This window comes from Paraburkholderia sediminicola (genome assembly GCF_046030555.1).
Taxonomy (GTDB): domain Bacteria; phylum Pseudomonadota; class Gammaproteobacteria; order Burkholderiales; family Burkholderiaceae; genus Paraburkholderia; species Paraburkholderia sediminicola_E.
The window spans coordinates 1-57,140 of sequence record NZ_JAQQCH010000010.1; the positions used below are offsets into that span (position 1 = coordinate 1).

Here is a 57,140-nt window from a genome sequence, read left to right on the forward strand (position 1 = left end):
GGTCGACATGTCGTCAATCCCTCTTGCGCAATTATTTTCAAAAAGTTGAGAAGCACTGAAACAGTCCTTGCCCGGCCACCGCAAAAATACTTAGTTATCCGAGTTAATCTTCGCCAAATACCAGTGATTGCATTTTTTTGCAAGCGAGAGACGCTAACTCGATCGACCGATCACGCGCCACTGGAGACACTGGAGACACTGGAGACACTGGAGACACTGGAGACACCGGAGACACCGGAGACACCGGAGACACCGGAGACACCGGAGACACCGGAGACACCGGAGACACCGGAGACACGGGGGACACTCGAGCACTTGGGACACTCGGGACACAAAGACGAGGAGGAGGAGGAAGCGGGAGCGAGCGAATCGAGGATGCGCAATAGAAACTACGCGCAGGCTACGAAGACAAAACAAGGATAAACAAGAACAATCAAGAAGTGCGAACACGGGGAGTGGTTTGTGAAGTACTGGTCGGCGCGCGCAGCGCCGCCGGAGGTATGACGCCTTTGTCACTGACGCTGAATGTGCGGGGGCACGGATTCCAGATGCACCACTCCCTTCTGCAAGCAGGGGGATCCGCTTATAGGCTAGCGGTGTGAAGCCGCTTTCTTTGCTTACTTTCTTTGCGGCGGCAAAGAAAGTAAGTGCCTGCCCCGCACAGGGGCGAACACTAATAGACCGCTAAGAAAGCAAGGAAAGGCCAAGAATCCAGCTCAAGGAAACCCCAACACGCGAGCGCAACCAAACAAACCAAACCAAACAAAACAAAACAAAAAACCGAAACCCCTAAAGCCTCCACCCGGCGCAGCCGTAAACAAGTAATCCAGCCACATATTTATCCGCCGACCATGGAAAACCAAGCAGAGGCTCAAGCAGAGACCCACGCGGACACTCAGGCAAATGCCCAAACAGAGACCCCGCACCTCCTTCCAGAAGCAATCCCAATAGGCACGCCCCTGGACTGGCCAATCACCGACTCTGACGGCACACTCCTCTTCGCCATCGGCGCCATCCTGGCCACGACGGACGAGCGCAAATTCCTCTTCGACAACTTCCACCCGCACCGCGGCGACTTACTGAACGCAGCCACGCAACCGGAACCAGAACCCCAAACCGACCACCCCACCGCCACCCTCACCATAAAGGACATGCACCTAACGATAGGTGCATTAATAGGCGTGCGCTCCCAGCTCGGCAGCGGCGCCCCAATGCATCCATGCCGCATCATCGGTTTCGCGCCCAACCACGCGCTCTTCGTGACGCCACCACTGCAAAATGGCCGCATCCACCTACTACGCCTCGGCGAAAACATCGAGATCGTCGCCATAGCAACTCACGCCGTGTTTCGTTTCGTCTGCACGGTCGAGTCAGTTTGCCGCGCCCCATTCGATTACGTGGTGCTATCGAAACCCGGTGTGATCCGCCGCCTGCGCGAACGCAAGTCGATCCGCGTCCACGCGCACTTCGCGGTGCGCTTCGGCATCGGCGAAACTGGCGATTCATATGAAGGTCTGGGCGTTGCCAACAGCATCAGCACACTCGGCATGTCGCTGAGCGCCTCATGGACGCTGGGTGCAGTCGGCGAACGATTGCGCGTCGCCTTCTGCCTCAAATCGGCCGGGCAGCAAACCGTGATCGAAACCACCGCGGTCATCCGCAACGTGCAGAAAGGCAGTGCGCCGGCCGAGCCATCGATCCACGGCCTCGAACTCGATCAACTCGATGCTGCGCAGCAGATGGCGATGAAAGTCTTCGTATTCGACCGCCAGGACGACGTGCAGTATTGGTCTAACGGTTTGAAGTAAGCGCACGAAAACGCGCGGCATGGCGCACGTGCAACTCAGGCGATCAGTTCTTCCGGCGTAAAAAGCGCCGCGCCCCAGGCATCGGCAAGCGTCCGGCAACGGCCTAGCCGAATCGCCTCCCGCTCAAAATCGACGAATATCACTTCGTCCGCGTGAAGCGGCCGCGCCGGCTGATCGCCGCTGCGGCCGTCGGTCAGAATCCACAGCCAGCGCTGCTGTGCGGGCTTGCGTCGGGCGCTGCGCTCCAGCACCTGCGCCGCCTGCCGCACGCCAGACGCGAACGGCGTCCCCCCACCTCCACCCACCGGCCTCAACCATCGCTCGTTCCACCAGCGCGGCACGGCAGGACCGAACCGCAAATCAGCGCCAGCACCGCCAAAACACACCAGCGCCGCCTCGGCGCGCGACGTACTTGCGCGATCGAACAACGCACTCAGCAAACCTTTCGCGAGTGCGAGACGCTGCCCACCAAGCATGGAACCGGAACAATCGAGCACGAAGCAATGCAGCACACCGCCCCGTGGCACCTCGCGCACGAAGCGCAGATGCTCGGCGCGCAGCGTGTCCTGACGCATCGCGGTGAGCGTCGGCAGCCACGCGATGCGCTTGCCCGGCGCCCCTTGCAAACGGCCACGCGAACCTGCTCCGGCACCTTGCCGCCATCGAAAACCGCTGTTCGAGTCAGCGGCGGCACCCTTCCGATGGCTCAGCGTTTTTTTGCGTTGAGCGGAATGACGCCTTTGACCTGTGCGACGCCCGCGGGCTGCGGCGGCAAGTAACCCCAATCGCTGTCGCCGGCAGCGGCACCTGGCGCTGTATCTTGCGAAGGCGGCGAAGACGCCGCATTAGCATCGTCAGCGGCTTGTCGCAGTGCTTCGTTCTCGCGTGCGCCACCCTCCGCACGTGTCTCGCGGTCATGACGCCGATGCCTCAGCACCGCGTCGGCGACCCGCTCGACATGCTCAGCCGTGACCACAGCCGCCTGCTCCAATGCAGCCAATGCCCGCGCTGCGCGCAACATCACGAGATCGGCACGCAAGCCGTCGACTGCCGCGTCGATGCACAGCGCACTGACACGCGCATGCACGGCGTCGTCGAACTCGAGTTGCGGCAGCGCTTCACGCGCCGCGCGAATCCGTTGAACCTGCGCTTCCTGTTGCTGTGCATATCCAGCACGAAAACCGTGTGGGTCGAGATCGAACGCGAGACGCGCCTTGACGATCTGCTGACGCACCTGCGGCTCAAAACAGTTCTGCAATTCGACCATCAAACCGAAGCGATCGATCAGTTGCGGCCGCAACTCGCCTTCTTCTGGATTCATCGTGCCGATCAGCACAAAGCTCGCATCGTGACTATGCGAGACACCATCGCGTTCGACGGTATTCACGCCGCTGGCAGCCGCATCGAGTAACGCATCGACGAGCGCGTCGGGCAGCAGATTCACCTCATCGACATACAGCACGCCGCGATGTGCTTTCGCGAGCAAACCAGGCGAGAAACGCACCGAGCCATCGCGCAGCACGGTTTCGATGTCGAGCGTGCCGATCAGGCGGTCTTCACTCGCGCCGAGCGGCAAATTCACCCATTGCCCTTCCGGCAACAACTCGGCGAGCGCCCGCGCCGCAGTCGATTTCGCCGTGCCGCGCGGCCCACACACCAGCACGCCGCCCAGACCGGGATCGATCGCGGCCAGCAGGAGCGCCTGCTGCAGCGGCGTCTGGCCGACCAGCGCGGCAAATGGAAAAGCGGGCCGTTGAGTCGCTGCGTTCATGTTTGCTTTCCTTCGATCTGCTGCTCGCTCGCGAGCAGATGCTGTTCGACTTGCGCGCGATAGTCGCCGGGCGCTTGCCACAAACCGCGCTGCATCGCTTCGAGCAGACGCTCGCAGATCGAATGCATGGCGTGCGGATTGTGCCGCTGCAAGAACTCGCGCGTATCGGCATCGTTCAGATAGGCATCGGTGACGAGCGCATATTGATGATCGGCGACCACCCGTGCGGTTGCGTCGTAGCCGTAGAGATAATCGACCGTCGCCGCGATTTCCGCGGCACCCTTGTAGCCGTGGCGCTTCACGCCATCGAGCCATTTGGGATTGACCACCCGCGAGCGGACCACACGCGCAATCTCTTCATGCAGCGTGCGAACGCGCGGCGTCGTGGGATTGCTGTGATCCGCGTGATAGATCTGCGGTTGACTGCCCGCCAGATGTCGCACCGCCGCGACCATACCGCCCTGGAACTGGTAGTAATCGTTCGAATCGAGCAGGTCGTGCTCGCGGTTGTCCTGGTTCTGCAACACCACATCCATCGCGGCGAGACGTGTGCCGAATGCGTGGCGCGCTTCTTCGCCAGCGCTTTTCTGCGTATAGGCGTAACCGCCCCACGCCTGATAGGCGGTCGCAAGATCAGCGTCGGTTTGCCATTGTTGCGAATCGATCATGTCCTGCAGACCCGCGCCATAAGCGCCAGGCCGCGCGCTGAAGACACGCCAGCCGGCGCGCTTGCGCGCCTCGGCGGCGTCCATGCCGCGCGCAATCAGCGCGTCGCGTTCGCGCAGCACGCGCGCGCGAATCGGGTTCAGGTCCTCGGGTTCGTCGAGTTCGGCCACGGCCTGCACAGCGGCATCGAACAGATGCATCACGTTCGCGAAGGCATCGCGAAAAAAACCGGACACGCGCAAGGTGACGTCGATACGCGGCCGGTCGAATACCTCGATCGGCATGATCTCAAAGTCGGTCACGCGATGACTGCCCGGCGCCCACTTAGGCCGCACGCCGAGTAAAGCAAGCGCCTGAGCGATGTCGTCGCCGCCGGTGCGCATGGTCGCGGTGCCCCACACCGAGAGGCCAATTGCGCGCGGGTAATCGCCTTTTTCCTGCAGATGCCGCTCGATCAACTGCTGCGCGGATTTCAAACCAAGCGACCATGCCGCTTGAGTCGGCACTGCGCGCGTATCGACCGAATAGAAGTTGCGACCGGTGGGCAGCACATCGGGCCGTCCACGCGACGGCGAACCGCTCGGCCCCGGCGGCACGAAGCGCCCTTCCAGCCCGCGCTTCAGATGCCGCATTTCCTGCGGACCGCAGGCGTCGAGTCGCGGCAATACGTCGTTGCGCAGTCGCTCGATCACGCGTTCCGCTTGAGGCAAGGTCCCGTTCACGGGCGCCGTATTGGACGCTCGATCACCACACACTTCACGCAACATCTCAGCCGCCAGCAGTTCCAGACGCTCGCGTGTATCGCCGCAGTGCCGCCACGCCGCGTCGCTCACCTGCTGCAACACGTCAGGACGAGGGCCGTCCCACGCCGCCGACCAATCCACCGACAGCGGGTCGAACAGATGATCCATCTGCAGATCGCGCGCCAATGCATCGATCAAACCAGCCTTGCCACCGTGGCCATCGCCGACCGGAAAGCGCCCCAAAGCCAGCAATGTGTCGCGCCGCTGCACCCCTGCGGGCGATTGCCCGAACGTATGCAAACCATCGCGAATCTGCGCCTCTTTCAACTCGCATAGCCATGCATCGACGCGCGTCAGCAAAGCGTCCTCGGCGTCCTGTCCATTCGGCTCCGCGAGACTCAATTCGTCATGCAGCTTATGCTCGACGATGGTCGCGAGAATCGTACGCCTCAACAGCTTCGAACGGCGCGGATCGACCATCAGCGCCTCATAGTATTCGTCGACCTGGCGTTCGAGGTCTTGCAACGGTCCGTAACTTTCGGCGCGCGTAAGCGGCGGCATCAGGTGATCGATGATCACGGCCTGCGCGCGACGCTTCGCCTGGCTGCCCTCGCCCGGATCGTTGACGATGAACGGATACAGATGCGGCATCGGGCCGAGAATCAGATCGGGCCAGCAGGCATCGCTCAACGCGACGCTCTTGCCGGGCAACCATTCGAGATTGCCGTGCTTGCCGACATGCACGACCGCGTCGACGCCAAACTGATGACGCAGCCAGAAATAGAACGCCAGATACGCATGCGGCGGTACGAGTTCAGCGTCGTGATAGCTCGCGTAATCGCCCTGCTCGCGCGAACGCGACGGCTGAATCCCGACGAACACCTGCCCACAGCGCCAGCCCGCGATCATGAAACGGCCGCGCCGCAAGGTCGGATCCTGTTCGGGCGAGCCCCAGCGCGTGTTCAGTGCATTGCGCGCTTCGGCGGGTAACGCATTGAAATGCACCAGATAGTCGTCGAGCGCGAGGCTTTGCAGCGCGGGCCGCAAATCACGCACGACCGGATCGTTGGTCACGCCTTCGGTCAACGCCTTCAGCAGCGCGTCGCCGTCGGCGGGCAATGCCGCGAGGCGGTATCCCTCGTCGCGCAACATGGACAGAATGCCGACCACCGAGGCCGGCGTATCGAGCCCCACGCCATTGCCGATGCGCCCTTCGCTCAGCGGATAGTTGGCGAGGATCAGCGCGAGTTTCTTGTCCGCGTTATCGAGCGTGCGCAACCGGCACCAGCGGCGGCTCAGTTCGGCCAGAAAACCGACGCGTTCGAGGTCCGGCTGATAGCGGACCACATCGACCTCGGTGTGCGGACAACGATAGGCGAGCCCCTTGAAGCTGATCGCCCGCGTGATGATGCGTCCGTCCACTTCCGGCAACGCGATATGCATGGCGATATCGCGCGAGTTGAGGCCTTGATTGTCTTTGACCCAATCCTCGCGATTGCCGCCGCTCAGAATTACCTGCATTACCGGAGCGTCGCCAGCGAGCGCAAGCGGCTCGGGGTCGTCGAGGGCAGACGCGGCGAATGCGGTTGTATTCAGCACCAGCGCGACATCATGTTGCGCGCACAACTGCTGTACGACGTCGCGGCTCATCGCATCTTTCAGCGACGTAATCGCAAGCGGCAGCGGATTCAGGCCTTGTGCTTCGAGCGCATCGATAAGCGCATCGAACACGGCCGTGTTGGCCGCTTGCAGATGCGCCTTGTAGAACAGAATCGCGGCAACCGGCGCGCCCTTAACCCAGCGTGCCTGCCAGTCGGCCATCGTCGGTGTATCGCGTTCGGGATGGTAGAGCGTCGCGGCAGGCAACGCGCGCGGCGGCGCAGGCTCATGCCCCCAGCCAAGCGAGCGGTACGCGATAGCGCGCAGGAACGCCTCCGCATTCTGCGGGCCGCCTTCACGCAGGTAGCGCCATAGCTGATGACACAAATCGGCGTCGGCGGTGCTGCGCGCGAGTAGATTCGGATCTTCCTGCAGATCGCCGGAGAACATCGCGAGCGTCTGCTGCTTACGCTCGGCGAGCGCGACCACCTGCTCGATTCCGTACGGCCAGTATGCCTCGCCGCCGAGGTGATCGACCACCACGACACGCGCATGCTGCAACACGTCTTCGACATAGAAATCGACTGAAGCTGGTTGCCGCAAATACGTGACGTTCGCGAGCCGCACGCTCGGAAAGCCCTCGCCCAGACGAGGCACCACGCTCGCGAGCAGCGACAGCGTGGTGTCGGCAGAACTGAGTACCACGATATCGGCCGGCTGCTGATCGATACGGATCACGCCTTGCGTATCGTCGACAAAGCCGCCCGGCGTAGTGCGCAGCAGATGCATGGCCGGTTACGCCTGTTGCGGCTGGGCGCTCGCCCCGGCGCCCAATGCGGCGTCGAATGCCTGTTGCAGCGTGGCCTGGTCGAGGTCTTCGCCGATCAGCACGAAGCGGCTTTGCAGGCCTTCGCCAGTTTCACCCGCTTGCCAGCGCCGGTCGAAATAACTATCGAAACGACGGCCCACGCCCTGAATCACCAGACGCATCGCCGCGCCGGGCAACGCCGCGAAACCCTTGACGCGGTAAATCGTGTTCGTTTCGACGAGCCCTTGCAACGCGGCGATCACAGCCTCGCGCGACGAAACATTCGCGTGCACCACCACCGAATCGAATTCGTCGTGATGGTGATCGGCATCTTCGGCCGAACCGTGGTGGTCGTGACGCAGGTGAATCGTTTCTTCGGAAGCCGCTTCGAGGCCGAGCAAGGTATGCAGATCGAGCCGGCCCATCTGCGCGCGCACAATCTTCACTTGCGGCGGGATTTCTTCACGAATCGAACTTTCGACAGAAGCTTGCTGTGCGTCGTCGAGCAAATCCGTTTTGTTCAGAATCACCAGATCGGCGGCCGACAATTGGTCTTCGAACAGTTCGTGCAGCGGCGATTCGTGATCGAGATTCGGATCGGCCTTGCGTTGCGCATCCACGGCGACCGGATTGTCGGCAAACTGACCGCTCGCCGCGGCCGGGCCGTCGACCACGGTGACGACTGCGTCGACGGTAAAGCTGTTCTTGATCTGCGGCCAGTTGAACGCCTGTACCAACGGCTTCGGCAACGCAAGACCGGACGTCTCGATCAGCACGTGGTCGATCTGTTCGCGACGCTCCACCAGCTTTTCCATCACCGGGAAGAACTCTTCCTGGACGGTGCAGCACAGGCAACCGTTCGCGAGTTCATACAGCTGCCCTTCGGTCTCGACGCCGTTTTCATCGCAACCGATGCCACAACCCTTGAGGATTTCCCCGTCGATGCCGAGTTCACCGAATTCGTTGACGATCACCGCGATGCGCTTGCCGCCCGCATGCTGAAGAATGTGCCGCAACAGCGTAGTCTTGCCGCTGCCGAGAAAGCCCGTGACGATGGTGACGGGGATCTTGCGCATTTGAATTTGCATCGTGAGGTCCATCCGTAGGAGTTGCATGGGCACGCCGATGCGCCTGCGCACTGGCTGTATAGACCGGGCAAACGGGGCGCATGCCCCAAGCCACGACAATAACCAGACGCGGGGACGAACAACGGCGTTGCCGGGGCAACAGAAAACAGAAAACGGGAATGAGGTCATGAACGCGCCGCCGCATCCCCGCGGTGGTCATTCTTCGTAGTCTGGCCGGTATCCGGGCTGGCGAAAGCGCCGCTTCCCCTTCCCGGGCGAGTGGTTTCTCGCCCAGTGGTTATATGCCGACGCGGCCTTGCGCGTGGACATCGAAGCCGGCTCCGCGGCGCCAGGCAATCAACCTGGAACCGCTTTTCGCTTACCGTTGCGGGGGCAGCACAGGTTGACCCGATCCATTGCAGGTGGGCACCCTGTTTCCCGTTTAACTGCATGCGCACGAGCGCGCATGCGAGCACCAAAGTGCGTGCGAGTTTAGGCCGAGCGCCCCGTGCCGTCAAGGAAGCGCGGGCGTCGGCAAGGCCTTTCCGCAGTGCCGGCGCGGCCTGCCGTGTGCTATCGTATGCGCGCGTTTGGTGCCCGCACATGCGTTCGCATGTGCAGTTAAACGGGAAACAGGCCGCGCTTGCCGCGCTCAACCTGTGCTGTCCCCGCAACGGTAAGCGACCTGCGGTGCTTTCGCATCGCGCATGCGTTTTTGATGCCACTGTCTGACGAATCCGGACGGGAAGGCAAAACGCATGAGGCCGTCAGCCCGGATACCGGCCAGACGCGGAGGCAGTGAACGTCACGCTGCCGTCCGCCGGAATCCGCGAGGGACGGATGTGAAGGCGCTGAAGCACGACGTGGCGCGGCAGTCGGCGTTTTCCCGTGGGAAACGCGGCGAGCAGCGTTTTTCGTCGCGCGTACTCTGTAGCACCGCATGACCTCAATTTCCGCCGCCTCGGACCCCTTCGCGTTTCACCCGCTCCCACTTGACACGACATGGCGCACGCCATGCACGCCGCGATGAGCCGCGCCTGGCTGATCGGCGCCGGTCCCGGCGACATCGAACTGATGACGCTCAAAGCAACGCGCGCCCTGGCGCAAGCCGATGTCGTGCTGGTCGACGATCTGGTGAACCCCGACGTGCTGCAGTTCGCGCGCGCCGACGCGCAGATCGTGTACGTCGGCAAACGCGGCGGGCATCCATCGACGCCGCAAGCCGGCATCGTCGCGCAGATGCTCGAACATGTGCAGGCCGGACGCAGCGTCGCGCGTTTGAAAGGCGGCGATCCGTTCGTGTTCGGGCGCGGTGGCGAAGAACAGCAGGCGCTGCAGGCCGCGGGTATCAGCGTGGACGTGATCAACGGCATCACTGCGGGGATTGCGGCGCCCGCGGCAATCGGTATTCCTGTGACGCATCGCGATTACGCGCAAGGCGTGGTGTTCGTCACCGGACACGGCGCCGGCAGTGGCGAGCCGGACTGGGCCGCGCTCGTCGCCACACGGATGACGCTGGTGATTTACATGGGCATGCGTCGCCTGAACGATATCGTCGGCGCATTGCTCGCGGCCGGCATGAGCGCCGATACGCCGTCCGCGGCGATCGAATCGGCGACACGTCCTGAGCAACGGCACGTGCTCGCGCGACTCGGCGAGTTCGCGGATACGGTCTCGCGCGCCGGACTCGGATCGCCGGCAATCGTGGTGATCGGTGGAGTGGCTTCGCTAGCTTTGGCACGGGATGCTGTGAATGCTGGTGTGGTGGGCGCGGTGGGCGCGCAATGAAAACGCTCGCTGTCGGCATCGGTTGCCGCCTGCACAATTCGGCTGAGCAGATCGAAGTTGCCGTACGCGCCACACTCGGCTCGCGCACATTCGATGAAATCAGCACGATTGCCTCGATCGACACCAAAGCCCACGAAGCGGGCTTGCTCGAATTCTGCGCACGTCATGCGCTGCCGCTGAAGCTGTTCAGCGGCGCGCAGATTGCGGCGATAGCGGTGGACGATCCATCTGAAGCCGCACGCGAGCACCTCGGCATCGACGGCGTCTGCGAACCGTGCGCGTTGCTCGCCGCGGCGTCCGAATCTGATGTGGCCCGCGCACCAGGCGCCGCCCATGCGCCGACATTTGCCTCAGTTGCATTGGCCGCATCGACTGCCCCAATCGCCTCACCTGCGTCGCCCGCACCCAATGCTTCTAACGCGCGGCTACTCGTGCGCAAAACCATCCACAACGGCGTCACAGTGGCGATCGCCGCGACCACCGCCCACGCCGCCCGCGAACAGACAACCAACGAAACTCAAAAACAGGACCTGCCATGAAGACCGATCCCGAATCGCATCAACGCATGACCGAGCGCCGGCGCGAAGGCCACGAGAAAAAGCAGGCCAGCGCCACCGTCGAAAAAGGTCTGCTGATCGTCAACACCGGCACCGGTAAAGGCAAAACCACGGCGGCGTTCGGCATGGCCGTGCGTGTGCTGGGGCATGGCATGCGCCTCGGCGTCGTGCAATTCATCAAAGGCGCGCTGCATACCTCGGAGCGCGACTTCCTCGGTGCGATCGCCAATTGCGATTTCGTCACGATGGGTGACGGCTACACCTGGAACACACAGAATCGCGACGCCGACATCGCCACCGCGCGCAAAGGCTGGGACGAAGCGCGCCGCATGATCGAGAGCGGCGACTATCAGATGGTGATCCTCGACGAACTGAACACGGTGCTGAAGTATGAATACCTGCCGCTCGACGAAGTGCTGTCGGTCCTGAACGCGCGTGCTGACATGCTGCACGTGGTGGTGACCGGCCGCCACGCGCCAGACGCGCTGATCGAAGCCGCCGACCTCGTCACCGAAATGCGCATCGTCAAGCACCCGTATCGCGAGCAAGGCGTGAAAGCGCAGCGCGGCGTGGAGTTCTGAGCGATGTCCGCGTCCCCCAAAGGGACTTCGCTTGAAGCGTCCCCCCATCCCCCAAGGGGACTTCCTTCGGAACGGAAGACTTCCTTCGGTGCGTGCCCCGCGCTGTTCATCAGCGCGCCGGCGTCGGGTCAAGGCAAGACTACGATTACCGCGGGTCTGGCGCGCTACCATCGGCGGCTCGGGCGACGCGTGCGCGTGTTCAAGACGGGCCCTGACTTTCTCGATCCGATGATTCTGGCGCGTGCCAGCGGCACGCCGGTACTGTCGCTCGATCTGTGGATGGTGGGCGAGCCGGCCTGCCGGAACCTGCTCGCACAAGCGGCGGCTGAAGCGGATCTGATCCTGATCGAAGGCGTGATGGGTCTGTTCGACGGTACGCCGAGCAGTGCCGATCTGGCCACCACGTTCGGCGTGCCGGTGCTCGCGGTGATTTCAGCGAAAGCGATGGCGCAGACCTTCGGCGCGGTCGCCTTCGGCCTCGCTCAATTCAGGCCGCACGTCCCGTTTTATGGCGTGCTCGCCAATCGCGTCGGCTCGCCAAGGCACGCGCAAATGCTCGAAGAGGCGTTACCGCCGAGCCTGCGCTGGTGTGGACACATCACCGGCAACGACGAAATCGAGTTGCCCGATCGCCATCTCGGACTGCATCAAGCCGCGGAGATCGACGACCTGGAAATGCGCCTGGATCGCGCCGCCGATGCGCTCGCGCAAACCGCGCTGGCCGAGTTGCCGCCGCCGGTCGAATTCGGGGCGCCCGTGCCGGAAGCCCTGCCCCGCCTTCTGGAAGGTAAGCGGATCGCGATCGCGCGCGATGCCGCATTCTCGTTCATCTATCCGGCCAACGTCACGCTGCTGGAGACACTCGGCGCGCACATCGACTATTTCTCTCCCCTCGCCGATGAAGCGCTGCCGGAACACGCCGACGCCCTGTACCTCCCAGGCGGCTATCCCGAACTGCATGCGGCAGCGCTCACCGGCAACACCCGCAGTGCCGCAACGATTCGCGCGCACGCGGCGGCGGACAAACCAGTCGTTGCCGAATGCGGCGGCATGCTCTACCTGCTTGAACAGTTGACCGACACAAGCGGCACGACAACGCCGATGCTCGGCCTGCTGCCCGGCCACGCCACGATGCAAACGCGCTTCACCGCGCTCGGCATGCAACAGATCGACAGTCTGCACGGTCCCATGACCGGCCACACCTTCCACTACTCTAAACTGACGACGCCGCTCGCACCGCTGCGTTCAACCACCCGGCCGCACGGCGATGCACCTGGCGAAAACGTGTTCCGCGTGGGCTCGATTGTGGCAACCTATATGCACGCTTACTGGCCCTCCAACCCGGCCTTCACGGCCGCCCTGTTCCATGGCGAAGCCTTTTAACGATTCCGAGCGGGAAGCCGTCTACCGCGCCATTTACGAACGGCGCGACATGCGCCATTTCGTGCGTGAGCCGGTCGACCCTGCCGTGCTGCAACGCCTGCTCGACGCGGCGCATCACGCGCCGAGCGTCGGCTTCATGCAGCCCTGGCGCATCGCGCGCATCACCGACCCGGCTTTGCGCACGGCATTGCACGCAACAGTCGAAAGCGAACGCCTCGCCACCGCCGACGCCCTCGGCAAGCGGCGCGAAGAGTTCATGAAGCTGAAAGTGGAAGGCATGCTGGACTGCGGCGAACTGCTGGTGATGGCGCTGATGGACGGCCGCGAGCGGCACATCTTCGGACGCCGTACGCTGCCGGAGATGGACCTCGCGTCCGTGGCGTGCGCGATCCAGAACATGTGGCTCGCCGCGCGCGCGGAAGGTCTGGGAATGGGCTGGGTGTCGTTATTCGACGTCGACACGGTCCGTACGCTACTGCATATGCCCGAGGGCGCGCGGCCGGTGGCGATCCTGTGTCTCGGCCACGTCGATCAGTTCTACAGCGAGCCGATGCTGGAAACCGAGCGCTGGGCAAGCCGCATGCCGCTCGCCGATTGCGTGTTCGAAAACCACTGGCCGGAAGACGGCAAAACGCCGGAATAGCGCAGGGGCCTTAAGGCTGCACCGGCTTCACCGAAACCACATTCGGCACGCCGCTCGCCTGATCGGTGCGCAGCTTCACGCGCCAGTCGGGCGGCGCATCGAAAGGGAATTTTGCCAGGGCGCTTTTCACGAGCGCCGGCATCGCGTGCAGGGGATCAGCATCGCGGTCGCTGCTGGCCGCGTTCACTCTGTAGACTTCCTGTCCGCTCGACTGCTCGAAAAACCGCAGGGTCAACGAATGCTGATAAGCGCGTCCGCCGAACAGCGCAAACGGGGGTTCGGGTGAGCGTTCGCATGTGCCTGGTGCGCAATCCTTCACGCTCACGCCCACCGCGCCCGGCCGCGTGTCATAGGCAATCGACAGTAAATAGTGCGCGGACTTGCCCGCCGTATCGATGAAGCCGTTCTTCGCCAGTTCATCGCGCAGCATGGTTTCAAATTGCGGATGATCCGCACTGGCGTCCTGCGACGGCATGCGCGCAATCGTGTAGGTGCGCTCGCCCTGTAGTACGGCCGAAGGATTCGCCGTGTGCACGTCGGCGCTCAACCCCGCGCATCCGGTCAGACTCGCCGCGGCCAGCGCGGCACAGATCAATATCGCTTTCACCAGCTTCTCGCTTCAATAAGGTGAGTGTTCATCAGTCATCAGCGCGCGGCTGCGGCGGCGTCGGACGACGCGTCGTCGAGTGCCGGCAGGAAAATCGTGAAAGCCGTTCCCTGACCTGGCGCGCTGACCACGTCGACGTCGCCCCCATGGCGCGTCACGACAGTCTTGACGAACGCCATACCCAACCCCGCGCCACCCACTTCCGGCCTCTCCGTTTCGTGAAAACGCCGGAAGCGCTCGAACAGACCCGCCTGCTGCTCCATGGGAATGCCGTAGCCTTCGTCGCGAATCGTGCACGACACGCGCTTTGCCGCCCCGGGCACGCCCGTCTGCGCAAGGCTGCCGATGCTCTTCAAGCTGCATGTGATCCGCGTGTCCGGCGGACTGTACTTGACCGCATTATTCAGAATGTTGACGAGCGCGCGCGTCATCAGCGAGCGATCGGCACAGATCCAGTGACCCTCCTCCCCGGCGCCGGCTTCGCCTTCCGTATCGGTTTGCAGCGTGATGCGTTTGGCGTGGGCCTGTGGCCAAACCTCGTCGCTGGCGTCGATCATCAGTTCGGTCATGCTCACCGGTTCGAGCACATAGGTTTGCGATTCGGCACGCGCGAGTTGCACGAAATCGTCCGCGAGCGTCAGCGCACGCTGCGCATAGCGCTCGATGCGCTCCAGCAGGCCGCGCGCGAGCACCGGCTCACTGCGCGCCCGCTCGATCTCCACCAGCGCCAGAATCGAAGCCTGCGGCGAGCGCATGTCGTGCGACAGCAGCCGCAACGCGTCTTCCCGCTGGCGCTCGGCGGCATGCAGGGCCGACACGTCGACCAGCCCCGCGATCCAGCCCGTGGTCTCACCTTGCTCGTTCGTGCAATTCGCATAGCGCAGCAGATGGTCGCGCTCGTGGGCGTCGCGCACCTCCACGCCCTGCTCCATCAACGCGGCGAACTCGCGGCGCGCGGGATCGAGCAGCGCCGGCCACTGGGCGTGCGCGAGCAGATTGTTTTCGGCGTCCGACGGCGCGCCGCTGTCGATGGTCTTGACCAGCGTCAAGCCGCCCAGCACCGCGCGCATCGGCCGGCCTTCCGGCAGCGGCGCGCCCAGGCGGGCGAAATGCGCTTTGGCGGCATGGTTCGCGATCAGCACGATGCCTTCTACGTCGCTCACCAGGATCGGCTCGGGCATGCTGTCGAGGCTATCCCACACGAATCGCTTCATGTCCTGCACGCGCTGCGCGGCCTGCGCCATCAGCGCCATGTGCTGCTCCAGCACATCGCCGCCGAACTCGCGGCGGCGCTGCGGTGTTTCCGGCAGGAGGTGGGGCTCGTCGGCCAGGCGTTGCAGCTCTTCGCGCAGATAAGCCATCGTCATTTCAAGGCGCCGCCAGTTCCAGATCGGATACACCACGATCAAACCGAAGATCGCCGGCACGGGCGACATCCATAGCCGCGCGCCATACAGCAAGCTCGCGCTGCCAGCCGTGGCGAGCGCGCCCAAGCCCACGGTCAGCAGCAACGAGCGGCGCGGCGACAACACCAGAAAACCGGCGAGCAGCGCAGCAAGCGGCGCCAGCGACGCGACGAACAGCACCCATGGTTCGGCGGGCTCGAGCTCGCGACCGGTCAGCAGCGTATCGAGCACGTTCGCATGGATGTAGACACCGGGCAGCGGCCCCAACTCGCCGGACACCGGCGTAGCAAAGCGGTCGTACAAGCCGGATGCGGTCACGCCGATCAGCACGATGCGCCCACGCAGCTTGTCCGCCGGAACATCGCCCGCGAGCACGCTGGCGAAACTCAGCTTCTCGTAGTTCTGCGCATTCAGGCCGAAGGGGATCAGGAAGCGGTCCTCGCCCTCATCACCGGAATTGGATTGCGTCACCGCCTTGCCGGAAGGCTGCCGGTGCGGCCCCTCGTTCAGTCGCAGCGCGCCACGCTCGACGGCCTGTGCGACCGGCACCATCAGTTGCGGCCAGCGCGAATCCGCGTCGCCCTCGAACCGCGCGACGCTGCGCACGATGCCGTCGCTGTCGACTTCGAGATTGATATGCCCAAGCCCGGCTGCGGCACGCGCGAGCGGCGCCACCGGTTCGACCGCAACGCGCTGACCGGCGCTGTCCGGCGGAGTCAGCAGCATCGGCAGATAGGTGGGACTCAGGGCAATCGCGCGGGCGAGCTGGACGTCTTCCTGATTGGCTTCGGTGAAGAGCACGTCGTAGATCACCGCTGCCGGCTTCGCTTTCGCGATCTGTTCGAGCAGCCTGGCATGGACGCTGCGCGGCCAGGGCCAACGGCCGAGCTCCGCAATGCTGGCGTTGTCGATTTCAAGCACCACGATGTCGTGCAGCAACGGTGGTGTGCTCAGGCTCAGAAAGCGATCGTAGACCAGGTGGTCGACGCTGGCGGTCATCCGGCCAAGCGAGCTGAGCAGAATCACCACAATGCCGAGGCAGCCGATCGCCACCCATTCGAGCAGGAAGCGGCGGCCCGCGCGCCTGCCGAGGCGGGCGCGCGGGTCGAGGCTCAGGCGCGTGTGTGTGGTCGGCAAGGCGTGGCGTGGTCGAGAGCTAAGGAGCGGCCCGGTTGGTGGCTCGGCACCGTGAATCTACCAGCGTCAGCGTGCAAGCGTAAACGAGCGAACCGCGCTGCTCTTCTCATAGAAACGGCCGTTTTCGAACTGCTCGGCGACGATCGTCCAATAGTAGACGCCGCCCGGCAGGTCGCTCACCACGAGTTGGCCGCCCGTCAGATCGGTCCGGTCGACGAGTGGATGGCTCAGGTCAGCGGTCGTGGCCAGCACGAAGCGAAAGCGCGTCTCGACGGTGGAGCGGCTGACGAACCAACGGAACTCATAGTCGCGGCTGCCGGCGCGCGGCCCCGCCGACGCGGCCAGCCCAAGTTGGCGCCGCTCGAAACCGTACACCTGGGGCAGGCCTTCGAGTCCATTCGCGTCGATCGCGGCGATGCGCACGAAATACGTGCCGTCGGCCAGATCGACGAAGTCCGCATGCGGCACGCTCACGCGCAGATCGCGGATCAGGTCGAGCTGGTCCGCGTCGCGCGCAATCTGCACGCGATAGCCCACAGCGCGCCCGGTCAGAACGAGGTCGAAAGCGACGCTTTTGCCGTCCTGCACTTTTGCCGGTTCGGTGAGCGACGGCGCGGCCAGCAATTCCACCGGACTGCCGATCGCGCTGCCCGCCCGCGTGACGCTGCCAAAGCTTGCCTTGATGAGTTGCGCCGAGGCCTGCAACGGCACGCCGGGTGGCGGTGCAGAGGCCTGGCCGCCGGCCGTGGCCGGGTCGACGCCCACTGCGCCGTCCAGGACTTCCACCGCCGTGGTCCGCTCTTCGCCATCGTAGGCGACCTTGAAGCGCGTCCCGCGCACGCCCGCGACAACCGACGGCGAGCGGATCTGGAAGCGGTCGTCCTTTTTGGTGGCATGCGTGACCTGGCTCTCCACTTCGCCATGCTGCAGGTCGAGCACGCGATCGCCCGCGCCGGTCAGCACGGTGCGCCGCAGCTTGCCGATGTCGAGTTGGCCGTTCTGCGACACCGTGACGTGCGAGCCGTCCGGCAACTCCAGCGAGACAAAGCCGTTATCGCCGGTGCGAATACGGTCGCCCTCGCCGAGCGTCGTGCCCGCCGAGAGCGGCGTGTAAGGGTTCTTGCCGAAAGCGTGTTCGACCGGACCGCTCGTCGCGATCACGCGCGCCGACTCGGCGTCCTGCCGGAGCCTGTCGGCCGGCAGACGCAACGCGATCCCGGCCGGCATGCGGCGCGGCGCGGGTACATGATTCAGGCGGCTCAACATGGCCCAATCGCCGGGGTCGCGCAGATAGCGGCCGGCGATTTCATACAACGTGTCGCCTTCGTGGGTCACGTAGGACACATAGGCGGGCGCGGCGGTCCTGGTGCGTTGCTTCGGCGCGCGGGACGTTTGCGCATCCGCAGATATCGGCGCGAAGCACGTCATCGCGATCAGACCGGCCGCCGCCAGCATCGCGCCAGCGCGGCGGCCCCGCGAACCTGTACAGCCGGGCACTACCACAGCGAAAGAAACCGTCACGCGTCCCCCGCTTCGGGGTGGTTTTCGGCCACCACCGGCGGCGTACCGGATTCGATCCGCTCAAGGCGGTATCCATAGCCGTAGATCGGCGTCAGACGATAGCCCTTTTCCGGGCGCAAGCCGAGCTTGCTGCGCAGCATCGACACGTGGGTATCCATCGTCCGCGACGGAATGTCCGTTGCCTGCTTCCAGATTACGTCGAGAATATGCGCGCGCGACAGTGGCCGGCTCAGGTGCTGGAACAGCAGCAGCGCGAGCTCGAACTCTTTCTGTGTCACGGCGACGGTCGCGCCGCGCACCACCACATGCTTGGCGCCCAGATCGAATTCGAATTCGCCGAAAACCTCCTTGGACGCCGGCGGTTTCAGGTGATACGCCCGGCGCAGCAACGAACCCACGCGCGCCAGCAGGACCGCTGCCGAAACCGGCTTGACGACGTAATCGTCCGCGCCGGTATTGAGGATCGAGGTGATATCGGTTTCGCGGCCGCGACTTGTCATGAACAGGACCGGCAAGCGCTCGGAAAGGCTTTCGCGCACCCAGCGCAGCACCTCTTCGCCCGACATGTCCGGTACGTTCCAGTCGAGCACGAGAAGGTCGAAGGTCTGCCGGCGCAACTGCCGCACCAGTTCACGGCCCGCGCCGAAAGCGTGACAGACGTGGCCGGCCGCCGAGAGCGTTTGGCAAACAAGGTCGGCTTGAGCCGAATCGTCATCCAGGACTGCAATTCTCATAAAACCCCGCAATGCGACAACGTCCTTCGTAATTGATGGCCGGTGAGCCGGCAGATGGCCGGGATGACGGCACTTGCACCGACGATCCAGCTTCCTGTTTTCGTATTCGGCTGCACTCTTTTTTCGATTAAAGGTCCTCGCCTCGCGCCTGTTCAGTTCTGCCACCCCCTCCCTGTCTCGAAATTAGCGCGTATTTTTGGTTTTAGCGCGCTGATTACCGAGGGGGCAGATCATCATAATCGAAAATGGTCCTTCTCTTTCCCGGATGCGATTGTGCGGCTATCCGGCCCGGCTCGGCCACTGGGGGCCGTTCTATCGATTTTCTACAACGTCTCCCAGGCTCTGCCTGTTATTGAAATCGACCTCCATGGGTCGTTATTCTGATCGGTTGGTCTCGCACGCACGGTGATTGGCCCCGTCTGCCTTTGTCATAGGTGGCCGTGCCCCGCATTCGGGTAACAGCGATTTGACAATTGCGACTCAGTATAGGAACAGTCTCAAAATAAATCGTTTAAAGATTGTCAGATCGTTTGATTGAAATTGCTTGAAACGGCACCCGATCCGCCCCGCATACGCTTCACATACGCGCCGGGAAAGCATCGCCCTCACCCTTTATCGCCCGCTTTCAATCTCCGGCATTGGCGCGAATAGCGCGTCGAGATCGTCGTCCGAGAACTTGGTAGCGCCGGCGGCGTCTTCGGAGAGAATGCTGTCGGCGAGACCCGCCTTCTGCTCCTGCAACTCCACGATCTTTTCTTCAATGCTGCCTGCGGCAATCAGCTTGTAGACGAACACAGGCTTGTCCTGTCCCAGTCGATGCGCGCGGTCGGTCGCCTGATTCTCGGCGGCTGGGTTCCACCATGGGTCGTAGTGAATCACGGTATCCGCGGCGGTCAGATTCAGGCCCACGCCACCGGCCTTCAGACTGATCAGGAACAACGGCACCTCGCCCTGCTGGAAGCGCTCGACCGGCGTGACGCGGTCCGTCGTGTCGCCGGTCAGGATCACATAGGGGATCGCAGCTTCCTCGATCGCTTCAGCGATCAGCGACAACATGCCGGTGAACTGCGAGAACAGCAGCACGCGCCGTCCTTCCTCGATCAATTCAGGCAGCATCGACAGGAGCAAATCGAGCTTGGCCGAGCGCGTGACGCGTGCGCCCTTTTCGGCCCTCTCTGTTTTTTCCGCTTTGACGCGCTTTTCGACCGGCTCGCCCGGATTTTCGTCAACCTTGATTTTCCGCACGAGACGCGGATCGCAGCAGACCTGACGCAGCTTCAACAAGGCATCGAGCACGATAATGTGGCTGCGCGCGAGACCTTGTGCACTAACCGCCGCGCGCACTCTCTCCTGCATCGCGGTGCGCACTGTTTCGTATAGGTCGCGCTGCGCGCCTTCCAGATCGACTGAACATACGATCGTGGTCTTGGCCGGCAACTCCTTCGCGACCTCGTCCTTACGGCGGCGCAGCATGAAAGGCCGGATGCGGCGCGCCAGCAGCGCGCGGCGCACGCCGTCACCGTTCTTCTCGATCGGATTGCGCCAGCGTTTGGTGAAGTCTTTCTGGCTGCCAAGAAAGCCCGGCAACAGAAAGTCAAACTGTGACCACAACTCGCCGAGGTGATTTTCCAACGGTGTGCCCGTCAAGCACAGCCTATGCCGCGCGCGCAATCCGCGAATCGCCTGCGCGGCTTTGGTGGAGGCATTCTTGACGTACTGCGCCTCATCGAGGATCAGCAGATGATAGTCGTGCTCGGCGAGCACCTTCTGATCGCGCCACAGCAGCGCGTAAGTCGTGAGAATCAGTTCATGCTCGCCGATCTGCTCGAAACGCTCCTTGCGCTGCGGGCCATTCAATATCAGTACTTTCAGTCCGGGGGCAAAGCGGCGCGCCTCCTCACGCCAGTTGTGCACGAGCGTGGTCGGCACGACGATCAGCGCTGGACGGTCGAGCCGCCCAGCTTCTTTCTCCGCGAGGATGTGCGCGAGCGTTTGCACGGTCTTGCCGAGACCCATATCGTCAGCAAGTACGCCGGCCAGGTCGTGTTCGCGCAGAAACTGCATCCAGTTCAGGCCCTGCTGCTGATACGCGCGCAGCTCCGCCTTCAGGCCACGCGGCACCGGCACCTCGTGCAAGCCCGGGCCGGCCTGCAAACGCCTCGCCAACTGACGGATCGAGTCGTCGCCCTGGAATTGCCAGCGACCGGTGCTGTTCAATGCTTCAAGCCGGCCCGCATCGACGGAGGGCACGCGCAGCGGCGCGCCGTCGGCTAACGCGCCACCCAGTGCGTCGAACAGGTCGACCAGCACGCGCACCACCGGTTTCAACCGGTCGGCGCGCAGACGCAGACGCTTGTTTTCGTCGGTCTTCAGTTCGATCGGTTCGTCGTCGGCGATGGTTTCGAGCGCGCCGCCAAGCCAGCGCCGGTCGCGGCGGAACAGATCGGCGAGCAGCGGCTCGAGCCGCACATTGCGCTCGCCGATGCGGATGCCCATCTCCAGATCGAACCAGCCGTCGCCTGCCTGATGCGCGGTGCCGTCGATCGCGTCGATCTCGATGATGTTGTAGCGGAACGCCGGCGCCATCGTTACGCGCCAGCCTTTGCTCACGAGGTCAGGCACCGCGTCATTGACGAAGGCGGACCAGGATTCGGCGTCGGGCAAACCGAGCATCGTGTCGGGTAGAAGCCGCGATGCGTACACGCGGCTGGTCGGGACTTTCTGCAACCCGGTCTTGCGCAATTCGAGCAGGCGCTTCTTCTCAGCTTCGTAGCGCCGGCGAATATGGATGACGTCGCCGCCGGGCATCGGCACAAGCGTGACGCTACTGTCGACGTTGATACTGACGCCGTCGTAATCGAAGCTGACACCGGCCAGCTCAACAGCCTCGGACTTGCGCTGCCCCGTCCTGGCCGTGGAAGGCAGCGCATGACTGTTGAGCGTCAGCACCGGCACCGGATCGACGTCGATCACGCGGATCGAGGACGCATCTTGCGTGGGCGGCAGCGGCAGATCGGGCGCGATCTCACGCAGCACCGAGGCGACGAGCGGCGCTTCGGCGAGCGAGATCGGCGGCATGGCGAGGTAGTCGGGCAACTGCTGGAACGGCAACGACGACTCGACGATGCCCGCTTCATTCGCGACGCCGTCTACATACCACACCGGCTCAGTGGGCAGCACCATGGTGGCGCGCGGCTCGGTGCACAGCACGGGCCGCAGGCGTTCATCCGCCAGCGGCTCCCATTCGATCCGTCCGGGCCGGTCGGCGCCGCGCGACAGCGGAGTCGGCCCCTCGTGACCCGGCGCCGGTTTGAGCTCGAAGAACAGGCGTCCCGTAGCAATCAGCTTTTGCAGCATCTCCGCGCCGCTGGTGCCGCGCAGAATGAACTGGCCGAAGTCCTCGCGTGAGCGGCCCAGCCACAGACCGCGCAGGATCGACAGGTCTTCGTCGGAGACGAATCTGGGTTGCTTGAGCAGGGCCGCTTCCACATTGCCCCAGGGCTCGTCGACTTCGACAATCGTGCCGTCCGGATTGCAGTGCGCCCGGTACAACACCACCTCATGGCGCATGTGGAACTTGGACCAGTTCAGCAGATAGGCCAGCGTTTGAGTACGCACGGCGCCTGCCTTCTGGGCGACCGCATCGGCGGCCTCGGCACGCGCGCGAAAACGCTCGAGCCAGCTGACCAGCTCGGGGCGCACACCGGACTGCGGCTGCGCTGCCGTTCCCGACGGCGTCTGCGGGTAGCCGGCGGACGGGTGCTCGTCGGCGCCGACGTCGACGTTGGTGATGTGGTCCATCTCGTTGTGATACTCGAGCTCGGCGAGCAGCAGCGCGGCGACATGCTTGCAGTTGCGGCCGACCGGGCAGGTGCAGTCGCCCTGCGCCCACGGTGAGCTGCCATCAGTACGAAACCGCACCCGCGTGTGGTAGGGCAGCACTTGTGTGCCTTGCACGTAGCCACTGAGCGTGGCGCCGTGCCATTTCACATTCGTGACGGCGCCGACCGACCGCGCCTTGGCGACCGTGTGGTCGCCGAGCCATTCCGCAATCCGTTCCCGATCAAAGAAAACTGACGACATCAGGGTTCATCCATATTCGAGCCGGCGGGGGCGACTATGCGCGGACGTTGAAGCGACGCGGCAGCCGATGAATGACGACTGCCGGTGCCGCTCGGTCCTGCATAGATTGCCCGTGGTAACCCGCCATTTTACGCGTTGGACGCAATTGGCTGTGGCAGTGCCTTGAGAGGCGCCGCACGGAGCGTAAAAGACTGGATTGGATTGGATTGGATTGGCTGGCCGTGGCGTGGCGGGAGCAGCCGGTTGGCAGGTCGACCTGGCGCATAGATCTGCTCAGCGCTTCCGCTTTCTCGAAGCATGGAGCCGATCAGCGCCCCCGCTTTCTCAGAGCGCGGAGCCGATCGGCCGGCCGGCTGCGCTGCCGTTTTCGGCATCCAACCCGGCGTCGCCATGCCTAGGTGCACCGACACTGACTTCCAGGCCGGCTGCCGCGAACACTTGAGCGAGCGCGGGTGCGGGCGCTTCGTCGGTGACCAGCAGATCGACCGCATCCGGGCCGAAAGCGTGCACCAGCGCGCTATGACCGAATTTCGCATGGTCCGCCGCGACCACGCGCCGCTCAGCCTGCGCGAAGGCCGCGAGCGAAAACACGACGTCGGCAGGTAGCACGTCCATGAAACGACCCTGCATGTCGATTGCGGTGACCGAGACGATCGCGTAGCGCACGTGGAACTGACGCAGGAAGGCGAGCACGCTGTCGCCGAAAGCGGCGGAGTCGTCAGCGCGCAGTTCGCCCCCCGCGATGAACACCCGATTGCCGTTGCGCGGCGCCAGCACGCGGGCGACTTCGATGGAATTGGTCACGACCGTGAGCCGCGAGCGCGCGGTGAGCGCCTGCGCGATGTGCAGACAGGTCGTACCGCCCTCGAGGATCAGCGAGTCGCCGTCCCGGACCAACTCGCCGATGCGCGCGCCAATCGCCTGCTTGCCCTCGCGGCTTGCCACCATGCGCCGCTGGAACGGCGGCTCGTCGAGCCGCTCGGGCAGCATGATCCCGCCATGGACCTTGATGAGCAGGCCGTCGGCGATCAGCGGCTTGATATTGCGGCGGATGGTCTCGTCGGAAACCTCGAAGCGGCCCGCGAGATCGGTTATCGTGCAGGTGCGCTGCTCGCGGACGAGTCGCAGAATTTCGGCTTGGCGCTGAGTGGAGAACATGGGGTTCAGACCGGAAGGACAGCGCCCAGTTTAGCAAACACCTCATAGTCCGCCAAGAAATCCCAACGCATTCCAATACAAACCCACATACAGCACATTAATGCTCAGCCCGCTCTCACTTCCGCCAGCAACTCCGGATGCCGATCCAGCACCTTCAACAATTTGATGAGCGCGAGCGGCGGCCTGGTCTTGCCATTCTCGTACCGCGAAAAAGCATTCACCCCGCCGCCGAAAATTTCCGCTGCCTCGCGCTGGTCCAGATCAAGCTTCTTGCGTACGGCGGCAATGAATGCGGGATCCACTTGCGATGCATTCACCTCTTTGTTGAAGGCCAGCATCATTTGACCCGTGCGGGTCGCTTCGTCCATGTCGAGCACCGCCTCTTCGCATGCAGGGCAATAGTCGCCCGTGACGGATTCGAAGATGGCCGTCTCCCCCTTGTAGACATAACGCATATTGCGCGTATCGCGCACCAGTTCGGCCGCTCCGCAGTTTGGGCATTTCATGCTCACCACTCCTTGAATGACACGACGAGGACGTCGTCGACCACCGTCAATTTCAAATAGACCATGCCTGCTTCGGTCATGGCGCAGTAGACGTCCTGCCAGACCCGATGGTCCGCGTACGTGGTCATGCTTTTTCGAAAATCCCGCCGATCGAGCGACATCAATGTCTCGACGATGGTTGCAGGCCCGAGGCCGAGTGCCGCAGCGCCAATCACGGCCGATTTCGTGATTCTGATCTTCCCTACCCGCGCCAGGTCCTGGACATCTGCCAATCGGCAGTGAGGCGTACTTTTTTCCAATCTCCCCCCTCTATATTAACCTACTTGGTTAAAAAAAGTAGCGTTGCCGTCTGTTACCGACGTATCTGCCATCGTCTTTGATCCGGCATTAATTAAATAGGTCGTTGCTTTTTGCCAAATTTTGTCGCAATCTACGCACGTCAATTCAACTCACTTCCACAAATGTCCACATTCATCCCGGTCCACGCGCGCGTCGTCATCATTGGTGGCGGCATCATTGGCTGCTCCGTCGCCTATCACCTCACGAAACTGGGCTGGACCGATGTGGTTCTGCTCGAACAGGGTCAACTGTCGTGCGGCACGACCTGGCACGCGGCCGGCCTCGTCGGCCAGTTGCGCGCGCAGGAAAGCATGACCAAGCTGATCCGCTACTCGACCGCGCTCTACGCCGAACTCGAAGCCGACACCGGCCTCGCGACCGGCTGGAAGCAATGCGGCTCGCTCTCGGTGGCTCGTACGGCCGAGCGGATGACCCAACTCAAGCGCACCGCCGCCGTCGCGCGCGCGTACGGCGTGGCGTGCGACGTGATCAGCCCGCAGGAAGCCGGCGATCTATGGCCGGTGATGCGCACCGACGACCTGCTTGGCGCCGTCTGGCTGCCCGGCGACGGCAAAGCGAATCCCACCGATCTGACTCAGGCCCTCGCCCGCGGTGCCCGCACACGCGGCGCACGGATCGTCGAGAACACCCGCGTCACGGCGATTCACACGCGCACCGCGCTCGAAGACAAGGCAAACGCCACGACCGGCGCACGCGAAGTCAGCGGCCTCGCGTGGCGCAACAAGGACGGCGAAGAAGGCACGATCAGCGCGGATGTCGTGGTGAATTGCGCAGGCCAGTGGGCCAAAGCGGTTGGCCGCCTGTGCGACGTAACCGTGCCGTTGCACTCGGCTGAGCACTACTACATCGTCACCGAACGCATTGCCGGCGTGCATCCTGACCTGCCGGTGATGCGCGATCCGGACGGCTTCATCTACTTCAAGGAAGAAGTGGGCGGCCTCGTGATGGGCGGCTTCGAACCGAATGCCAAGCCCTGGGGCATGAACGGCATCCCGGACAATTTCGAATTCCAGTTACTGCCCGACGACTGGGATCAGTTCGAAATCCTGATGGAAAATGCACTCCAACGCGTGCCCGCCCTCGAAACAGCGCAAGTGAAGCAGTTCTACAACGGCCCGGAGTCGTTCACGCCAGACAACAACTTCATGCTCGGCGAAGCGCCGGAGTTGCGGCGCTTTTTCGTCGGCGCGGGTTTTAATTCGATGGGGATCGCGTCGGCCGGCGGCGCCGGCATGGCACTCGCCGAATGGATCGTTGCCGGCACGCCGACCATGGACCTGTGGCCGGTCGACATTCGCCGCTTCGCGCGCTTTAATGGCAATGACACCTGGCTGCACGACCGCGTGAAGGAAACGCTTGGTCTGCACTACGCCATGCCGTGGCCGAACCGCGAACTCGATACCGCACGGCCGTTCCGCCGCTCGCCGCTCTACCCGATGTTGCGCGACCAGGGCGCGAGCTTTGGCAGCAAGATGGGCTGGGAGCGTCCGAATTTCTTCGCGCCAAGCGTGGCTGAAGCGAAGATCGACTACGCCTTCGGTCAGCAGAACTGGCTGCCGTGGAGCGGCGCCGAGCATCGTGCCTGCCGCGAAGGCGTGGCGCTGTTCGACATGACCTCGTTTTCGAAATTCCTCGTGAAGGGGCGTGACGCGCAAAGCGTGCTGCAAGGCATCGTCACCAACGATGTTGCGGTGCCGACCGGCACCACCGTCTACACCGGCATGCTCAACGAGCGCGGCACCTACGAGTCCGACTTCACGTTGACCCGCCTCGCCGACGATCAATACCTCATCGTCTCCGGCTCGGCGCAGACCACACGCGATTTCGACTACATCGAGAAATCGATCCCGCACGATAAGCACTGCATGCTGGTCGACGTCACCGGCCAATACGCGGTACTGGCGGTGATGGGACCGCGCTCGCGCGAGCTGCTGCAGAGCATCTCGAAGGCGGACTGGAGCAATGCGGCATTTCCTTTCGGCCAGAGTCGTGAAGTGGATATCGGCTATGCAACGGTGCGCGCCACGCGGCTCACCTACGTCGGCGAACTAGGCTGGGAACTGTACGTGCCGGTCGAATTCGCGGCGGGCGTCTACGAGACGCTGCAATCGGCGGGCCAACCGTTCGGCCTCGCCAATGCGGGCTACTACGCCATCGATTCGCTGCGCATCGAGAAAGGCTATCGCGCATGGGGCCGCGAACTGACGCCGGACTCGAACCCGTTCGAAGCGGGTCTCTCGTTCGCCTGCAAGCTCAATAAAGACATTCCGTTCCGTGGCCGCGAGGCCTTGCTGAAACTGCGCGCGGAACCGCTGCGCCGACGCATGGTCGTGCTCACCGCCGACGGCGCGGCCGATCGCATGCTGTGGGGCGGCGAGGCGATCCTGCGCGACGGCAAGCCAGTTGGCTTCGTCAGCTCGGCGGCCTTCGGCCACACGTTCGGCTGCCCGGTGGCGATGGGCTACATCAACAATCCAGACGGCGCGGCGGACACAGCGTATTTGAGCAGCGGCCGCTATGAGTTCGACGTAGCCGGCGACCTTCTGCCTGCCACCGTGCATCTCAAAGCACCCTACGACCCGCGCTCAGAACGCGTCAAAAGCTGATCGAACCGGAACCGCTCATGCCACACCTTGATAACAGCTACATCCTGAAGCTGTCGTGTCCCGATCAGCCGGGTATCGTGCATGCGGTTTCGGCCGCATTGCTCGAAAGCGGCGCGAATATCGTCGACTCCGCGCAATTCGGCGACCGCCGTACCGAGCGTTTTTTCATGCGCACGTATTTTCAGTTGCAAACCGGCGGCGACGCTTGCTGCGACGACCTGCGCAAGCGCTTCGAACCGCTTGCGCCACGCCTGAACATGCAATGGCAAATCGCCGATGCGTCGCACAAGCCGCGCGTTCTGTTGATGGTGTCGAAGATCGGGCATTGTCTGAACGATCTGCTGTTCCGCTATCGCACCGGACAGCTGAACATCGAGATTCCTGCGATTGTGTCGAACCACAAGGATTTCTACCAGTTAGCCGCGAGCTATAACATTCCGTTCCATCATTTCCCGCTCCAGCAGTCGACCCCTGCGGCGAGGGCCGCGCAAGAAGCGAAGATCTGGGAGGTGGTAGAGGAACACGCGATTGATCTGGTGGTGCTCGCGCGCTATATGCAGGTGCTGTCGGCGGACCTGTGCGAGAAGCTGGCCGGCCGGGCCATCAACATTCACCATTCGTTTCTGCCGAGCTTCAAGGGCGCCAAGCCGTACTATCAGGCTTACGACCGCGGCGTGAAACTGATTGGCGCAACGGCGCATTACGTGACGACCGATCTCGACGAAGGACCGATCATCGAACAGGCAGTTGAACGCGTGGACCACGCGATGGACCCCGACGAGTTGACAATGATCGGACGCGACGTGGAATGTGTCGCACTGTCGCGGGCAGTCAAGTGGCATCTGGAGCATCGCGTGATTCTCAACGGACATCGAACCGTAGTGTTCCGATAACGCCTGCCTGGTCGATCAGCAGGCTCGCCCCCAGCCCTGCGGCACAGCGCTGCCCTTGCCAGAACGACCTGGGCGGCGCTTCCCTCAAGCCCGGCGCCCGCCGCGCGCCATACTCGAAAAGACTCCGTCGCGGCGGATCAATCCATGAAACAACGCTGCCGCGAGATGCAACAGCACCGTGGCAAACAACGCGAATGCCAGCCATGTGTGCAGGGCACGCAGTACCGCGAACAGTTCGACGTTGTGCGGTGCAATTGGCGGCAAATGCAGCGGGCCATATAGCGTGATCGGATATCCGGCCGCGGATAGCATTGCCCAGCCGATCAACGGCATTGCCGCCATCAGCGCGTAGAGGACCCGATGCGAAGCCTTGGCCGCGATGCGCTGCGGCGCCGGCATGTCTGCCGGCAACGGCGGACTACCACGCCTGATACGCACGCTCGCACGCAGTATCACCAGCAACAACAGCGCAATGCCGAGCGGTTTGTGAATCGCGATCAGCGTGTTATGCGCATGCGACACCGTCGCAACCATTCCCACGCCGATGAACAGCATCGCGATGATCAGCGGCGCCATCGTCCAATGCAGGAGCCGCGCGAGCGGACTGAAATGTGCGTATGCCGGCTTCATGACCGACCTCCGTTTGTCTGCGTTTGATGAATCTCGGGATGCAGCGTTTCTTCACGCGTACGGCGCTTGTACGACAGCGCGTACGCAGCCGAGCGCGCGGCGAGCAACGGGTCGTCCGACGGTTTGATACCGGCCGGCAAAATGGTGGGATCGAAATTGACGTCACGGCAGGCACCGTTTTCCTGCGATGTCGTGTGATCGATCACCAGCGTGCCCGCGTCGATCTGTTGATGATCGTCGGCCCATTGCATCGTCGCGTCGTCGGTGGGGTCGCCCGGTCGCGCGACCGTCAGGATCAGATGCCAGCGCAACGGTCCGCTTTGCAGGCGCTGGTCGAGATCGGTCTCGAGGAAATTCTTTTCGGCCTTTTGCGCATCGGTAATCGGCGCGTACGGCGTCTCCGGCACCATCGCCCAACGCACCGCGCGACTATTGCCCGCGTAGTCGGTAAAACGAAACGCGTTGATGCTGTAATACGCAGCGTTCGCCAGGCTCGATGACGGCGGATGCGCTTTCACCCATGCCTGAAACGGCTTGGTTTCCGGATTCGCGGCGTAAAACGCTTTCAGCTTCGCCGGGTCTGGCTTACCGGTCGCGGCATCCGGTTTGGACGCAAGCAGTTGCTGATAAAACTGCTCGGGCGTATGCACGGCAAAAACGGGCGTCGAATTCATCCCCGTCCGCCACTGCTCGCCGTTCTGCAACTGAAACAGCAAGGCCATGCTGCGCACCGGCGAACTGGTGTCGCGCGCCGATGGGTTGCCGCCCGGCACAGCAAAGCGGCCCGTGACCGGCGTGCGGCCAGCAACAAACACCGCGGCGCGCGACAGCACACCACCATCGCCATTACTGTCGAAATAGCCCGCCACGCATAGACCCTTTGCATGATTGCGGCGGTAGCCGGGATGTGGCTGGCCGGCCACGGCTTCGAACGTATTGATGAAACGCGGCGCGCTGAGCCGCCCCGGTGTCAACCAGCCCGCCGTATAGGCAAAGCCGCCGGCCAGGACTGCAACGACCGCGCCGATCGCGGCGAGCCGGCATGGCACACATATAGGCTTAGTATTGGGAACGGATGGTTTTGTCACAACGACTCCTTGACGCTCGAATAGATGCACTCATCGGCTAACACCGCATTCGGTGATCTATTCCATTCGAGATCCGGCGTGTCCGTTCGCTACGCACGCCGGATCCCGATCGCGTCAATTGACGTCACCCGCCGACGCGCTGCCGCTCGCGACATGGCTCGCGGCGGCCGCCTGGGCGGCGAGCGCTTCCTTGTGCTGCTCCACCTGCCGTGCGAAGACGGGATTCACGTCCGGATACGATGCGTCGGTCACATAGTTGAGGCCGTTCTGTTGGGCTTCGATCAATTCCTGGTACACCTGAGCACGTGTCTTACCTTCTGAAAAAGCGCTCGACGAAGCGGCGAGAATGACAACGGACAATGCTGCAAAAGTGATCTTCTTCATGATGAACTCCTGTGAGTTTTGTGCGGGCTTGCATGAGGGAGAACCACGAGTTCGTGACTTTTATTCCTGCATTGGCGATTCAAAAAAAACAAACTTCGAACCCGGAATAAACTCACACCTGCGCGTGTTCGCCACTCGATAGCTGAAATCCGACAACCGCCAAAATCATGACCTCAACCGACGTCCCCTCCGACTCGCCGCTTTCCGAAGCGGACATTCAGGCGTATGCCGATGGCACGCTGACGCCGGAACGCGCTGCGTTCCTGCAGGACTACCTCGGCAAGGACCCGGCGGAAGCGCGCAGGGTGGCGTTCTACGGCAGGCTGAACGCGCAGATGCAGCAGGCCTTCCAGACAACGGAGGAACCCGTTTCGAGCCAGGCAGAAGGATGGCGCGGCACGCTCGGTCAGCTGAAGGCCGCGAGGCGTCCGGGCAAAGCGGCAAAAGCGTTCGGCACGCTCGTTCTGACGCTAGCGGCCGCCAGCGGCTGGCTTGCCGCCACTCAGGTGTCCCGTCAGGCACTCGACAATGCCGCCGTGATGGCGCTGGCAGAAACCGCCGACGCACAGTTTTCCGCTGCGTCGCCCACGCGAACCGACGTGTCCGCGCCCAACCTCGCGGCAATCGGATTGCGATTGGTAGATCAAAGGGTCCTATCGCTCGGCCCATTCCAACGCGCCAGCGAATTCGTCTATCTGAACGGCGACAACCGGCCGGTGGTGCTGATTTCGACGCTCGCATTGCTGGCGCCGGCTCAGCCGCAATGGGCCGCCCACCGCATCGGCGAGATCCGCCTGTTGACCTGGACGGTCCGGCGGCAACGCTTCGTGGTCGCCGGCGACGCCCGCACCCACGGCCTGATGCGCGCCGCCGACGTGATGACCATGCGGTAAGTCCGCGCCAGATTTTCGCAACGCGGCAAAAAACAACGGAATAAAATGCGCCCACGCGTGTTTGCACCTCGAATACGCGTGGTGGTTCAATCGACGGCCGCCCACCCGGCGCCCACGAGAAGCCCCACGATTGGGATAAACAATGGATGTCCGTGACGAGTTGATGGAGCATGTGCCGCGCTTGCGGCGCTATGCGCGAGCGCTGATCAACAATCGCGATCTCGCCGACGATCTGGTGCAGGACACGCTCGAACGCGCGCTCGGCCGCACCGGCATGTTCCAGCCCGGCACCGACCTGCGTGCGTGGCTGTTCACAATCATGCATAACGTGTTCGCCAATCAGGCACGCAAAGCTTCGGCGCGCGCCGTCCACGTGGCGGTCGACGACGACAGCGTTCACGAGAGCGAATTTGCCGTGCCGTCCGATCAGACCCGTTCGCTGGAAATGCGCGACCTCGACTATGCGTTGCAGCGTCTGCCCATGGAGCAGCGCGAAGTCGTGCTGCTGGTCGGCCTCGAGGAAATGAGCTACGCCGACGTTGCCCTTGCGCTGAACATTCCGATCGGCACGGTGATGTCGCGCCTTTCGCGCGGGCGCGAGCGGCTTCGGGCATTGATGGCGGGCACGCAGCCCGGTGCAAAATTACAGGTGGTGCGATGAGCGACCAACACATGCCGATCGGCGAAGAAGACCTGCACGCGTACGTGGACGGCACGCTGTCCGACGAACGACGCGTCGAGGTAGAGCGCGCGCTCGAACAGAACCCCGAGTTGGCCACGCGCGTCAGCGATTATTTCTCGCTGAACAACATGTTCCATGAACGCTATGACCGGGTGCTCAGCGAGCCCGTGCCGAAACGCCTGCAGGCGCCCGCAGCCAGTGGGCGCCGTTGGCGCATTGCCGCCAACTGGCCGCAGTTCGCCGGGATGGCTGCGGCGCTGGTGATGGGCGTGGGCATCGGCGTGGGCACGCATATGGGGCAGGACGTGATTGCGCCGGTCGCCGGTCACTCGTCGGACACGCGGCCCGTTAACGCGGATAGTTCCGAGGGTTTCGCACGGCAAGCCGCGGTGGCGCATGTGGTTTATATGCCCGCCGTCGACCGTCCGGCGGACATGAATGCCGATCACGAGCAGGATTTCGTACAGTGGCTGTCCAACCGGCTCGGCACCAACGTGCATCCGCCGATTCTTTCGAAGAGCGGTTTCAATTTGTCGGGCGGCCGCCTCTTGCCGGGTGCCGATGGGCCGACCGCGCAATTCATGTATCGCGGGCCAAACGGCGAACGCGTGACGCTGTGCATTTCGCATCGTCAGGTGAACTCGAACACCACCGCGTTCAAGCTGTATCAGGACGGACCGGTGAACGTGTTCTACTGGGTGGACGGCGACTTTGGCTATGCGGTGTCAGGCGGTATCGATCGCAAGGTGTTGTTGCAACTGTCGCATGACGTGTATTCGCAGTTGACGGGGGTCGCGCCGGGTTGAGGTGCCACATCGCGGCGCAATAGCGGGTTCAGTTTGCTGACCCGCTGCCGCGATCGAGCGACGCTGCACGCATCGCGTCGCTCGGATTGGTGAAGAACTGCTGACGTAATTGCGCGATTTGCGCATCGCGTTGCTGAGGCGGCAAATCCTGTTTATCGATCTGCGCGCGCTGGCTTGCGTAGTCCGCATAGCGCGCTTGCCAGGCGTCGTCGGCTTGCTGCATCTGTACGACGCGCTGCGCCGCTTCCGGCCCAAGGGTCTGCGTAATCTGCGCACGCATCGTATCGAGCGAACCGCCCTGCTTCTGCGCCTGACCGATCGCATCGAGTGCGGCCTGCTGCTGACGCGCACGCTCGTGGACCGCGCGGGTTTCCGGCGGCAATGCCGCGTCTAGTGCGGCGAGACGCGCCGTTTTTTGCGCCGCGCTCAACGAGCTATCTGATGCAATGCGCAAGCGCGCCAAGTCAGTGTGTTGCTGCTGTGATTCAGCGCCGAAGAACGGCTCGTTCCATTCGCCCATCAGCCGGGTGCCTAACGCGTCGCGCTGGTCGAGCGAGAGTTGCAGCGCATCGAGGTCCGGCTTTGCGCCGCTCTGGCTTTGATTTTGGCTTTGAGTCGGGGCGTTCTGCGGCACTTGTGCGAGTGCCGTGAAATATGCGTTGTAGCGCTGCCAGACAGTCACCGCTTCATCGGCGGCCGGTGTGCCGTCGAGTTGCGCGGCGATCTGGCGACGCACCAATGCATCGAGCACCGCGGCGGAGATTTCGTTTTGCGTCGTCAGAAAGTAATCGAAGAAGTCGCGGACCGCACGCGTGCGCGCGAGGTGACCGTGGCCGTCGGTTGGCAGATGCGGCGGTGACGAACCGTCGAGCGAAGCGGGCAATGCGCCGGCCATCGAGGCGCCGGTGGCCATGCCCTTGCTCGAAGCGAGCGCGGTTTGCACGGAACTCGCTGCATTCGCCGCGTGCAACGCTGACGCATCACGCGCGGACGGCGGCCGGTTCAGCCACAATGCGGCACCGGCCGACACCGCGCCCACCGCCACGAAAGCCAGCCACTGACTCCGCGCACTGCCCCGCTGCCGATTCCATCGCCGCATCCGTTCACACGCCTTGTGTCTTCAACCGGTTTGCCTGCGTGCGGATCACCGCGACAGGATCCGCTGCATTCGCGCCGCGCACGCCGAGCAACTGGTTGATTTCGTCCAGATGGTTCCACTTGTAACTCGTGCCGAGTACTTTGCCATAGAGTGCGCTGCACACCGAGACAAGGCCGTCGTTCTGCCCCGACTGGCGGCTCAGCATGATCGCGCCGGTGCCGTACAGAACGAGTGTCGACGGATCGAGGACGTTCGCTGAATCGATTAGCGCGACGCTAGTGTCGGTCGCGCCCGCAATGCCGAGTACCGAAGTCGGCTGGATCGCACTGCCCGCCCACGAGTACAACAGATGCGTGTTGCCGTTGACGGTTTCGGTCGCCGCACCGGTTTGACACGAACCCGGCGCACCGAGACCGGCGCTCGGATAGCGCAGGTTGTATGCCGCGGCGTTCGCCGTGGTCAGCGTTTGCAGCGCGGCGGCGGCATTCTGGTTGGTGTTGTGATTGCTACTCGTCAGGATGCCGAATATATTCGCAAAGGCGCCGATGATCGGTGTTGAAAGACCTGTCGGATCCTTTTGCAACGCATCCTCCACGAAATCGGCGAACTCCGAGCCGCGATGCGGCGTGCCGATCGTGGTGACCGAAGCGACGAGTTCCGGCGCTACCGCCGCGACGTAGCGTGAGGTCAGGCCGCCCTGGCTGTGGCCGATCAGGTTCACTTTTTGCGCGCCGGTTGCGGCCAGAACCTGCTTCACGTATGCGAGTAGCTGTTCGCCTCGGCCGTTCGGACCGTCGTCGCTTTGAAAGCCCGACAGGTTCGCCACATACACGGTTGCGCCGTGTTGCTGGAGATCGGACTGAATGCCGTACCAGTAGTCGAGCACGCCGAGATATTTGTCGGTGCCTGTGAGGCCATGTACGAGGATGATCGGATAGCGGGTTGCCGCATAATCGTCGGTGCTGGTGGTCGACGTCGCGGCGACTGCGCGATCGATACCGGCTGGTGTGGCGAGTGTCAAAAGAACGGCGAGCGGAGCATTGGCAACAGCAGCAGCGATCGCCCAGGCGACGATGCGAGAACCCTTCGATTTCGACATGTGACGGCCTCCGGTTGCGAAGTCCGCGTATTTAGCTATACAAATCGAGTGAGGGCAATAGAGCGGGAACTCCAAACTGGTTATGCTACGGTTCGGGTTGAGGGTTTATCGCCGTGTTGCGATGCGGTGAGCATTGAACGTATCGAGTTCGATAATGCTGCCTGGATTCGGGCTTGACTTGACTAGCTCCCGCGGCGTAACCCCAAGCAAGCGCCCCATCCAATGCGCCATATGGCTCTGATGCGCGAAGCCCGTCTCCAGCGCGATCTGGCTCGCGCTCAGTCTGCCTTGCAGCAACAGCGCTCTTGCCTGCTCCACTCGCCGCCGCACCACATACTGATGCACCGGCATACCGAGCGTCTCGCGAAACAGCACCTTGAAATGCGGCACACTCAACTCGGCATGCGCGGCCAGCTCGCCCAGCGTGAGGCGTTGATCGAGATGCGCTTCGATAAACTCGATCACACGAGCGGCGGTCTTCGGCGCAAGCGTGCGGCGCTTGTTCTCGAGCTTGTCGAGCACCGGCGCGCTGCCAATCAGCCGCACCACCATCGCCGTACACAGACTCTCGGCATACAGCGGATCAGAAGCATCGTCCGCTTCGAGTTCGGCGCGTAACGCCCAGGCCAGATGCTGAAAGCGCGGGTCGCGCATCTGAAATTGCGGGCGAAGCTGCGCATCGCTCGTTTTCAATTCCAATTGTTCGATGGTCCGCTGCGCAAACGCTTCAGCGATCCACACGCTGAAAATCGTGCAGGCGGATTCGTCGGTCCACTGCCCGTCAACGCCCGCAGGAATCACATCCGCATCGCCATGCGCCTGAATCCGCGAATAGCGGCGCTCGTTGCACATGCAACGCGCCTTGACCGGCGCACCGACATGCACGCCCACGCGATGATGCTTGAGCGCCGGAATCCGGTGCAGCCCGGCTGACACGTTGACGAGCTCCGCGCCGAAGCCTTGCCAGCCAAGGGTCTTGCTTGAGCGCAATGCTATGCGGGAACCACTGTGCGGCTGCGGTATCGGTGTCACTGCATTCATTGCTTCCCCTCGTGGATGGCGACCAACGTGCATGCATTGTGCTGCGTTTTTCCTGGCTTTGCTTGATCCGCGCTGCCTCAACCCGCATGTTGCGCCGCCACAAAGCAAAACAATCATCCGAATCTGCGCATGGTGATCCGTGTCCGCGCGTTTCTCTATCCGTGCCTCCCTAAGATGGCGGCATACCGACCCAGGAAGGAGTTCAACGTGTTCGTCATCTTTGGAGCAGCAGGTAACGTAGGCAGAGTGAGCGCCGCGGCATTGCGCCGGGCGGGCCGTGAAGTGCGCGCAATCGTGCGTGACGGCAAGCAAGGTGAGGTGTTAGCGGAAATCGGCTGCGAAATCGTCATTGCTGATCTGCTCGACCCGGCTTCGGTAGCGCGCGCGATCGAAGGCGCATACGCGGTACAAATGCTGTGCCCGGTACCGCGTGCAGATGCCGATCCCGCGAACACGATGCGGCGCATGATCGACGTGAGCGCCAACGCCTTACGCGCGAACCCACCGCAACGCGTGCTCGCACTCTCCGACTACGGCGCGGAACACGCCAACGGCACGGGCATCACGACGCTGTTTCACATCCTCGAAACGCAACTCGCACCCATTGCCGCACAGTTGACGTTTCTGCGCGCGGCGGAACACATGCACAACTGGGCTCGCGTATTGCCTATCGCGCTCGCGAGGGGCGTGTTGCCGAGTCTGCATCATCCGTTGAGCAAGCTGTTTCCGACGGTCGCCGCAGAGGATGTGGGCCTGCTGGCCGCCGAGCTATTGCTCGACGACAGACCGGCCAGGGTGTCGCCGCGAGTGGTCAGTATCGAAGGCGAGGCACGCGTCAGCGCGTTGGACGTCGCACGCACGCTCAGCGAGTTGGCGCACCGTCAGATCACGGCCCGTGAAGTGCCGCGTAACGAATGGGCCGCCATGCTCCAGGGCGCGGGACTCGGCGAGAACCACGCGCGACTCATCACGGATCTGTACGACGCACACAACGCGGGCCGCATCGACGTCGAAACGGAGATCAGCGAGCGGCGCTTCGGTGCGACCGCGCTTGCGGGCGTGTTTGCGTCGATCCTGGCGCGCGTTGCAGTGACGTCAACTGCAAGCGCTACTTCAACTTCAACTTCAACTGCGCACTAGACAGCACACGCGATAGGAGAAACAGCATGCATACCTGCCCTCTGCTGCGCGCATCGATGGAACCGCAAAAAATCGCGGCGCATCGAACGCCGCAAACGCGCGCGGCCACGAGCACCCGCTATTGGGTGGCAATCTCGGCGAGTCTTGTGAGATTAGTCGGCTGGCGAGCACTTCGGGACGTGCTCAACGCGATTCCCGACAGCAACGATGACTTTGGCTTGTTCTGAGCCGCCGTGGCTCCGCTCGACTCGGCGCGTCATAGATTCGCCGTGGAGACGGCGTACCTATGGCAAAGGCCGCCAGCATAACAACACAATAAGTTGACGAAATCGACGCTCCAGCACCGGCCGCCGTTTGCACAAGGCGGCCGGCGCCCATGCGCCGCTTATTCGTTTTCGTCGAAGTAGTGCCCAAACTTCAACTGCTTGGTGCGGATATAGCGCTCGTTTTCCTCGCGCATCGGAATCGCCAGCGCGACCCGCTCGCATACCGGAATGCCGTGCTTCGACAGCGTGTCGAACTTCTCCGGATTGTTGCTCATCAGGCGCACCGAGGTGACCTTCAGCGTGCGCAAAATGCCCGCCGCCGAATCGTATTCGCGTGAATCGTCGGGCAAGCCGAGATCGAGATTGGCCTCGACGGTGTCACGGCCCTGCTCCTGCAATGCATACGCGCGAATCTTGTTCGACAGGCCAATGCCGCGCCCTTCGTGGCCACGCAGATACAACAGCACGCCGCAGCCTTCGGCCGCGATATAGCGCAGCGCCAGATCGAGCTGCTCGCCGCAATCGCAGCGGTAGGAGCCGAGCACGTCGCCCGTCAGGCACTCGGAGTGGAGGCGCGTCAACACGGACGATTTGTTTGCGACATCGCCCATCACGAGCGCGAGATGCTCGGCGCCGCTTTCGGCCACGCGAAACACATAGGAAGTGAACGTGCCGTAGCGCGTGGGGAGCGTGGCGGTGGCGTCGAGGACGACGCACTCGCCGCTGATTGCGCCGTCTGCTGCTGGCGACGGATCGTGAGACGTGAGCATGGCTTTAGACAATGGTGCTGACATGAGCCCGATCAAACCGGGGATAAGGTACGGACTGGGAGTTTACCGCTAATCGGCGCGACGCACCCGGATGTCCCTGCGCCGCGCACGGAACCGGTGCGGCGGCGCTCGGTATCCCGACTAAACGTGTCGCGCGCCAAAGGTATTCCCGAAGTACTTCGGCTGCGCGTCGCGCCTATACTGGAATGGCCTGTCCCTCACGACAGCGCGCCGCATCGGCGTGCTGCACTGCGAAACGGAGCCGCTCCATGACAAGCGTTGCACAACTTCTTAAAACGAAACCGGACAACACCATCGTCTTCACGGTCGGGGCCGACGATTCCGTCTACGAGGCAATCAAGCTGATGGCTGAAAAAGGCATCGGCGCGCTGGTCGTGACGGACGGCGACAGCATCGCCGGGATCATCACGGAGCGCGACTATGCGCGCAAGGTCGTCCTGATGGACCGTTCGTCGAAGGCCACGCCGGTGCGCGACATCATGAGCAAAGCCGTGCGCTTCGTTCGTCCCGACCAGACCACCGACGACTGCATGGCGCTGATGACGGAACGGCGCATGCGCCACTTGCCGGTGATCGAAAACGACCGCCTGGTGGGCATGGTATCGATCGGCGACCTGGTGAAGAACATCATCGCCGAGCAGCAGTTCACGATTCAGCAACTGGAGTTCTATATCCACGGCGAACGGCCCTGAGGTTCGCCGCCTTTCGCACGCCGCAGGGCACGTCGGGCGTCATACGCTGCCGCAACAGGGCGCAAAAAAAGCCCAATCCTTGAAAGAGGTTGGGCGAAGCTACCTTGCGGCAGCGGAGGTCCTTGAATGGTGAACCGCAACCTTACGCGGCACTGCGGATTCGTTTAACTGGCGGCACACGCTGCTGGGTGCCGCCATCGGCAAAACACAATCTTCTTCAATGCGCGCCGCATAAGCCACATAAGGCGCGCATTTCCGTACTTCCATGAACTGCTTGTTAATCGCGGGACGTGCGTGAGGATATCCTTCGCACGCTCCGCCCCGCTTTGATCAACTGCCGGAGAAACGGGCCGGTTATCGTCGAAATCAGTTACCGAAATAAACCGACTTCGGGCCGGACATCGGCTGGACCACGCCACCCGCCTGCGACGAACCGTTCACCGCGCCACCGTAACCGCTGGTATCCGCGACTGGTTCCTGCGTCTGTGCGACGGCCGGGTTCTGCGCCTGGACACGGCTTTCGGCGGCTTGAACGTCAGCCGGGTAGTTCGGGTCGTTGCTCGTGCCCGGGTTGTAGCCGGCTTGCTCCAACTGGATCAATTGATTGCGGACGTCCGCGCGGGTCGCAGGCTGGTCACCCGATTGAGCGAACGAAGCGACCGGGGCGGCGAGAATGGCTGCGATGGCGACTGCCTTGATGATCGATTTCATGATGACTTACCTCCAGACCTGGTTTTTTTGATTCGCTCGCCACACCATGTGAGAAGCGACTAGTTTCAGTCTAGTCACCCGATTGTCGAGGGAAAACCCTTGATTTCGAGATACATAATTGTTGAAAACGCAAGAATGCGGCGAAACTTGCTGTTTGCATATCTTGAAGGGATAGCTTTACCGTAATAATTGTCGGGATCGTAACCCTTTGCGTCTGACGTTTCGAAAATGCGCCCGACTGGGCCAGTTTTGCCGCATTGCTTCGCTTGTCGCCGGTCAAATTTGCCCGTTCGCCAAAGCGTCGGTATGCGGCGGCAGCAGCAGTTTTCGCGGCCCACTGACGAACACGCTGCCCGGTTCAAAGAACCGTAGCGGCTGATGCATCTCGCGCGACAAACCAACGCGCGTTGTGACGCCTATCGGCACGTCCCCTGTCTCTATCCCGCCGATCCACAGATCGCGCCCGGTGCAAAGATCGCGGCCGTCGAACGACTGACCGATACCCAAGGCCATGGTGAGCCGGCCCGGGCCACGCGCGAGGTCGCGCAGCGGCACGCCTGGCCGCCGCGCCTCCATCATGGGCAAGCCTTCCAATGGCTCGATGGCGCGCAGCAGAATGCCGGCGCCAATCCCCTCCGCTTCCGCGGACATGTTCAGCATGTAAGAAAGCCCATACGTCAGCCGGACATAGGCATAGCCGGGGGCGAGGAACATCGCGCCGTTGTATGGGCGACGGCCTAAAAACGCGTGGCTGGTCGAATCGCCTAGCGGATAGGCCTCGGTTTCGACTATCCGCCCGCTCATGCGGCCTTCGGGAAGATCGTGCACCAGGTATTTGCCGACCATGAAGCGCGCCAGCGCGACCGTATCGAGCGGTAATTCGTCACGAAGCAATGGGAGGATGGGCAGCGGCTGGGTCGGCATGCGGTTCGGACTGGTTGTGAAGCGCAAAGCGCAGGGTTCGAGGATGCGCTACGGACGCGTGAACAGGCATGCCGCCCGCGCGGCAGCAAGCGATAGTGCGCCATCGGTCTGCTTTCATCGGCCCATTCGTTGTACCTGAACCTCACTTCCGGGCAGGGTCGCATTCACCATGGCACTAATTGGAGTATCGTGTGTTTCCGGCTTGCAGGACAGCCTTTGCCGGTATGGTGTGCCCAGACTCACCCATCATCTTACAGACTGAAAGAAGTTGCACGACCCGCAGCAGCGTTCCATTCAGATTTGATCCCGAAGTACCCGCTGGTGCAGTACATCGGCCTCATCCGGGGCCGTCGTATTCATGACAATAGGAGAGAGTTGAATGAAAGCATTCCAGGCAATCAAGATGATCGGCGGCGCGCTGGTCGTTCTGGCGTCCGTCAATGCGTACGCCCAGAGCAGCGATGCGGCAGCTCCGGCTGCGCCGACAGCAGCTTCGTCGGCACCTAGTGCCAAGTCGGTCAAGAAAGCCGACCGTGCATTGGGACGCAAGGTACGCACCGCGCTGGCCAAGACCAAGGGCCTGAGCGTGGCCAACATCACCGTCCGCTCGCGTGGCGGCGCAGTGACGCTGGCCGGCACGGTGCCTGAGCAACCGCAAGTCGACCTGGCAACCCAGACCGCGCAAGGCGTGGCGGGCGTGACCTCGGTCAAGAACGCCCTGACGATCCGTCCGGTCGGCCAGTAAGCGCATCCATCCGTCGTAGCGCTACATCCGGACGCAATGCTTCTCAGCACGCGGCGCGTCCGGACCGAAATATCCGGCTTCTTTCCCGTTTCTTTCCCTTGATTTATTAGCTCTGCAGTTCCGTACCATTGATGGTGTTTCAGCCATCGCAACCGCGCTGCGTTTTCCGCGCCATCCTGCGTACGTCATTTCTTCAGACGCAGAACAACCGCTGGTTGGCATGCCGCCTTCGCCAGCGCATCGGCACACGCTGTCCCTCAGACTTACAAAACCTCGTTCGTTGAAAATTATCCTTTATAATTTAACGCGTTAGGACGTGTTCTTGACAGGATGGATTAGCATTCGCGCTAGCGTCCACGTTTCACGGGCGCCCGTCTGCGCCCGTCGCGCCAGTCCCAAGCAACCCGAACAAGCACCGAAAGGAAGCCCTGAATGACCACGCCCGCGACCGTTTTGCCCCGCTGGACCATCGCCGCGCCCTTCGTCGCGTGGATCGTGCTGGGTGTGGCTTATGTCCTGCCGGGCAACGGGCTGCTGCTCGCGCTAATCGGCGTGGCACTGTGCGCGGCCGTGTTCACAGCGGTGCACCATGCGGAAGTGGTCGCGCATCGGGTCGGCGAGCCGTTCGGCACCCTGGTGCTGGCGGTGGCCGTGACGGTGATCGAGGTCGCACTGATCGTTTCGGTGATGTTGACGTCCGGCCCCGAGAAGGCCGGCCTCGCGCGCGACACCGTGTTCGCCGCGGTGATGATCGTCTGCAATGGCATCGTTGGCATTTGCCTGCTGGTGGGTGGCATCCGGCATCGCGAGCAGGACTTTCAGAGTCGTGGCGCCGCAGCGGCGCTGGCGGTGCTCGCGTCATTGTCCGTGTTGACGCTGGTCATGCCGAACTACACGACGACTAGCGCCGGCCCGCTTTTGTCGTCGTCGCAACTGGCTTTCGCGGGGGTGTCGTCGCTGGTGTTGTATGGGGTGTTCGTGTTCGTCCAGACCGTGCGGCATCGCGATTACTTTCTTGCCGACGTCCCGGACGAGGACGTCCATGCCGCCCCACCGAGTATCGGCGTCGCGCTGGCCAGCGGCGGTTTGCTGGTGGTGTGCCTCGTCGCCGTCGTCTTGCTGGCGAAGGTGCTCTCACCCGTGGTCGAAACCGCGGTGAAAAACGCGGGTGCGCCGCCCGCCGTGGTCGGCATTATCATCGCCGCGCTCGTGCTTCTGCCGGAAGGACTCGCGGCCGTGCGCGCGGCGCGGGCCGACCGCTTGCAGAACAGCCTGAATCTCGCGCTCGGTTCGGCGCTGGCCAGTATCGGGCTGACCATTCCGACGGTCGCCGCGGTGTTCTTGTGGACCGCCCAGCCGCTCATACTCGGTATCGACGGCAAGGAAACCGTGCTGCTGATGCTCACGCTGGTCGTCGGCACCCTGACGCTCAGCAGCGGACGCACAACGATCCTGCAAGGCGCCGTGCATCTGTCGCTGTTCGCGGCATATCTGTTTCTGTCCTTCGCGCCCTGACGATAAGCGTGAGGCCCGCGTTCTACCGGAACAACGGGCTCGTTCTTACTCTTCCCAATGCTCGGTGATCCAGTCACGAAACAGATTCAGTTTCTGCTGATGCGCGACTGAATCCGGATATACGAAGTAATAGCGCCAACCGGTCTTAAGCACCATATCGAACGGGCGCACGAGGCGCTTGGCCGCAACGTCTTCGTCGATCAAAGCAAGGTCGCTAATGGCGACACCGAAGCCCTGCAACGCGGCGTTGGTCGCCATGTCGAGCGTGTCGAAGCTCGGGCCGTGCTCAGCGTCGATACCTTGTGTATTGGCGGCATCCACCTCAGCGACCTTGGCGAGCCACATCTTCCAGTCGCGATGATCGCGTGTTGGATGCAGCAGCGTGTGGCGCACCAGATCCGCAACCTCGCCCAGCGGTTTGTCTTTCAACAGATCCGGCGCGCACACCGGCGTCAGACGCTCCTCGAATAACGGCACCGCCTGCACATCCGCCCCCGGCGACGAGCCATAGATGATCGCCGCATCGAACGGCTCGAGCTGAAAGTCGACGTCGTGCTGCCAGGTCGTGGTGATCTGAACGTGCAGCTCGGGGTACTCCGCCTGGAAGCGCATGATCTTCGGCAACATCCAGCGCATTACACAAGTCGGCACTTTCAGTGCGAGATCGGTCCGCTGACGCGTGAGGCGCAGCGATATCTCTTCAATACGCGCGAAGCTCTCCTTTACGGCCGGCAGCAGCAATTCGCCTTCGGCAGTCAGCGTCAGACCTTTTGCATGGCGTTTGAAGAGCGGAAACTTGTAGTAATCCTCGAGCGCGATGATTTGCCGGCTCACCGCGCCTTGCGTCAGGCATAGATGGTCAGCGGCACGCGTGAAGCTGCGATGCCGCGCGACGGTTTCGAAAATTTGCAGCGCGTTGAGCGGCGGGAGACGTCGCATCTGGGAAGTCCAGTCCGGAATCAGAAAAAGTCATTGCTCGGGTGGGCGGCGTTGCGTGCCGTCACGCCCTTTGAACCCACAGGATACGCGATCAGAATGTTCCGCACGCGTTGCACGCTGGCAAACGCGCATGCATTTCGCTCATGACGCGGCCACCCACTCCAGCCTGGACGCACCCGCTTGCACCGATTCGGGGCAAGTCCCGCCGCACACCGCACCAGAACCGAGCTTTCCTCATACCTCCTCCACGCTCGTCCGCGCAAAAAAATCATGGACGTTAACCCCGATACGCCACTCTCCCGGCGTTCCGACGGATCGCAGCAAAGCCGTCGCTAGCGTCGCGCAACGGCCGGCCCATGAGATTCCGTCATGCGCTCCATGCGCATATTTCGTTTGTTGGAGGATTTTGGCAAACCTAGAGTGCATCCACACGCAACGCATCCGGCATTGCGTGCGGCTGGGTATCACAGGCAGCGCACATGGGCGATGCAGCGGCAGCGGTCAGAGCGAAACTCACCAGGCAACAGGCGTTCAACACAGGAGACCGCCATGCAAGAGATCAAACGGGGTAGAAGGCAGGCCATCAAAACGATCGGCGCAGCGCTCGCGGCATCCGCCTTGCCGATGCCGTTCATCAATCTGCGCGCGCAGGAGCACAACTTTTCCGGCAAGACGCTACGCTTGCTGACCTGGTCGGACGACACCGGCGCGGCCGCTTTGCGCAACATCGCCGCCACGTTCATGGCGAAGACCGGCGCCAAGGTCATCGCCGATCGCGCCGACGGCACCTCCGGCATGGTCGCCAAGGTCAAGGCCGCGGGCGATCGCCCCACTTATGATGTCATCACGCTGGCCGGCGTCGGCGCGGCGGGTCTTGGTGACGCGGGTCTCCTGATGAAGCCCGATCTCGACAAACTGCCGAACCTGAAGGACGTCGCGCCGCAATATCGCACGGGCGCGAATGGTTTCGGCGTCGGTTACCTGCTGTGGTCGGACGGCTTGATCTACAACACGTCGACGGTCAAGACCGCACCCACCACGTATGAAGCATTGTGGGACCCGAAGTACGCCGGACGCCTGTTCCTGCCGCCGCCCGAATGGGCCGAAGCCGTGGACCTCGCGATCATCGCCGCGAAGATGAACGGCGGCTCGCAACAGAATATCGAGCCGGGTTTCAAGAAGCTCATGCAGTTGAAAGACCGCGTAATGACGCTCGGCGAGAACCCGAATCAGGTGGCCGATCTGTTCCGCACCGGTTCGCTCGATATCGGCGGCATCTATTCGCCGGCTTTCTTCCCCGACCAGATCCGCAAGCCCGAGTACAAGATGGGCGTGACCTACGGCATGAAGGAAGGCTTCGCCACGCAACTGATGTTCACGGTGATTCCGAAGTCGCACCCGGCCGACAGCGATCTGATCCATGCCTTCATCAACCATTCGCTCGATGCCGGCGTGCAAGGCCGCATGGCTGCCGACGTGCTGAACGGCCCGGTCAATTCGAAAGCGGTGATTCCGGCCGAGAGCCGCGCGTTCGTGCCGAGTCCGCAGCAGATCGCCGATAAAGCGATCCTGCATGACGACAAGGCCCTCGCTGTCGTGCAGCCGGCGTGGATCAAGCGCTACACCGAAATTTTCTCGGCATGACCGCGATGCTCGCGCGCTTTTCGCGGCGTGCTTCGTCGAAGTCGGACGCGGCATCGGGTGCGGCATCGGACGCCACGTCGGAAGTTGCTCAGGGCACGGCGTCTAAAACTGTGTCCGATACAGCGCCCGACGTGGCATCCGGGACGGCGCCCGGCGTGCTCGGCTCACCTTCCGACGCACCGCCCGACCGTGCCGGCGCCATGATGGCAAAAGCGCGCCCCTGGCTTCTGCTCACGCCGATCCTGCTATTTCTCGCCATACTCGGCGCGGCAGCGCTCGTCGTGTTGCGGATGAGCTTCGGCACCCAGGGCAACGAATGGCACGGCTTCACGCTGCAGAACTACGCCGATCTCTTCGACGGCTATTTCATGAAGTCGCTATGGCTCACGTTGAAGCTCGCGTTCCAAAGCATGATCTGCGCGGTGCTGCTGGCAATTCCCGTCGCGTTGGCAATGGCGCGCACCAAGTCGCGACTCGCGCGGCGATTGTTGCTCGCAGGTGTGCTGCTGCCCTTGCTCGTCAATCTGCTGCTGCAAGGTTATGGCTGGCTGATCATTCTCGGACCGGCCGGCCTGCTCAATCACGCGCTGCTCGGCAGCGGCCTCGTCGACCGCCCGGTGATGTGGCTGTATCGCGAGCATGGCGTGTTGCTCGGTTTGATTCAGACGGCGTTCCCGCTCGCCGTGCTGCCGTTATCGAGTGCCATGCGCGCGGTCTCGAACTCGTATGAAGAAGCCGCGGCCACGCTTGGCGCGACGCGTTGGCAAACGCTGCGTCACGTGTTGCTGCCGCTCGCCATGCCGGGGCTCGTGTCCGGCGCCCTGCTCGTGTTCGCGTACAACGCCAGCGCCTTCGCCGTACCGCTGCTGCTCGGCGGACGCCGTGTGCCGATGCTCGCCGTACTGGTCCACGACCAGGTCGCGCCCTTGCTGAACTGGCCCGCCGCTTCCGCATCGGGCGTCGTCCTGATGATCGCGACGCTCACCGTGATGGCGCTTTCGCAGCGCCTCGTGCGCCGTACGCAACATCTCGCCGAGGAGCCCCACGCATGAGCACGCCTGTTCAAACTCGACGCCTGACGCGCCCGCCGGGTTCACCGCGCCTGCCGCGTTTGCCGATGACCATGCCCGGCCAGCTCGGCAAGGCCACCGCACTGCTCGCCGCCGTCGTGCTGTTTCTCGCCGCGCTGCCGATCCTGACGATGATCACGATGTCATTCAGCGCGGCCGACACGCTCGAATTCCCGCCGCACGCCTACGGCCTGCATTGGTACCGCGCGGCGTGGCACAGCTTCGTCTCGCCGGATGCGAGCGACTCGCTCTCGATGGGCGCCGCGCTCAGCACAAGCCTGATCGTCGCGCTCTCGACGATGGTCATCGCCACGCTCGTCTCGGTGCCCGCCGCCTACGCATTGAGCCGCTATCGTTTTCGCGGCAAACCCGCGGTCGAACAACTGGTGGCGTTGCCGCTCGTCTATCCGCTGGTGATGCTCGGCTTGTCGCTGTTGCTGGTGTTCAACGTGCTGCCGATCGAACTCGGCATATTCCGCCTGATCATCGCGCACGTGATTCTGGCGCTGCCGTTCACCGTGAAAAATTGCGCGGCGTCGGTGGCCTCGATCGGCCCGGAGTTCGAGGAAGCCGCCTGCGTGATGGGCGCGAGCCCGAGCCGCGCGCTGATCGACGTGATCCTGCCGCTCATGCGCCCCGGCATTCTCGCCGGCATGCTGTTCGCGTTTATCGTCTCTTTCAACGAATTCACGGTGACCTTCTTCCTGTACGGCATCGACACGATGACGCTGCCGGTGTGGCTCTACAGCCGCACGGTGTCGTCGCTCGATCCGACCGTGTTCTGTTTCGCCGTATTCATCGTCGCGATCGACTTCGCACTGATCTGGCTGCTCGAAAAGCTGATCGGCGACGAAGGCGTGGCGCTTTGACCACCGTTTCGATTCATGCGGTGCTGATGCCTTTTTGCTGGAGCATTCGATGACCCATCTGACCTTGCAGGCCGTGACCAAGCGCTTCAACGCGGCCTATGCCGTCGACAGCATCGATCTGAGCGTGCCCGACGGCAAGCTGGTGTGCTTCCTCGGGCCGTCCGGCTGCGGCAAGACCACGCTGCTGCGCATGATCGCCGGGCTGGAAACGCCGAGTTCGGGCAGCATCAATTTTGCCGGCCGCGATATCACGCGTCTGCCCGCCAACCAGCGCGACTTCGGCATGGTGTTTCAGTCGCTCGCCCTGTTTCCGCATATGACGGTCGCGCAGAATGTCGCGTATCCGCTCAAGCTGCGCAAGACCTCGAAAGACGCGCAAGCGCGCCGCGTCGCTGAATTGCTGGAGCTGATCCAGTTGCCGCATATGGCGAACCGGCCGGTCACGCAACTCTCCGGCGGCCAGCGGCAACGCGTGGCGATTGCACGCGCGATCGCGTCACAACCGAAACTGCTGCTGCTCGACGAACCACTCTCCGCGCTCGACGCCAAGCTGCGCGAAGCGATGCAGGTCGAAATCCGCCTGCTGCAACAGCGTCTTGGCATCACGACGATCATGGTCACACACGACCAGCGCGAAGCGATGACGATGGCCGACGAGATCGTCGTCATGGAGAAAGGCCGGATTGCGCAAGTCGGCAAACCGCTCGATATTTATCGCGACCCGGTCAGCGAATTCGTCGCTGACTTCATCGGGCTCGGCAACATCCTGCCGGTCACCTACGACGGCGCGGGCGGCGTCAGTCTGCCGGGCGGCAGGCGCATTGCAGTCGCGCAACCGGCGCGGGTGCCGGCGTCCAACAGCGATATCCGTCTGCTGATCCGGCCGGAAGACGTGTGCGTCAAAGCGGCATCCGACGCTGCGGGGCAGAACCGCCTCGCGGGCACGGTGACTTTTATCCGCGACGTGGGGGCCTCGCTCGAAGCCACGATCGATTGCGCGGGTTTCACGCTGACTGCCGCGACCACGCCGCGCGAAACGCCGGGGCTGACGCTCGGCATGCCGGTGTTCGCGGAATTGCCACCGCACGCGTGCAAACTGATCGCTGCCCGCGCGGCGCATTGAAACTGAAATCCATTCCAATACCGAGTTTTCGACAGAGGAAAGACCATGAATCAGCCCCAAGTTGCCCAATCGAACGCGCGCCGCGTGTTCGCCACCCTCGCCGCGACGCTCGCCTTCACCGGCCTCGGTGCGCTGTGCGCGTTTTCGTCGGCTGCGCATGCCGACGCGCTCGACAACATCGCCAAGTCCGGCACGGTACGCATCGGCGTATTCGAGGACTACCCGCCGTTCGGTTCGATCGGCGCGGACATGAAGCCGATGGGCTACGACATCGACGTCGCCAATCTGATCGGCAAGTCGCTCAACGCAAAGGTCGAACTCGTGCAGGTGACGGGCGACAACCGCATGGCCTACCTCGCCGATCACAAGACTGACATGCTGCTTTCAGTCGGCCAGACGCCGGAACGCGAAAAGGTGATCGACTTTTCGCAGCCTTACGCGCCCTACTATCTCGCCGTCTTCGGTCCGAAAACGCTGCCCGTCAAGAACGCCGCCGACCTCGCCGGCAAGTCGATTTCGGTCGCGCGCGGCACGCTGGAAGACCTGAGCGTGACGAAGATCGCGCCGCCCAGCGCGAACATCAAAAGATTCGACGATCCTAACGGCGCTATTTCGGCGTTTCTTTCTGGTCAGGTACAGTTGATGGTAGTCGGCAACGACGTCGGCGCAACCATTCTCGCGCGTCATCCGGCGAACGATCCGGAGCAGAAATTCGCGCTGTTCAGCTCGCCGGACCACGTCGGTTTGAACAAGAACGAGCCGCGTCTGAAGCAGAAAGTCGACGAAACGATTGCCAAGGCTCGCAAGGACGGCACCATGAACGCGATTTCGCAGAAATGGCTGCGTGCGCCGCTGCCGGCCGACCTCTGAACCTTTATTGCGTGGACCGGCAGACCGGTCCGCGCCGGAGTTTGACCTCACGATGAGCGCCTCGCCATGACTTATGCGTTCGATTTCAGCGGCTTCGGCCTCTATGCGGGGTTGCTCGCGCGCGGCGTCGCCGTCACGCTGGGATTGACCGCCGTATCCACCGTGCTCGGCGGCCTCGTCGGCATTGGCGGCGCGAGCATTGCGGTAGCCGGCCCGAAGTGGGCGCGCTGGGTGGTCGCGACTTACGTCGAGTTGATCCGCAATACGCCGTTCATCGTGCAGTTGTTCTTCATCTTCTTCGGCTTGCCGAGCCTCGGTATTCATATCGACGAAGTGCAGGCCGCTATTCTGGCGATGACCGTCAATCTCGGCGCGTACGCGATCGAAATCGTGCGCGCCGGTATCGATTCGATTCCGCGCGGCCAGGTGCAGGCGGCGCAAGCGCTCGGCCTGCAAGGGCGGCAAGTATTTCGTCACGTGGTGTTGCCGCAGGCGGTCGCCAACGTGTTTCCCGCGCTGCTGAGCCAGGTGCTGATCGTGATGCTCGGCTCCGCGGTGGTCTCGCAGATCTCGGTGCCCGATCTGACCTATGCGGCCAACTTCATCCAGTCGCGCAACTTCCGCTCGTTCGAGAGCTACGTAATCATCACCGCGACGTATCTGGTGCTGTCGATCGTCTTGCGGCAACTCATGAACCGGCTCGGCCGCGGCCTCTTCGCGGGCCGCGTGGCCCGCGGCAACGACAGCGCGCCGCGTAACTGGCGCACCCGCCTGATGTGGCGCGGCGCCCGCACCCTGCCGACGGAGCGTTGATCATGGTCGAATTCACGCTGTGGGACATCGCCCGCAATCTGTTGCTCGCCGCCCGCTGGACGGTGTTGTTATCGCTGATCGCGTTTGTCGGCGGCGGCATTGTCGGGCTGATTCTGCTCGCGATGCGCGTATCGCCGTCGCCGTGGCTGCGGCGAATCGTGATGGTGTATGTGGAAGTGTTCCAGGGCACGCCGTTGCTGATGCAGTTGTTTCTGGCGTTCTTCGGCCTGCCGTTGCTGGGGGTCGATGTGTCGCCCTGGGTTGCGGCAGCCGTCACGCTCACGCTGTACACGAGCGCGTATCTGGTCGATATCTGGCGCGGTTGCGTGGAAGCCGTGCCGCGTGGTCAGTGGGCCGCGGGGGCGAGTCTGGGCATGACGTTCAGCCAGCAACTGCGCTACATCATCTGGCCGCAGGCGTTGAAGATCGCCGTGGCGCCGACGGTCGGTTTCCTCGTGCAAGTGGTGAAGAGCACGGCGCTCGCGTCGATCATCGGCTTCACGGAATTGACCAAGACCGGCACGATGATCACGAACGCCGCATTCCGCCCGTTCCCGATCTACGGCATGGTCGCAATGATTTACTTCGCGATGTGTTTCCCGTTGACGTGGTACGCGCGCGTGCTGGAGAAGCGGCAGAAGGTGGGGCAGCACCGCTGACTTGCCATCGGCTGTTCTTTGCCGCGCTCGATTAGCGCCTTGCTGCACTGAACTATTCTGAATACGCGCTGTGACTCCGGCAGGCATTCACAAAAAAAACGGCAACCGTTTTGCACGGTTGCCGCTTTTTTGTTGCCACAGCGATTTGACTACTTCGCCGCCTGCGTCGACTTCCGCAACTTTGACACGTCACCCGGCGTAACGGCTGGCCCACCGTTGTTCCACCCGGCCCGCACGAAGGTCAGCACATCGGCGATCTGCTGATCGTTGAGCACCGGCGCGTACTTCGGCATCGGATACGGCGCCGGAATGCCGCCGATCACCAGATCCTCCGTGCCGTTCAGCGTCACGTTGATCAGCGACGACGGATCCTTTTCCAGCACGTTCGGATTGCCGGCCAAGGGCGCCAGCATCGGCGCAAAACCGCGTCCGTCGACGCCGTGACAGTGCATGCAATACGCCGTATAAACGCGCGCACCGGCATCGTTCGCGGGACGGTTCAGAGACACCTTCGTCGCTTGTGGATCGTACGTATAAGGCGGCGTACCACTGCCGCCCGCAGGCGGTAACGACTTCAGGTACGTGGACATCGCCGCGATATCGGTATCGTTCATGGCCTGCGTGCTGTTGTTGATCACGCTGGTCATCGAGCCGAATGCCGATGCGTGGCGATTGGCGCCGGTCTTCAGGAACGCCTGCAGATCCTGATCGTTCCAGCGACCGAGGCCAACGTTGTGTTCGCCGGTCAGATTCGCCGCAAACCAGCCGTCGAGCAGGCCGCCCGTGAGGAACGCGTTGCCGCTTTCATCCAGCGCCTTCTCCTGAAACGCGATGCCGCGCGGCGTATGACACGAGCCGCAGTGCCCCAGGCCCTGAATGAGGTACGCGCCCCGATTCCACGCAACGTCCTTGCCCGGCTTGTCCTGATAGCCCCCCTTCTCCAGGAACACCATGTTCCAGAACTTCAACGGCCAGCGCATGTTCAGAGGCCATTTGATATCCGGCTCACGGTTCGCCTGCAGCACCGGCGCCACGCCGCTCATGAAGTACGCGTACAGCGCTTTCATGTCGTCGTCGTTGACCTTCGCATACGACGGATACGGCATCGCCGGATACAGGTTGTGCCCGTCTTTCGCGACGCCTTCGCGCATCGCTTTCGCAAAGTCCTCTTCCGTGTAGTTACCGATGCCGGTTTGCTGATCCGGCGTGATGTTGGTGGTGTAGATCCGGCCCATCGGCGTGGTCATCGGCAAGCCGCCCGCGAACGGTTTGCCCTTCGGCGCCGTATGACAGGCGACGCAATCGCCGACCTTCGCCAGATAGGCGCCGCGCTGCACCAGCGCCTGATCGGCTGCTTGCGCCGGAGCTTGTGTCAGGAACGGCAACGCCACGCACAGCGCCGCACCGAAACCCTTGAATGTGTTTTTCATGTTGGGCTCCCGTTAAGCGGTTTGCAGTTGGCTGCCGACCGGCAATTGCCGCAGCCGCTTGCCGGTGGCCGCGTAAATCGCGTTCGTCAGCGCGGGCGCGAGCGCCGCCGTGCCCGGTTCGCCGATGCCGCCCGGCGCCTCGCTGCTCTTCACGATATGCACCTCGATAGGCGGCGTTTGATCGATCCGCAGCATCCGGTAATCGGTGAAATTGTTCTGCTCGACGCGGCCGTCCTTGATCGTGATCTCGCTGTAGAGCGCGGCCGTGATGCCGAAAATGATGCCGCCTTGCACCTGCGCTTCGATCGTGTTCGGATTCACGACCATCCCGCAATCGACGGCGCACACCACACGCTTGACGGCCACCTCGCCCTGATCGACCGCCACATCGACGACGATCGCGAAGAAGCTGCCAAACGCATGCATCACCGAGACACCGCGACCTTGCCCCTTCGGTACCGCACTGCCCCAGTTCGCCGCCTGCGTGGCGGTATTGAGCACGTTCAGCGCGCGCGGCGTTTTGCCTAGCAGATCCTGGCGGTATTTGACCGGATCGACCTTCGCCTGCGCGGCGAGTTCGTCGATGAAACTCTCGACCACGAAGGTGCCGCGCGTCGGTCCCACGCCGCGCCAGAACGCGGTGGGAACGGCATGCGGCTCCTGGCGCACATAGTCGATCAGCTGATTCGGCAGGTCATACGGTAGGTCCGAGGCGACCTCCACCGCGTCCGGGTCGAGACCGTTCTTGAACGCGGGCGGCGCGAAACGCGCCATCACTGACGACCCGACAATCCGATGCTGCCACGCGATTGGCTTGCCGTTCGCGTCGAGTCCGGCGGAGATCTTGTCGTAGTAGTACGGCCGGTACATGTCGTGCTGGATGTCTTCCTCGCGCGTCCACAGGACCTTCACCGGCGTCGACACCTGTTTGCCGATCTTTACCGCCTGCGTGACCATGTCGAACTCGAGCCGTCGGCCAAAGCCGCCACCAATCAGATGGTTATGCACGACGATCTTGTCAGCGGGCAATCCGGTGACGGCAACCGCGGCGTCCACCACCCGCGTCGGCACTTGCGAACCGAGCCAGACATCGCACCCGTCGGGCCGCACGTGCACCGTGCAGTTAATCGGCTCCATGGTGGCGTGCGCGAGGAATGGCTGCTGATACACGGCGTCGACGCGTGTCTTCGCGTTTGAAAACGCGTTGCCGACGTCGCCGTCTTTACGCGCCACCGCGCCATTGCGCTGCGATGCATTGGCGAGATCGTCGACGATCTGCTTCATCCCGATCTGCGCACCCGCGCCTTCGTTCCATTTGATATCCAGCGCCTGCACACCGCGTTTGGCGGCCCACGTGTGATCGCCGATCACAGCGACCGCGTTATCGAGCTTGACGATCTGGCGCACGCCGGGAATCTTCTTCGCGTGGGTATCGTCGACGCTCGCGAGCGTGCCGCCGAACACCGGGCAATTCGCGATGGCTGCGTAGACCATGTCGGGCACACGCACGTCGAGTCCGAACAGGGCTGTGCCGTCCACCTTCTCAGGCGAATCGAGACGCTTGACCGCGGTGCCGATCAGTTTGAAATCCTTCGGGTCTTTCAACGGCACGTTCTGCGGCGCGGGCAGTTTGGCCGCGGCGTTCACCAGCTGTCCGTAACCGATGCTGCGATTACTCGCCGCATGAATCACCTGCCCGGCTTGGGCATGACAGCTTGCCGGATCGACTTGCCACTGCTGCGCGGCAGCGCTGATCAGTACGGTGCGTGCGGCCGCGCCGGCACGGCGCATGGGCTCCCAGGCATAGCGGATCGACGTCGAACCGCCGGTGAGCTGGCCGCCGAGCAGCGGATCCATGAAGAGCTTTTCGTTCGGCGGCGCGTGGTCGAGCGTGACCGAGTCGAGCGGCACTTCGAGCTCTTCGGCAATCAGCATCGGGATCGACGTGTAGACGCCTTGCCCCATTTCGACCTTGGGAATCACCAGCGTGACTTTGCCCGCCGTGTCGATCTGGATAAAGGCGTTCGGCGCGAACACGCCGTTTTGAGGCGCTTCGTCAGCGTCGCCGCCGATCATCGACTTGCCGGCCTTCTGGTCCTGACTCGCGGCCGGCATGCTGAAGCCGAGCAGCAAACCGCCGCCCGCTGCCGCACCTATCGTGACGCTGAATTTCAGGAACGTGCGGCGTGTGATACCGCTGTTACCGCCCTTCGACGGCTGCGCGCCGTTTTGTGCATCGAGCAATCCCTGGGACATGTCAGGCTCCCTTCGCGGCTTGCTTGATTGCCGCGCGGATGCGGTTGTACGTCCCACAGCGGCAGATGTTGCCCGCCATGGCGGCGTCGATATCCGCGTCGCTCGGATTGGGGTTGCTAGCGATCAGCGACGCCGCCGACATCACCTGTCCCGACTGACAGTAGCCGCACTGCACAACGTCCAGCTGACGCCATGCCTGCTGCACCTTCTGCCCGGCCGGCGTGCTGCCCACCGCTTCGATCGTGGTGATTTTCCTGTCGCCGACAGCCGCGGCCGGGAGGACGCACGAGCGCACCGCGACGCCATCGAGATGCACGGTGCATGCGCCGCATTGCGCAATGCCGCAGCCGAACTTGGTGCCGGTCAGGCCGACGAGGTCGCGTAAAACCCACAGCAGGGGCATGTCGGGCGGTGCGTCGACAGTATGAGTCTGGCCGTTGATGTTGAATGTTGTCATGGGCGGCTCCGGGTGGGGTTTATTCGGGGTTTATTGTTCGTCAGGCAGTTTAGACAGAGACGTTGAACCAAAACGCAAAGACTTACCTTGTTTATTCAACGCGTCGTGCTAATACGCAATGCGACTACAGTTCAATGAAGACGTCAGACGATGCGCAGCGCGAGTGCGTTGGAGGGGGGACCTGGAAATTGTAGTCGCGGATAAAGAAGTTCGCCGACGATGCGTGCATGTCCGCGGCGTCCACGCGCCGATAAAGACCCGGCCGGCGTCTTTTCTGGAAGTGAAACCAGATTCAAATCAATGCGTTACCATTACCACACTGACTTGGTATGACGCGTTTCGCGTACGCGCATCATTCTTATTGGTGCGGCCTCGATCGATTTTGTTAGCATGGATCTGGCTTGACCCGATCGCCCGGCCTGATCCGGCATGACTATCCGAAGGAGCGGCAAGATGAACGACCAGCAATGCACTCAATTCCTCTCGGAGATTCGCAGACCACTATTGGCGCTGCATAAGTCGATTCTCGATCACGAGCGTGCGTCGTACGAAAAGGAATTCGGCCCCGTGACGCCGGCAGCCTTCCTGCAGGTGCTCATCAACGGCTCGGGGTTCCGCTGGCTCACACCACTCTCCACAGTGATCGCGAACGTCGACGAAATTCTCGACGACAAGGAAGCGGATGCTGCAGATCGGCTCGCCGCAGCCGAAGCAATCACCGGCCTCTTTTCGCCCGACCAGCCCGACAACGCGTTCCTGCCGCGCTACTTGCCGCTGCTGCAAGCCGACCCGGCGATCCTGCATCACCATGGGCAGGTTTCGCAACTGCTGCGCGGTGCTGATTCGAAGTAGCCGGGGGCACGTTACTTCGCCTGGACTTTGTTGGCGCTAGCTGGACGTCGTCGCTGTCGTTGAGCGCGGCAGGACGACGTGCGGGTGGTGGCCGCACCTTTGGCTCCCGAATTCACTCACCATTGCGAGGCGCGCATTTCGGTCGATCACGCGTCGTCTTGTTGAATGCCGGATCGACGCGCTCGCGACGATTACCAGGCTTTCCGCATCCAGCCAACACAACGACACCTTATTTCAAGGTGATTTATGCTCGATTCGTAATAGTGGGGCGTGTCTGCGACGCTCACGACTCAATCCAGCCGTGCCGTCAGTCACACTCTTTTGAATTTGCCTGGCTTTGCTGAATAAAACAAAGGTGAGCTTTTGCGGGATGCCTTCAGCGGAGGCTACGAAAAGCCAGTCAGCGCGCTTTGGCGCACCCTGCTAAGGTAGGCAGGCCTTCTCACGACATTCACCGTTATGCAAAACTGGCCGCTTCCCGAAAGCTACACGTTCCGCGATCAAACCGTGCGCTTTAACGTGACCGGCAACGGTCCGCCGCTGGTGCTGGTTCATGGCACACCGTTTTCTTCGTATGTGTGGCATCGCATCGCCCCGCATCTCTCACAGATTCGCACCGTCTATTACTACGATCTGCTCGGCTACGGTCAATCCGAGCAGCGCGACGCTCAGGACGTCTCGCTCAGTGTGCAGAACGCGCTGCTGGCGGAATTGCTCGAACATTGGCAACTGAAGAGTCCGGACGTCATCGCGCACGATTTCGGTGGCGCAACGTCCTTGCGCGCGCATCTCATCGACGGGTGCGACTATCGCAGCCTCACGCTGATCGATCCGGTCGCCGTCGCGCCATGGGGTTCGCCGTTCGTGCAACACGTGCGCGAACACGGCGCGGCGTTCTCCGGGCTGCCGCCCTATATCCACGAAGCGGTGGTGAAGGCATACGTGCGTGGCGCCATCGCACGCGACATTCCGGACGAGGAACTCGCGCCTTATGTGACGCCGTGGCTTGGCGCAACGGGACAAGCCGCGTTCTATCGCCAGATCGCCCAAATGGATCAGCGCTACACCGACGAGGTCGAAGCGCGTTATTCGCAGCTACGTTGCCCGACGCAAATCCTGTGGGGTGAAGAGGACCAGTGGATTCCACTCGAACGCGGCCGGCACCTGGCGGCGGCCATACCCGGGGCTCGCTTCCAGCCGGTGCCTAAGTCCGGGCATCTGATGCAG

General features: G+C 62.8%; 51 protein-coding genes and 2 riboswitches (1 of these 53 running past the window's edge). Of the genes, 26 read left to right on the forward strand and 25 right to left on the reverse strand.

The annotated features are described in order from the left end of the window. Window positions 1–851: 851 nt before the first annotated feature. Window positions 852–1,808 (forward strand): flagellar brake protein, encoded by a 957-nt coding sequence (locus PQQ52_RS15790; protein WP_408212841.1) that lies wholly within the window; start codon window positions 852–854, stop codon window positions 1,806–1,808. A gap of 35 nt (window positions 1,809–1,843) precedes the next feature. Here PQQ52_RS15790 and PQQ52_RS15795 read toward each other — a convergent pair whose 3' ends face one another. The 4 genes from PQQ52_RS15795 to cobW form a co-directional block, all read right to left on the reverse strand. After that, a complete protein-coding gene (locus PQQ52_RS15795; RefSeq protein ID WP_408213375.1) occupies window positions 1,844–2,383 on the reverse strand; it encodes a vWA domain-containing protein in 540 nt (179 codons plus the stop codon). A gap of 131 nt (window positions 2,384–2,514) precedes the next feature. Further along, complete coding sequence (locus PQQ52_RS15800; RefSeq protein WP_408212844.1) at window positions 2,515–3,579, reverse strand: magnesium chelatase ATPase subunit I; 1,065 nt, start codon at window positions 3,577–3,579, stop codon at window positions 2,515–2,517. After that, window positions 3,576–7,376 carry a cobaltochelatase subunit CobN gene (cobN, locus tag PQQ52_RS15805; RefSeq protein WP_408212847.1) on the reverse strand — a complete coding sequence of 1,267 codons (3,801 nt, stop codon included), beginning with the start codon at window positions 7,374–7,376 and terminating at the stop codon, window positions 3,576–3,578. The genes PQQ52_RS15800 and cobN overlap by 4 nt, the downstream gene beginning before the upstream one ends. 6 nt (window positions 7,377–7,382) lie before the next feature. Next, window positions 7,383–8,483, reverse strand: a complete 1,101-nt coding sequence (cobW, locus tag PQQ52_RS15810; RefSeq protein WP_408212850.1) for a cobalamin biosynthesis protein CobW — start codon at window positions 8,481–8,483, stop codon at window positions 7,383–7,385. A 194-nt stretch (window positions 8,484–8,677) separates the two neighbouring features. Beyond that, window positions 8,678–8,957, reverse strand: a riboswitch (cobalamin riboswitch). A gap of 79 nt (window positions 8,958–9,036) precedes the next feature. Then, a riboswitch (cobalamin riboswitch) is annotated at window positions 9,037–9,264 on the forward strand. Between the two features lie 224 nt (window positions 9,265–9,488). Here cobW and cobA point away from each other — a divergent pair. The 5 genes from cobA to bluB are packed head-to-tail and all read left to right on the forward strand — an operon-like array spanning window position 9,489 to window position 13,414. Beyond that, window positions 9,489–10,250 (forward strand): uroporphyrinogen-III C-methyltransferase, encoded by a 762-nt coding sequence (gene cobA / locus PQQ52_RS15815; RefSeq protein ID WP_408213377.1) that lies wholly within the window; start codon window positions 9,489–9,491, stop codon window positions 10,248–10,250. Continuing rightward, on the forward strand, window positions 10,247–10,789 hold the full coding sequence (locus PQQ52_RS15820; protein WP_408212852.1) for a cobalamin biosynthesis protein: 543 nt from the start codon (window positions 10,247–10,249) through the stop codon (window positions 10,787–10,789). The genes cobA and PQQ52_RS15820 overlap by 4 nt, the downstream gene beginning before the upstream one ends. Then, window positions 10,786–11,388 carry a cob(I)yrinic acid a,c-diamide adenosyltransferase gene (gene cobO, locus PQQ52_RS15825; protein WP_408212854.1) on the forward strand — a complete coding sequence of 201 codons (603 nt, stop codon included), beginning with the start codon at window positions 10,786–10,788 and terminating at the stop codon, window positions 11,386–11,388. Before PQQ52_RS15820 ends, cobO begins: the two co-directional genes overlap by 4 nt. Window positions 11,389–11,391: 3 nt before the next feature. Continuing rightward, window positions 11,392–12,771, forward strand: a complete 1,380-nt coding sequence (locus PQQ52_RS15830; RefSeq protein WP_408212857.1) for a cobyrinic acid a,c-diamide synthase CobB — start codon at window positions 11,392–11,394, stop codon at window positions 12,769–12,771. Continuing rightward, window positions 12,755–13,414, forward strand: coding sequence for a 5,6-dimethylbenzimidazole synthase (bluB, locus tag PQQ52_RS15835; RefSeq protein ID WP_408212860.1), 660 nt, complete (start codon window positions 12,755–12,757; stop codon window positions 13,412–13,414). The genes PQQ52_RS15830 and bluB overlap by 17 nt, the downstream gene beginning before the upstream one ends. 10 nt (window positions 13,415–13,424) lie before the next feature. Here bluB and PQQ52_RS15840 read toward each other — a convergent pair whose 3' ends face one another. From PQQ52_RS15840 to PQQ52_RS15855, 4 genes are all read right to left on the reverse strand, one after another. After that, window positions 13,425–14,024, reverse strand: a complete 600-nt coding sequence (locus PQQ52_RS15840; protein WP_408213380.1) for a DUF4136 domain-containing protein — start codon at window positions 14,022–14,024, stop codon at window positions 13,425–13,427. A gap of 35 nt (window positions 14,025–14,059) precedes the next feature. Continuing rightward, window positions 14,060–16,564, reverse strand: a complete 2,505-nt coding sequence (locus tag PQQ52_RS15845) for a CHASE2 domain-containing protein (RefSeq protein WP_408212863.1) — start codon at window positions 16,562–16,564, stop codon at window positions 14,060–14,062. 66 nt (window positions 16,565–16,630) lie between these two features. Then, window positions 16,631–18,019 carry a FecR domain-containing protein gene (locus tag PQQ52_RS15850; RefSeq protein WP_408213382.1) on the reverse strand — a complete coding sequence of 463 codons (1,389 nt, stop codon included), beginning with the start codon at window positions 18,017–18,019 and terminating at the stop codon, window positions 16,631–16,633. Between the two features lie 62 nt (window positions 18,020–18,081). After that, complete coding sequence (locus PQQ52_RS15855) at window positions 18,082–18,819, reverse strand: response regulator transcription factor (protein ID WP_408212866.1); 738 nt, start codon at window positions 18,817–18,819, stop codon at window positions 18,082–18,084. 54 nt (window positions 18,820–18,873) lie between these two features. On the opposite strand from PQQ52_RS15855, the gene PQQ52_RS15860 reads away from it, so the two are divergent. Beyond that, entirely contained in the window at window positions 18,874–19,203 is a 330-nt protein-coding gene (locus PQQ52_RS15860) for a hypothetical protein (RefSeq protein ID WP_408212868.1), read from the forward strand. Window positions 19,204–19,431: 228 nt separating this feature from the next. On the opposite strand, the gene PQQ52_RS15865 is transcribed toward PQQ52_RS15860, so the two are convergent. From PQQ52_RS15865 to PQQ52_RS15880, 4 genes are all read right to left on the reverse strand, one after another. Beyond that, complete coding sequence (locus tag PQQ52_RS15865) at window positions 19,432–22,902, reverse strand: DEAD/DEAH box helicase (RefSeq protein WP_408212870.1); 3,471 nt, start codon at window positions 22,900–22,902, stop codon at window positions 19,432–19,434. A gap of 324 nt (window positions 22,903–23,226) precedes the next feature. Beyond that, window positions 23,227–24,060 carry a DeoR/GlpR family DNA-binding transcription regulator gene (locus PQQ52_RS15870; RefSeq protein WP_408212873.1) on the reverse strand — a complete coding sequence of 278 codons (834 nt, stop codon included), beginning with the start codon at window positions 24,058–24,060 and terminating at the stop codon, window positions 23,227–23,229. 104 nt (window positions 24,061–24,164) lie between these two features. Beyond that, entirely contained in the window at window positions 24,165–24,566 is a 402-nt protein-coding gene (locus PQQ52_RS15875) for a type II toxin-antitoxin system MqsA family antitoxin (RefSeq protein WP_408212876.1), read from the reverse strand. Window positions 24,567–24,568: 2 nt separating this feature from the next. Then, a complete protein-coding gene (locus tag PQQ52_RS15880; protein WP_408212878.1) occupies window positions 24,569–24,865 on the reverse strand; it encodes a type II toxin-antitoxin system MqsR family toxin in 297 nt (98 codons plus the stop codon). A gap of 162 nt (window positions 24,866–25,027) precedes the next feature. Here PQQ52_RS15880 and PQQ52_RS15885 point away from each other — a divergent pair, with 162 nt between their 5' ends. Together PQQ52_RS15885 and purU are read left to right on the forward strand one after the other, a co-directional pair. After that, window positions 25,028–27,532, forward strand: a complete 2,505-nt coding sequence (locus PQQ52_RS15885) for a GcvT family protein (protein ID WP_408212881.1) — start codon at window positions 25,028–25,030, stop codon at window positions 27,530–27,532. 17 nt (window positions 27,533–27,549) lie between these two features. Further along, the gene (gene purU, locus PQQ52_RS15890) at window positions 27,550–28,425 is read left to right on the forward strand and encodes a formyltetrahydrofolate deformylase (RefSeq protein WP_408212883.1); all 876 of its coding nucleotides are present in this window, start codon (window positions 27,550–27,552) and stop codon (window positions 28,423–28,425) included. Between the two features lie 84 nt (window positions 28,426–28,509). Here the strand turns inward: purU and PQQ52_RS15895 are convergent, their stop codons facing one another. The 3 genes from PQQ52_RS15895 to PQQ52_RS15905 all read right to left on the reverse strand — a co-directional run bounded on the left by PQQ52_RS15895 (window position 28,510) and on the right by PQQ52_RS15905 (window position 30,527). Next, window positions 28,510–29,055, reverse strand: coding sequence for a cytochrome b (locus PQQ52_RS15895; RefSeq protein WP_408212886.1), 546 nt, complete (start codon window positions 29,053–29,055; stop codon window positions 28,510–28,512). After that, window positions 29,052–30,143, reverse strand: a complete 1,092-nt coding sequence (locus PQQ52_RS15900; protein ID WP_408212888.1) for a catalase family peroxidase — start codon at window positions 30,141–30,143, stop codon at window positions 29,052–29,054. The genes PQQ52_RS15895 and PQQ52_RS15900 overlap by 4 nt, the downstream gene beginning before the upstream one ends. 114 nt (window positions 30,144–30,257) lie before the next feature. Beyond that, window positions 30,258–30,527, reverse strand: coding sequence for a DUF4148 domain-containing protein (locus tag PQQ52_RS15905; RefSeq protein ID WP_408212891.1), 270 nt, complete (start codon window positions 30,525–30,527; stop codon window positions 30,258–30,260). A 167-nt stretch (window positions 30,528–30,694) separates the two neighbouring features. Here PQQ52_RS15905 and PQQ52_RS15910 point away from each other — a divergent pair, with 167 nt between their 5' ends. The 3 genes from PQQ52_RS15910 to PQQ52_RS15920 all read left to right on the forward strand — a co-directional run bounded on the left by PQQ52_RS15910 (window position 30,695) and on the right by PQQ52_RS15920 (window position 32,908). Continuing rightward, window positions 30,695–31,420, forward strand: coding sequence for an anti-sigma factor family protein (locus PQQ52_RS15910; protein WP_408212893.1), 726 nt, complete (start codon window positions 30,695–30,697; stop codon window positions 31,418–31,420). 142 nt (window positions 31,421–31,562) lie between these two features. Beyond that, window positions 31,563–32,081 carry a sigma-70 family RNA polymerase sigma factor gene (locus PQQ52_RS15915; RefSeq protein WP_054036380.1) on the forward strand — a complete coding sequence of 173 codons (519 nt, stop codon included), beginning with the start codon at window positions 31,563–31,565 and terminating at the stop codon, window positions 32,079–32,081. After that, the gene (locus PQQ52_RS15920; protein WP_408212896.1) at window positions 32,078–32,908 is read left to right on the forward strand and encodes an anti-sigma factor family protein; all 831 of its coding nucleotides are present in this window, start codon (window positions 32,078–32,080) and stop codon (window positions 32,906–32,908) included. The genes PQQ52_RS15915 and PQQ52_RS15920 overlap by 4 nt, the downstream gene beginning before the upstream one ends. 28 nt (window positions 32,909–32,936) lie before the next feature. On the opposite strand, the gene PQQ52_RS15925 is transcribed toward PQQ52_RS15920, so the two are convergent. The 3 genes from PQQ52_RS15925 to PQQ52_RS15935 form a co-directional block, all read right to left on the reverse strand. Further along, window positions 32,937–34,007, reverse strand: coding sequence for a lipase secretion chaperone (locus tag PQQ52_RS15925; RefSeq protein ID WP_408212899.1), 1,071 nt, complete (start codon window positions 34,005–34,007; stop codon window positions 32,937–32,939). A 4-nt stretch (window positions 34,008–34,011) separates the two neighbouring features. Further along, window positions 34,012–35,106 carry a triacylglycerol lipase gene (locus PQQ52_RS15930; protein ID WP_408212902.1) on the reverse strand — a complete coding sequence of 365 codons (1,095 nt, stop codon included), beginning with the start codon at window positions 35,104–35,106 and terminating at the stop codon, window positions 34,012–34,014. A 105-nt stretch (window positions 35,107–35,211) separates the two neighbouring features. After that, window positions 35,212–36,147, reverse strand: a complete 936-nt coding sequence (locus PQQ52_RS15935; RefSeq protein WP_408212905.1) for an AraC family transcriptional regulator — start codon at window positions 36,145–36,147, stop codon at window positions 35,212–35,214. 207 nt (window positions 36,148–36,354) lie between these two features. Between PQQ52_RS15935 and PQQ52_RS15940 the strand changes: the two genes are divergently transcribed. Further along, entirely contained in the window at window positions 36,355–37,287 is a 933-nt protein-coding gene (locus tag PQQ52_RS15940; protein ID WP_408212908.1) for an NmrA family NAD(P)-binding protein, read from the forward strand. 26 nt (window positions 37,288–37,313) lie between these two features. Next, window positions 37,314–37,514: a hypothetical protein gene (locus PQQ52_RS15945; protein ID WP_408212910.1), complete on the forward strand. Its 201-nt coding sequence runs from the start codon at window positions 37,314–37,316 to the stop codon at window positions 37,512–37,514. A 158-nt stretch (window positions 37,515–37,672) separates the two neighbouring features. On the opposite strand, the gene ribA is transcribed toward PQQ52_RS15945, so the two are convergent. Next, complete coding sequence (gene ribA / locus PQQ52_RS15950; protein ID WP_408213385.1) at window positions 37,673–38,323, reverse strand: GTP cyclohydrolase II; 651 nt, start codon at window positions 38,321–38,323, stop codon at window positions 37,673–37,675. A 269-nt stretch (window positions 38,324–38,592) separates the two neighbouring features. Between ribA and PQQ52_RS15955 the strand changes: the two genes are divergently transcribed. After that, complete coding sequence (locus PQQ52_RS15955; protein WP_408212913.1) at window positions 38,593–39,036, forward strand: CBS domain-containing protein; 444 nt, start codon at window positions 38,593–38,595, stop codon at window positions 39,034–39,036. Window positions 39,037–39,402: 366 nt separating this feature from the next. Here the strand turns inward: PQQ52_RS15955 and PQQ52_RS15960 are convergent, their stop codons facing one another. Both PQQ52_RS15960 and PQQ52_RS15965 read right to left on the reverse strand, forming a co-directional pair. After that, window positions 39,403–39,747 (reverse strand): DUF4148 domain-containing protein, encoded by a 345-nt coding sequence (locus PQQ52_RS15960; protein ID WP_408212915.1) that lies wholly within the window; start codon window positions 39,745–39,747, stop codon window positions 39,403–39,405. Window positions 39,748–40,023: 276 nt separating this feature from the next. Further along, window positions 40,024–40,671 carry a DNA-3-methyladenine glycosylase gene (locus tag PQQ52_RS15965; protein ID WP_408212917.1) on the reverse strand — a complete coding sequence of 216 codons (648 nt, stop codon included), beginning with the start codon at window positions 40,669–40,671 and terminating at the stop codon, window positions 40,024–40,026. A 379-nt stretch (window positions 40,672–41,050) separates the two neighbouring features. Here PQQ52_RS15965 and PQQ52_RS15970 point away from each other — a divergent pair, with 379 nt between their 5' ends. After that, window positions 41,051–41,416 (forward strand): BON domain-containing protein, encoded by a 366-nt coding sequence (locus PQQ52_RS15970; protein WP_408212920.1) that lies wholly within the window; start codon window positions 41,051–41,053, stop codon window positions 41,414–41,416. A 432-nt stretch (window positions 41,417–41,848) separates the two neighbouring features. Further along, the gene (locus PQQ52_RS15975) at window positions 41,849–42,931 is read left to right on the forward strand and encodes a calcium:cation antiporter (protein ID WP_408212923.1); all 1,083 of its coding nucleotides are present in this window, start codon (window positions 41,849–41,851) and stop codon (window positions 42,929–42,931) included. 45 nt (window positions 42,932–42,976) lie between these two features. Here the strand turns inward: PQQ52_RS15975 and PQQ52_RS15980 are convergent, their stop codons facing one another. Continuing rightward, complete coding sequence (locus PQQ52_RS15980; protein ID WP_408212926.1) at window positions 42,977–43,870, reverse strand: LysR substrate-binding domain-containing protein; 894 nt, start codon at window positions 43,868–43,870, stop codon at window positions 42,977–42,979. 549 nt (window positions 43,871–44,419) lie between these two features. Here PQQ52_RS15980 and PQQ52_RS15985 point away from each other — a divergent pair. From PQQ52_RS15985 to PQQ52_RS16015, 7 genes are all read left to right on the forward strand, one after another. Further along, a complete protein-coding gene (locus tag PQQ52_RS15985; protein ID WP_408212929.1) occupies window positions 44,420–45,514 on the forward strand; it encodes an ABC transporter substrate-binding protein in 1,095 nt (364 codons plus the stop codon). After that, complete coding sequence (locus PQQ52_RS15990; protein ID WP_408212931.1) at window positions 45,511–46,566, forward strand: ABC transporter permease; 1,056 nt, start codon at window positions 45,511–45,513, stop codon at window positions 46,564–46,566. Before PQQ52_RS15985 ends, PQQ52_RS15990 begins: the two co-directional genes overlap by 4 nt. Further along, entirely contained in the window at window positions 46,563–47,453 is an 891-nt protein-coding gene (locus PQQ52_RS15995; RefSeq protein ID WP_408212934.1) for an ABC transporter permease, read from the forward strand. Before PQQ52_RS15990 ends, PQQ52_RS15995 begins: the two co-directional genes overlap by 4 nt. Before the next feature lie 49 nt (window positions 47,454–47,502). Continuing rightward, the gene (locus PQQ52_RS16000; protein ID WP_408212937.1) at window positions 47,503–48,576 is read left to right on the forward strand and encodes an ABC transporter ATP-binding protein; all 1,074 of its coding nucleotides are present in this window, start codon (window positions 47,503–47,505) and stop codon (window positions 48,574–48,576) included. A gap of 45 nt (window positions 48,577–48,621) precedes the next feature. Next, a complete protein-coding gene (locus PQQ52_RS16005) occupies window positions 48,622–49,446 on the forward strand; it encodes a transporter substrate-binding domain-containing protein (RefSeq protein WP_408212939.1) in 825 nt (274 codons plus the stop codon). A 66-nt stretch (window positions 49,447–49,512) separates the two neighbouring features. Next, on the forward strand, window positions 49,513–50,259 hold the full coding sequence (locus PQQ52_RS16010; RefSeq protein WP_408212941.1) for an amino acid ABC transporter permease: 747 nt from the start codon (window positions 49,513–49,515) through the stop codon (window positions 50,257–50,259). Window positions 50,260–50,261: 2 nt separating this feature from the next. Beyond that, entirely contained in the window at window positions 50,262–50,918 is a 657-nt protein-coding gene (locus PQQ52_RS16015) for an amino acid ABC transporter permease (protein WP_408212944.1), read from the forward strand. Window positions 50,919–51,067: 149 nt separating this feature from the next. On the opposite strand, the gene PQQ52_RS16020 is transcribed toward PQQ52_RS16015, so the two are convergent. From PQQ52_RS16020 to PQQ52_RS16030, 3 genes are read right to left on the reverse strand one after another with little or no spacing between them, the layout of a single operon-like run. Then, window positions 51,068–52,348 carry a c-type cytochrome gene (locus tag PQQ52_RS16020; protein ID WP_408212946.1) on the reverse strand — a complete coding sequence of 427 codons (1,281 nt, stop codon included), beginning with the start codon at window positions 52,346–52,348 and terminating at the stop codon, window positions 51,068–51,070. A 12-nt stretch (window positions 52,349–52,360) separates the two neighbouring features. Next, a complete protein-coding gene (locus PQQ52_RS16025; protein ID WP_408212948.1) occupies window positions 52,361–54,604 on the reverse strand; it encodes a xanthine dehydrogenase family protein molybdopterin-binding subunit in 2,244 nt (747 codons plus the stop codon). Window position 54,605: 1 nt separating this feature from the next. Then, a complete protein-coding gene (locus PQQ52_RS16030; RefSeq protein ID WP_408212951.1) occupies window positions 54,606–55,061 on the reverse strand; it encodes a (2Fe-2S)-binding protein in 456 nt (151 codons plus the stop codon). Window positions 55,062–55,514: 453 nt separating this feature from the next. Here PQQ52_RS16030 and PQQ52_RS16035 point away from each other — a divergent pair, with 453 nt between their 5' ends. Both PQQ52_RS16035 and PQQ52_RS16040 read left to right on the forward strand, forming a co-directional pair. After that, window positions 55,515–55,913, forward strand: a complete 399-nt coding sequence (locus PQQ52_RS16035; protein ID WP_408212953.1) for a hypothetical protein — start codon at window positions 55,515–55,517, stop codon at window positions 55,911–55,913. A gap of 459 nt (window positions 55,914–56,372) precedes the next feature. Beyond that, on the forward strand, window positions 56,373–57,140 hold the 5' portion of the coding sequence (locus PQQ52_RS16040; RefSeq protein ID WP_408212955.1) for an alpha/beta fold hydrolase. Its footprint extends 51 nt past the window's final position; 768 of the gene's 819 nt are visible here — the first part of the coding sequence; its start codon is at window positions 56,373–56,375; the stop codon falls past the right edge of the window.

Coding starts and splice junctions, on each gene's coding strand:
- cobO (WP_408212854.1), top strand. CDS start 10,786: ATGAAGACCGATCCCGAATCGCATCAACGCATGACCGAGCGCCGGCGC.
- cobA (WP_408213377.1), top strand. CDS start 9,489: ATGAGCCGCGCCTGGCTGATCGGCGCCGGTCCCGGCGACATCGAACTG.
- PQQ52_RS15910 (WP_408212893.1), top strand. CDS start 30,695: ATGACCTCAACCGACGTCCCCTCCGACTCGCCGCTTTCCGAAGCGGAC.
- PQQ52_RS15975 (WP_408212923.1), top strand. CDS start 41,849: ATGACCACGCCCGCGACCGTTTTGCCCCGCTGGACCATCGCCGCGCCC.
- PQQ52_RS15790 (WP_408212841.1), top strand. CDS start 852: ATGGAAAACCAAGCAGAGGCTCAAGCAGAGACCCACGCGGACACTCAG.
- PQQ52_RS15980 (WP_408212926.1), bottom strand. CDS start 43,870: ATGCGACGTCTCCCGCCGCTCAACGCGCTGCAAATTTTCGAAACCGTC.
- cobN (WP_408212847.1), bottom strand. CDS start 7,376: ATGCATCTGCTGCGCACTACGCCGGGCGGCTTTGTCGACGATACGCAA.
- PQQ52_RS15995 (WP_408212934.1), top strand. CDS start 46,563: ATGAGCACGCCTGTTCAAACTCGACGCCTGACGCGCCCGCCGGGTTCA.
- PQQ52_RS16005 (WP_408212939.1), top strand. CDS start 48,622: ATGAATCAGCCCCAAGTTGCCCAATCGAACGCGCGCCGCGTGTTCGCC.
- PQQ52_RS16015 (WP_408212944.1), top strand. CDS start 50,262: ATGGTCGAATTCACGCTGTGGGACATCGCCCGCAATCTGTTGCTCGCC.
- bluB (WP_408212860.1), top strand. CDS start 12,755: ATGGCGAAGCCTTTTAACGATTCCGAGCGGGAAGCCGTCTACCGCGCC.
- PQQ52_RS15855 (WP_408212866.1), bottom strand. CDS start 18,819: ATGAGAATTGCAGTCCTGGATGACGATTCGGCTCAAGCCGACCTTGTT.
- ribA (WP_408213385.1), bottom strand. CDS start 38,323: ATGCTCACGTCTCACGATCCGTCGCCAGCAGCAGACGGCGCAATCAGC.
- PQQ52_RS15885 (WP_408212881.1), top strand. CDS start 25,028: ATGTCCACATTCATCCCGGTCCACGCGCGCGTCGTCATCATTGGTGGC.
- PQQ52_RS15920 (WP_408212896.1), top strand. CDS start 32,078: ATGAGCGACCAACACATGCCGATCGGCGAAGAAGACCTGCACGCGTAC.
- PQQ52_RS15895 (WP_408212886.1), bottom strand. CDS start 29,055: ATGAAGCCGGCATACGCACATTTCAGTCCGCTCGCGCGGCTCCTGCAT.
- PQQ52_RS15965 (WP_408212917.1), bottom strand. CDS start 40,671: ATGCCGACCCAGCCGCTGCCCATCCTCCCATTGCTTCGTGACGAATTA.
- purU (WP_408212883.1), top strand. CDS start 27,550: ATGCCACACCTTGATAACAGCTACATCCTGAAGCTGTCGTGTCCCGAT.
- cobW (WP_408212850.1), bottom strand. CDS start 8,483: ATGCAAATTCAAATGCGCAAGATCCCCGTCACCATCGTCACGGGCTTT.
- PQQ52_RS15870 (WP_408212873.1), bottom strand. CDS start 24,060: ATGTTCTCCACTCAGCGCCAAGCCGAAATTCTGCGACTCGTCCGCGAG.
- PQQ52_RS15905 (WP_408212891.1), bottom strand. CDS start 30,527: ATGAAGAAGATCACTTTTGCAGCATTGTCCGTTGTCATTCTCGCCGCT.
- PQQ52_RS16025 (WP_408212948.1), bottom strand. CDS start 54,604: ATGTCCCAGGGATTGCTCGATGCACAAAACGGCGCGCAGCCGTCGAAG.
- PQQ52_RS15985 (WP_408212929.1), top strand. CDS start 44,420: ATGCAAGAGATCAAACGGGGTAGAAGGCAGGCCATCAAAACGATCGGC.
- PQQ52_RS15925 (WP_408212899.1), bottom strand. CDS start 34,007: ATGCGGCGATGGAATCGGCAGCGGGGCAGTGCGCGGAGTCAGTGGCTG.
- PQQ52_RS15930 (WP_408212902.1), bottom strand. CDS start 35,106: ATGTCGAAATCGAAGGGTTCTCGCATCGTCGCCTGGGCGATCGCTGCT.
- PQQ52_RS15935 (WP_408212905.1), bottom strand. CDS start 36,147: ATGAATGCAGTGACACCGATACCGCAGCCGCACAGTGGTTCCCGCATA.
- PQQ52_RS15915 (WP_054036380.1), top strand. CDS start 31,563: ATGGATGTCCGTGACGAGTTGATGGAGCATGTGCCGCGCTTGCGGCGC.
- PQQ52_RS16000 (WP_408212937.1), top strand. CDS start 47,503: ATGACCCATCTGACCTTGCAGGCCGTGACCAAGCGCTTCAACGCGGCC.
- PQQ52_RS15970 (WP_408212920.1), top strand. CDS start 41,051: ATGAAAGCATTCCAGGCAATCAAGATGATCGGCGGCGCGCTGGTCGTT.
- PQQ52_RS15820 (WP_408212852.1), top strand. CDS start 10,247: ATGAAAACGCTCGCTGTCGGCATCGGTTGCCGCCTGCACAATTCGGCT.
- PQQ52_RS15850 (WP_408213382.1), bottom strand. CDS start 18,019: ATGCTGGCGGCGGCCGGTCTGATCGCGATGACGTGCTTCGCGCCGATA.
- PQQ52_RS15945 (WP_408212910.1), top strand. CDS start 37,314: ATGCATACCTGCCCTCTGCTGCGCGCATCGATGGAACCGCAAAAAATC.
- PQQ52_RS15990 (WP_408212931.1), top strand. CDS start 45,511: ATGACCGCGATGCTCGCGCGCTTTTCGCGGCGTGCTTCGTCGAAGTCG.
- PQQ52_RS15865 (WP_408212870.1), bottom strand. CDS start 22,902: ATGTCGTCAGTTTTCTTTGATCGGGAACGGATTGCGGAATGGCTCGGC.
- PQQ52_RS15955 (WP_408212913.1), top strand. CDS start 38,593: ATGACAAGCGTTGCACAACTTCTTAAAACGAAACCGGACAACACCATC.
- PQQ52_RS16030 (WP_408212951.1), bottom strand. CDS start 55,061: ATGACAACATTCAACATCAACGGCCAGACTCATACTGTCGACGCACCG.
- PQQ52_RS15830 (WP_408212857.1), top strand. CDS start 11,392: ATGTCCGCGTCCCCCAAAGGGACTTCGCTTGAAGCGTCCCCCCATCCC.
- PQQ52_RS16020 (WP_408212946.1), bottom strand. CDS start 52,348: ATGAAAAACACATTCAAGGGTTTCGGTGCGGCGCTGTGCGTGGCGTTG.
- PQQ52_RS15795 (WP_408213375.1), bottom strand. CDS start 2,383: ATGCGTCAGGACACGCTGCGCGCCGAGCATCTGCGCTTCGTGCGCGAG.
- PQQ52_RS15860 (WP_408212868.1), top strand. CDS start 18,874: ATGGCCGGGATGACGGCACTTGCACCGACGATCCAGCTTCCTGTTTTC.
- PQQ52_RS16010 (WP_408212941.1), top strand. CDS start 49,513: ATGACTTATGCGTTCGATTTCAGCGGCTTCGGCCTCTATGCGGGGTTG.
- PQQ52_RS15960 (WP_408212915.1), bottom strand. CDS start 39,747: ATGAAATCGATCATCAAGGCAGTCGCCATCGCAGCCATTCTCGCCGCC.
- PQQ52_RS16035 (WP_408212953.1), top strand. CDS start 55,515: ATGAACGACCAGCAATGCACTCAATTCCTCTCGGAGATTCGCAGACCA.
- PQQ52_RS15875 (WP_408212876.1), bottom strand. CDS start 24,566: ATGAAATGCCCAAACTGCGGAGCGGCCGAACTGGTGCGCGATACGCGC.
- PQQ52_RS15800 (WP_408212844.1), bottom strand. CDS start 3,579: ATGAACGCAGCGACTCAACGGCCCGCTTTTCCATTTGCCGCGCTGGTC.